General features: G+C 72.1%; 52 protein-coding genes and 1 riboswitch (1 of these 53 only partly in view). Of the genes, 26 read left to right on the top strand and 26 right to left on the bottom strand.

Annotated elements, in window-relative coordinates:
• Positions 1-1,245 carry the 3' portion of a PLL family lectin gene (locus AB0L06_RS00260; protein ID WP_500228692.1) on the top strand. Its footprint begins 828 nt before the window's first position, so 1,245 of the gene's 2,073 nt are visible here — the last part of the coding sequence; its start codon lies beyond the left edge, outside the window; it ends in the stop codon at positions 1,243-1,245.
• 129 nt (positions 1,246-1,374) lie between these two features.
• Here AB0L06_RS00260 and typA read toward each other — a convergent pair whose 3' ends face one another.
• Positions 1,375-3,228: a translational GTPase TypA gene (gene typA / locus AB0L06_RS00255; RefSeq protein WP_500228691.1), complete on the bottom strand. Its 1,854-nt coding sequence runs from the start codon at positions 3,226-3,228 to the stop codon at positions 1,375-1,377.
• Between the two features lie 304 nt (positions 3,229-3,532).
• Positions 3,533-3,703, top strand: a riboswitch (cyclic di-AMP (ydaO/yuaA leader).
• Between the two features lie 8 nt (positions 3,704-3,711).
• Here typA and AB0L06_RS00250 point away from each other — a divergent pair.
• Positions 3,712-4,740, top strand: coding sequence for a C40 family peptidase (locus tag AB0L06_RS00250; protein ID WP_500228690.1), 1,029 nt, complete (start codon positions 3,712-3,714; stop codon positions 4,738-4,740).
• A 191-nt stretch (positions 4,741-4,931) separates the two neighbouring features.
• Here AB0L06_RS00250 and AB0L06_RS00245 read toward each other — a convergent pair whose 3' ends face one another.
• From AB0L06_RS00245 to AB0L06_RS00235, 3 genes are all read right to left on the bottom strand, one after another.
• Positions 4,932-5,324, bottom strand: a complete 393-nt coding sequence (locus tag AB0L06_RS00245) for a (deoxy)nucleoside triphosphate pyrophosphohydrolase (protein ID WP_500228689.1) — start codon at positions 5,322-5,324, stop codon at positions 4,932-4,934.
• A 71-nt stretch (positions 5,325-5,395) separates the two neighbouring features.
• A complete protein-coding gene (locus tag AB0L06_RS00240; RefSeq protein WP_500228688.1) occupies positions 5,396-6,142 on the bottom strand; it encodes a Mut7-C RNAse domain-containing protein in 747 nt (248 codons plus the stop codon).
• Between the two features lie 74 nt (positions 6,143-6,216).
• Positions 6,217-7,506 carry an amidohydrolase family protein gene (locus tag AB0L06_RS00235; RefSeq protein WP_500228687.1) on the bottom strand — a complete coding sequence of 430 codons (1,290 nt, stop codon included), beginning with the start codon at positions 7,504-7,506 and terminating at the stop codon, positions 6,217-6,219.
• A gap of 62 nt (positions 7,507-7,568) precedes the next feature.
• Between AB0L06_RS00235 and AB0L06_RS00230 the strand changes: the two genes are divergently transcribed.
• Positions 7,569-8,099: a MarR family winged helix-turn-helix transcriptional regulator gene (locus tag AB0L06_RS00230; protein WP_500228686.1), complete on the top strand. Its 531-nt coding sequence runs from the start codon at positions 7,569-7,571 to the stop codon at positions 8,097-8,099.
• Positions 8,100-8,211: 112 nt separating this feature from the next.
• Here AB0L06_RS00230 and AB0L06_RS00225 read toward each other — a convergent pair whose 3' ends face one another.
• The 9 genes from AB0L06_RS00225 to AB0L06_RS00185 form a co-directional block, all read right to left on the bottom strand.
• Positions 8,212-9,282 carry a C40 family peptidase gene (locus tag AB0L06_RS00225; RefSeq protein ID WP_500228685.1) on the bottom strand — a complete coding sequence of 357 codons (1,071 nt, stop codon included), beginning with the start codon at positions 9,280-9,282 and terminating at the stop codon, positions 8,212-8,214.
• Positions 9,279-9,935, bottom strand: coding sequence for a hypothetical protein (locus AB0L06_RS00220; protein WP_500228684.1), 657 nt, complete (start codon positions 9,933-9,935; stop codon positions 9,279-9,281). The genes AB0L06_RS00225 and AB0L06_RS00220 overlap by 4 nt, the downstream gene beginning before the upstream one ends.
• Positions 9,935-12,580 (bottom strand): type IV secretion system protein, encoded by a 2,646-nt coding sequence (locus AB0L06_RS00215; RefSeq protein ID WP_500228683.1) that lies wholly within the window; start codon positions 12,578-12,580, stop codon positions 9,935-9,937. Before AB0L06_RS00215 ends, AB0L06_RS00220 begins: the two co-directional genes overlap by 1 nt.
• 254 nt (positions 12,581-12,834) lie before the next feature.
• Positions 12,835-15,339, bottom strand: coding sequence for an ATP-binding protein (locus tag AB0L06_RS00210; protein WP_500228682.1), 2,505 nt, complete (start codon positions 15,337-15,339; stop codon positions 12,835-12,837).
• Between the two features lie 52 nt (positions 15,340-15,391).
• Positions 15,392-19,396: a TcpE family conjugal transfer membrane protein gene (locus tag AB0L06_RS00205; RefSeq protein ID WP_500228681.1), complete on the bottom strand. Its 4,005-nt coding sequence runs from the start codon at positions 19,394-19,396 to the stop codon at positions 15,392-15,394.
• An 82-nt stretch (positions 19,397-19,478) separates the two neighbouring features.
• Positions 19,479-19,772 carry a hypothetical protein gene (locus AB0L06_RS00200; protein ID WP_122200138.1) on the bottom strand — a complete coding sequence of 98 codons (294 nt, stop codon included), beginning with the start codon at positions 19,770-19,772 and terminating at the stop codon, positions 19,479-19,481.
• A gap of 63 nt (positions 19,773-19,835) precedes the next feature.
• A complete protein-coding gene (locus AB0L06_RS00195; RefSeq protein WP_500228680.1) occupies positions 19,836-20,849 on the bottom strand; it encodes a conjugal transfer protein in 1,014 nt (337 codons plus the stop codon).
• Positions 20,850-21,546: 697 nt separating this feature from the next.
• Entirely contained in the window at positions 21,547-22,638 is a 1,092-nt protein-coding gene (ychF, locus tag AB0L06_RS00190; RefSeq protein WP_500228679.1) for a redox-regulated ATPase YchF, read from the bottom strand.
• Positions 22,639-22,673: 35 nt separating this feature from the next.
• Complete coding sequence (locus AB0L06_RS00185; protein ID WP_500228678.1) at positions 22,674-23,714, bottom strand: alpha/beta hydrolase; 1,041 nt, start codon at positions 23,712-23,714, stop codon at positions 22,674-22,676.
• A gap of 131 nt (positions 23,715-23,845) precedes the next feature.
• On the opposite strand from AB0L06_RS00185, the gene AB0L06_RS00180 reads away from it, so the two are divergent.
• A complete protein-coding gene (locus tag AB0L06_RS00180) occupies positions 23,846-25,252 on the top strand; it encodes a DNA recombination protein RmuC (RefSeq protein WP_500228677.1) in 1,407 nt (468 codons plus the stop codon).
• Entirely contained in the window at positions 25,249-25,833 is a 585-nt protein-coding gene (locus AB0L06_RS00175; protein ID WP_500228676.1) for a DUF6542 domain-containing protein, read from the top strand. The genes AB0L06_RS00180 and AB0L06_RS00175 overlap by 4 nt, the downstream gene beginning before the upstream one ends.
• On the opposite strand, the gene AB0L06_RS00170 is transcribed toward AB0L06_RS00175, so the two are convergent.
• The gene (locus tag AB0L06_RS00170) at positions 25,834-26,808 is read right to left on the bottom strand and encodes a 4-hydroxy-3-methylbut-2-enyl diphosphate reductase (RefSeq protein WP_500228675.1); all 975 of its coding nucleotides are present in this window, start codon (positions 26,806-26,808) and stop codon (positions 25,834-25,836) included.
• Between the two features lie 318 nt (positions 26,809-27,126).
• Between AB0L06_RS00170 and AB0L06_RS00165 the strand changes: the two genes are divergently transcribed.
• Together AB0L06_RS00165 and AB0L06_RS00160 are read left to right on the top strand one after the other, a co-directional pair.
• Positions 27,127-27,960, top strand: coding sequence for a DUF8129 domain-containing protein (locus tag AB0L06_RS00165; RefSeq protein ID WP_500228674.1), 834 nt, complete (start codon positions 27,127-27,129; stop codon positions 27,958-27,960).
• A 172-nt stretch (positions 27,961-28,132) separates the two neighbouring features.
• Entirely contained in the window at positions 28,133-28,687 is a 555-nt protein-coding gene (locus AB0L06_RS00160) for a DUF3995 domain-containing protein (protein ID WP_500228673.1), read from the top strand.
• Here the strand turns inward: AB0L06_RS00160 and AB0L06_RS00155 are convergent.
• Positions 28,672-29,658: an ArsR/SmtB family transcription factor gene (locus AB0L06_RS00155; protein WP_500228672.1), complete on the bottom strand. Its 987-nt coding sequence runs from the start codon at positions 29,656-29,658 to the stop codon at positions 28,672-28,674. The genes AB0L06_RS00160 and AB0L06_RS00155 overlap by 16 nt on opposite strands.
• A gap of 56 nt (positions 29,659-29,714) precedes the next feature.
• Here AB0L06_RS00155 and AB0L06_RS00150 point away from each other — a divergent pair, with 56 nt between their 5' ends.
• Positions 29,715-30,977 (top strand): MFS transporter, encoded by a 1,263-nt coding sequence (locus tag AB0L06_RS00150; RefSeq protein WP_500228671.1) that lies wholly within the window; start codon positions 29,715-29,717, stop codon positions 30,975-30,977.
• A 5-nt stretch (positions 30,978-30,982) separates the two neighbouring features.
• Here the strand turns inward: AB0L06_RS00150 and AB0L06_RS00145 are convergent, their stop codons facing one another.
• Positions 30,983-31,948 carry an ArsR/SmtB family transcription factor gene (locus AB0L06_RS00145; RefSeq protein WP_500228670.1) on the bottom strand — a complete coding sequence of 322 codons (966 nt, stop codon included), beginning with the start codon at positions 31,946-31,948 and terminating at the stop codon, positions 30,983-30,985.
• A 131-nt stretch (positions 31,949-32,079) separates the two neighbouring features.
• Between AB0L06_RS00145 and AB0L06_RS00140 the strand changes: the two genes are divergently transcribed.
• Positions 32,080-33,297, top strand: a complete 1,218-nt coding sequence (locus AB0L06_RS00140) for an MFS transporter (RefSeq protein ID WP_500228669.1) — start codon at positions 32,080-32,082, stop codon at positions 33,295-33,297.
• A 66-nt stretch (positions 33,298-33,363) separates the two neighbouring features.
• Here the strand turns inward: AB0L06_RS00140 and AB0L06_RS00135 are convergent, their stop codons facing one another.
• Positions 33,364-34,539, bottom strand: a complete 1,176-nt coding sequence (locus AB0L06_RS00135; RefSeq protein WP_500228668.1) for an MFS transporter — start codon at positions 34,537-34,539, stop codon at positions 33,364-33,366.
• Between the two features lie 167 nt (positions 34,540-34,706).
• Entirely contained in the window at positions 34,707-35,150 is a 444-nt protein-coding gene (locus AB0L06_RS00130; RefSeq protein WP_500228667.1) for a MarR family winged helix-turn-helix transcriptional regulator, read from the bottom strand.
• Between the two features lie 104 nt (positions 35,151-35,254).
• Here AB0L06_RS00130 and xseA point away from each other — a divergent pair, with 104 nt between their 5' ends.
• The 3 genes from xseA (at position 35,255) to AB0L06_RS00115 (ending at position 37,359) form a co-directional block, all read left to right on the top strand.
• Entirely contained in the window at positions 35,255-36,469 is a 1,215-nt protein-coding gene (gene xseA / locus AB0L06_RS00125) for an exodeoxyribonuclease VII large subunit (protein WP_500228666.1), read from the top strand.
• A 170-nt stretch (positions 36,470-36,639) separates the two neighbouring features.
• Positions 36,640-37,008 (top strand): hypothetical protein, encoded by a 369-nt coding sequence (locus AB0L06_RS00120; RefSeq protein WP_500228665.1) that lies wholly within the window; start codon positions 36,640-36,642, stop codon positions 37,006-37,008.
• 102 nt (positions 37,009-37,110) lie between these two features.
• Positions 37,111-37,359: an exodeoxyribonuclease VII small subunit gene (locus AB0L06_RS00115; RefSeq protein WP_500229286.1), complete on the top strand. Its 249-nt coding sequence runs from the start codon at positions 37,111-37,113 to the stop codon at positions 37,357-37,359.
• A 19-nt stretch (positions 37,360-37,378) separates the two neighbouring features.
• Here the strand turns inward: AB0L06_RS00115 and AB0L06_RS00110 are convergent, their stop codons facing one another.
• Positions 37,379-38,131, bottom strand: a complete 753-nt coding sequence (locus AB0L06_RS00110) for a DUF4245 domain-containing protein (protein ID WP_500228664.1) — start codon at positions 38,129-38,131, stop codon at positions 37,379-37,381.
• Between the two features lie 14 nt (positions 38,132-38,145).
• Complete coding sequence (locus tag AB0L06_RS00105) at positions 38,146-38,772, bottom strand: TetR/AcrR family transcriptional regulator (protein ID WP_500228663.1); 627 nt, start codon at positions 38,770-38,772, stop codon at positions 38,146-38,148.
• A gap of 157 nt (positions 38,773-38,929) precedes the next feature.
• On the opposite strand from AB0L06_RS00105, the gene glpX reads away from it, so the two are divergent.
• Positions 38,930-39,964: a class II fructose-bisphosphatase gene (gene glpX / locus AB0L06_RS00100; protein ID WP_500228662.1), complete on the top strand. Its 1,035-nt coding sequence runs from the start codon at positions 38,930-38,932 to the stop codon at positions 39,962-39,964.
• Positions 39,965-40,021: 57 nt separating this feature from the next.
• Here the strand turns inward: glpX and AB0L06_RS00095 are convergent, their stop codons facing one another.
• Positions 40,022-40,933 carry a DUF6348 family protein gene (locus tag AB0L06_RS00095; RefSeq protein ID WP_500228661.1) on the bottom strand — a complete coding sequence of 304 codons (912 nt, stop codon included), beginning with the start codon at positions 40,931-40,933 and terminating at the stop codon, positions 40,022-40,024.
• A gap of 156 nt (positions 40,934-41,089) precedes the next feature.
• Positions 41,090-41,362 (bottom strand): hypothetical protein, encoded by a 273-nt coding sequence (locus AB0L06_RS00090; protein ID WP_500228660.1) that lies wholly within the window; start codon positions 41,360-41,362, stop codon positions 41,090-41,092.
• 181 nt (positions 41,363-41,543) lie between these two features.
• Between AB0L06_RS00090 and AB0L06_RS00085 the strand changes: the two genes are divergently transcribed.
• The 6 genes from AB0L06_RS00085 to AB0L06_RS00060 all read left to right on the top strand — a co-directional run bounded on the left by AB0L06_RS00085 (position 41,544) and on the right by AB0L06_RS00060 (position 48,428).
• Positions 41,544-42,869, top strand: a complete 1,326-nt coding sequence (locus AB0L06_RS00085; RefSeq protein ID WP_500228659.1) for an aspartyl protease family protein — start codon at positions 41,544-41,546, stop codon at positions 42,867-42,869.
• A 283-nt stretch (positions 42,870-43,152) separates the two neighbouring features.
• On the top strand, positions 43,153-43,572 hold the full coding sequence (locus tag AB0L06_RS00080) for a (R)-mandelonitrile lyase (protein WP_500228658.1): 420 nt from the start codon (positions 43,153-43,155) through the stop codon (positions 43,570-43,572).
• A 32-nt stretch (positions 43,573-43,604) separates the two neighbouring features.
• A complete protein-coding gene (locus AB0L06_RS00075) occupies positions 43,605-44,630 on the top strand; it encodes a zinc-dependent alcohol dehydrogenase family protein (RefSeq protein WP_500228657.1) in 1,026 nt (341 codons plus the stop codon).
• A 110-nt stretch (positions 44,631-44,740) separates the two neighbouring features.
• Positions 44,741-46,453 (top strand): carboxylesterase/lipase family protein, encoded by a 1,713-nt coding sequence (locus AB0L06_RS00070; RefSeq protein WP_500228656.1) that lies wholly within the window; start codon positions 44,741-44,743, stop codon positions 46,451-46,453.
• 144 nt (positions 46,454-46,597) lie between these two features.
• Positions 46,598-47,140, top strand: a complete 543-nt coding sequence (locus AB0L06_RS00065; protein WP_500228655.1) for a TetR/AcrR family transcriptional regulator — start codon at positions 46,598-46,600, stop codon at positions 47,138-47,140.
• The gene (locus AB0L06_RS00060) at positions 47,133-48,428 is read left to right on the top strand and encodes an FAD-dependent oxidoreductase (protein ID WP_500228654.1); all 1,296 of its coding nucleotides are present in this window, start codon (positions 47,133-47,135) and stop codon (positions 48,426-48,428) included. The genes AB0L06_RS00065 and AB0L06_RS00060 overlap by 8 nt, the downstream gene beginning before the upstream one ends.
• A gap of 50 nt (positions 48,429-48,478) precedes the next feature.
• Here the strand turns inward: AB0L06_RS00060 and AB0L06_RS00055 are convergent, their stop codons facing one another.
• The 3 genes from AB0L06_RS00055 to AB0L06_RS00045 all read right to left on the bottom strand — a co-directional run bounded on the left by AB0L06_RS00055 (position 48,479) and on the right by AB0L06_RS00045 (position 50,465).
• Complete coding sequence (locus tag AB0L06_RS00055; protein ID WP_500229285.1) at positions 48,479-48,973, bottom strand: GNAT family N-acetyltransferase; 495 nt, start codon at positions 48,971-48,973, stop codon at positions 48,479-48,481.
• A 325-nt stretch (positions 48,974-49,298) separates the two neighbouring features.
• Complete coding sequence (locus AB0L06_RS00050) at positions 49,299-49,484, bottom strand: DUF397 domain-containing protein (RefSeq protein WP_500228653.1); 186 nt, start codon at positions 49,482-49,484, stop codon at positions 49,299-49,301.
• 39 nt (positions 49,485-49,523) lie between these two features.
• The gene (locus AB0L06_RS00045; protein ID WP_500229284.1) at positions 49,524-50,465 is read right to left on the bottom strand and encodes a helix-turn-helix domain-containing protein; all 942 of its coding nucleotides are present in this window, start codon (positions 50,463-50,465) and stop codon (positions 49,524-49,526) included.
• Positions 50,466-50,574: 109 nt separating this feature from the next.
• On the opposite strand from AB0L06_RS00045, the gene AB0L06_RS00040 reads away from it, so the two are divergent.
• The 5 genes from AB0L06_RS00040 (at position 50,575) to AB0L06_RS00020 (ending at position 53,032) form a co-directional block, all read left to right on the top strand.
• Positions 50,575-50,931, top strand: a complete 357-nt coding sequence (locus AB0L06_RS00040) for a hypothetical protein (RefSeq protein WP_500228652.1) — start codon at positions 50,575-50,577, stop codon at positions 50,929-50,931.
• Entirely contained in the window at positions 50,931-51,353 is a 423-nt protein-coding gene (locus AB0L06_RS00035) for a hypothetical protein (RefSeq protein WP_500228651.1), read from the top strand. Before AB0L06_RS00040 ends, AB0L06_RS00035 begins: the two co-directional genes overlap by 1 nt.
• Positions 51,354-51,409: 56 nt before the next feature.
• Positions 51,410-51,832, top strand: a complete 423-nt coding sequence (locus AB0L06_RS00030) for a DUF4260 family protein (RefSeq protein ID WP_500228650.1) — start codon at positions 51,410-51,412, stop codon at positions 51,830-51,832.
• On the top strand, positions 51,825-52,340 hold the full coding sequence (locus AB0L06_RS00025; protein ID WP_500228649.1) for a TetR/AcrR family transcriptional regulator: 516 nt from the start codon (positions 51,825-51,827) through the stop codon (positions 52,338-52,340). Before AB0L06_RS00030 ends, AB0L06_RS00025 begins: the two co-directional genes overlap by 8 nt.
• 164 nt (positions 52,341-52,504) lie before the next feature.
• Entirely contained in the window at positions 52,505-53,032 is a 528-nt protein-coding gene (locus AB0L06_RS00020) for a hypothetical protein (RefSeq protein ID WP_500228648.1), read from the top strand.
• A 16-nt stretch (positions 53,033-53,048) separates the two neighbouring features.
• Here the strand turns inward: AB0L06_RS00020 and AB0L06_RS00015 are convergent, their stop codons facing one another.
• On the bottom strand, positions 53,049-53,489 hold the full coding sequence (locus tag AB0L06_RS00015; protein WP_500228647.1) for a winged helix DNA-binding protein: 441 nt from the start codon (positions 53,487-53,489) through the stop codon (positions 53,049-53,051).
• Positions 53,490-53,583: 94 nt separating this feature from the next.
• Here AB0L06_RS00015 and AB0L06_RS00010 point away from each other — a divergent pair, with 94 nt between their 5' ends.
• Together AB0L06_RS00010 and AB0L06_RS00005 are read left to right on the top strand one after the other, a co-directional pair.
• On the top strand, positions 53,584-54,237 hold the full coding sequence (locus AB0L06_RS00010) for a TetR family transcriptional regulator (RefSeq protein ID WP_500228646.1): 654 nt from the start codon (positions 53,584-53,586) through the stop codon (positions 54,235-54,237).
• Between the two features lie 50 nt (positions 54,238-54,287).
• A complete protein-coding gene (locus tag AB0L06_RS00005; RefSeq protein ID WP_500228645.1) occupies positions 54,288-55,634 on the top strand; it encodes an SMI1/KNR4 family protein in 1,347 nt (448 codons plus the stop codon).
• Positions 55,635-55,725 lie beyond the last annotated feature (91 nt).

Below are 55,725 nucleotides of genomic sequence, written 5' to 3'. Positions count from 1 at the left end.
CAGGGCGCGGGCCGCCTGGTCGCCGACGCCGCCGCGCGGTACGCCGGGCCGCAGCGCGACGGGAGCGTCCTCGTCCGGTACTACCGCGACTACAACATCCGGAGCTCGCCGCCGAACCTGGGCGCGCTGGCGCCGGCGAAGAGGCAGCTCTTCCTCACCTACCTCGGCCCGCACGGCGCCAACGACCCCGGGCCGAACCCGAACAACCCGACCTTCTACACCTTGTTCTACTCGCGCCAGTACACCCGCTGGACGAACGGGACGACCTGGGCCGTCCTGGACAGCGCGAAACGGCTGAACGCCTTCGCCGTCCTGGACGGCAGGGTCGCGCAGTGGCAGCAGGCGCAGCCCGGCGGCCCGTGGACCGGTCCCAAGTTCGGGCCCGGCGGCGGCCTGGCGCCGTACGTGACGGCCGTCCGGGACGAGCACGGCATGCTGCACCTCTTCGCTCTGCGGATGTCCGACGACGCGATCGTGACGGCATCGCAGAAGGCGTCCGGCGCCTGGACGGGCTGGTGGTCGCTCGGCAACCCCGACCCCGACGCGGGGCTGACCGTCGGGACGCCCGCCGTCGCGGTCACGCCGCGCGGCGACATGACCGTCGCGGTGCGGAACCTGGACGGCGGCGTGAGCGTGAAGACGCGGCGCGGCGGCACATGGGCGGGCCACTGGACCGGCCTGTCCGCCAAGGGCGTGCGGGATGGCGTCGCCGCCGTCGCCGACGCGTCCGGACGGGTGGAGGTCTTCGCGCCGACCGACAAGGGCGTGGCGCGGTGGCGGCAGCAGAAGCCGGGCGAGCCGTTCGTCCCGGTGCTCGGCGGCTCCGGCGGCCCGCCCGCCGGCCCCGTGACCGCGGCCGTGGACGCGACCGGCGCGGCGCGGATCTACTACCCCGCGTCCGGGACGGCGTCGACGGTGACGCAGTCCGACAACGGGATGCGCCCCGACCCGCTGTACGGGCCGATGACGTTCGAGGGCACGGCGGTCGCGACCAGCGGGCAGCGGACCGTCCTCGCGGCCCGGACGGCCGACGGCGCGCTCGCCCTGGGCGTCCAGAACGCGCCGTACGGGCCGTACGCGTGGTCCACGCGCCGGGCGGACGTCATGGGGTCGCCCGCCCTCGCCTACGACGCGCAGGGCCGTCTGGTCGCGCTGGTGTTCGGCAGCGACGCGCACCTGTACACGATGCGCGCGACGAGCCCGGGCTCCGCGACGTCCTTCACCGACTGGACCCGCACCGGCTGACGGCCGGGCCCGGGCCCGCCGGGACGCGCACCGGCCGAGAGAACGAGAAGGTCGAGAGAAGCGAGAAGGCCCCCGCCGCAAGGGCGGGGGCCTTCTCGTTCGACCGGATCAGCCGGTTCGAGGGCTCGATCAGGAGTTGCGCTTGGCGCGGGCGCGGGTCCGCTCGCGCTCCTTGGCGTCCAGGACGATCTTGCGGATCCGGACGAAGGTCGGGGTGACCTCGACGCACTCGTCGTCCCGGATGAACTCCAGGCTCTCCTCGAGGGTGAGGATCCGCGGCGGGGTCAGCGTCTCGGTCGTCTCGGCCGTGGAGGAGCGGACGTTGGTCTTCTGCTTCTCCTTGGTGATGTTGACGTCCATGTCGTCGGCGCGCGAGTTCTCGCCGACGATCATGCCCTCGTACACCTCGGTGGTCGGGCCGACGAAGAAGGTGCCGCGCTCCTGCAGGTTCAGGATGGCGTAGCCCGTCGCGGCGCCCGTCCGGTCGGAGACCAGCGAGCCGCTCGGACGGGTGCGCAGGTCGCCGAACCAGGGCTCGTAGCTCTCGAACACGTGGTGCGCCATGCCGGTGCCGCGGGTCTCGGTCATGAACTCGGTGCGGAACCCGATCAGGCCGCGCGCCGGGACCAGGAACTCCATCCGGATCCAGCCGGTGCCGTGGTTGGTCATGTGCTCCATGCGGCCCTTGCGGACGGCCATGAGCTGGGTGACGGCGCCGAGGTGCTCCTCGGGGATGTCGACCGTGAGGCGCTCGACCGGCTCGTGCTTCTTGCCGTCGATCTCGCGGGCGACCACCTGCGGCTTGCCGACGGTCAGCTCGTAGCCCTCGCGGCGCATGTTCTCGACCAGGATGGCCAGCGCCAGCTCGCCACGGCCCTGGACCTCCCAGGCGTCCGGACGCTCGGTCGGCAGCACCTTCAGCGACACGTTGCCGACCAGCTCGCGGTCGAGGCGGTCCTTGACCAGGCGGGCGGTGACCTTGGTGCCCTTCTCCCGGCCGGCCAGCGGCGAGGTGTTGGTGCCGAGGGTCATGGAGATCGCGGGCTCGTCCACCGTGATCAGCGGCAGCGGGCGCGGGTCGTCCGGGTCGGCGATGGTGTCGCCGATCATGATCTCCGGGATGCCGGCGATCGCGATGATGTCGCCCGGGCCGGCCTCGTCGGCGGGCTTGCGGGTGAGCGCCTCGGTCATCAGCAGCTCGGTGATCTTGACCCGCTCGACGCTGCCGTCGTGCCGGCACCACGCGACCTGCTGGCCCTTCTTGATCACGCCGTTGTGCACGCGGCACAGCGCGATCCGGCCGAGGTAGCTGGAGGCGTCCAGGTTGGTGACGTGCGCCTGGAGCGGGGCGTCCGGGTCGAAGGACGGCGCCGGGATGGTGTCCTTGATGACCTGGAACAGGGGCTCGAGGTCCTCGCTGTCGGGGAGCTCGCCGTCGCCCGGCTTGTTCATCGAGGCGCGGCCGGCGCGGCCGGAGGCGTAGACGATCGGGAAGTCGATCTGCTCCTCTTCGGCCTCGAGGTCCATGAACAGCTCGTAGGCCTCGTCGACGACCTCGTCGATGCGGGCGTCCGGCCGGTCGGTCTTGTTCACGACCAGGATGACCGGGAGCCGCGCCTCGAGGGCCTTGCGCAGGACGAACCGGGTCTGCGGGAGCGGGCCCTCGCTGGCGTCCACCAGCAGGACGACGCCGTCCACCATGGACAGGCCGCGCTCGACCTCGCCGCCGAAGTCGGCGTGGCCGGGGGTGTCGATGATGTTGATCGTCATCCCGGCGTGCCGGACGGCGGTGTTCTTGGCCAGGATCGTGATGCCCTTCTCACGCTCCAGGTCGTTGGAGTCCATGACGCGGTCGTTCACGTCCTGGTTCTCACGGAACGCGCCGGACTGCCAGAGCATGGCGTCGACCAGTGTGGTCTTGCCGTGGTCGACGTGGGCCACGATGGCAACGTTGCGGAGGTCATCGCGCGTGGAGAAGGGCATGCGGTTTCGCCTTGGGTGAGAGTTCGGGGATCGGCCGCAGACGTGCGACACTCACAGTTTACTCGGCCGCCCAAGGAGCCCGGTCGTCCGCGGGACGGCGGGCAGGTGAAGAACGGCCTCCACACGGGGTGATCATGCGGGTGACCAGCACCTCTTCCGTCACACGGATCCCACGCATCTCCTCCGCGACACCGGCACCACATGCGCACACATGCATACTTTGTGTGACTGTTTGGCCATTTTTGAACTTCCTTTGTAGTCTGCCCCGCAGATCCGGCCGTACCAAAGCCCCGTCCGTGGGGCAGCGACCGGACCGCCGAATCCCGCGAGGGAACCGGGGACCCACACTCCCGGGGTGAATCGGCGCACGTCACGGGGCGTCCTCTGACCGGGACGGCGTCGTGCCGTGCGGCGTAGGGCGACTCCTGGCCCGAACCCGTCAGCTAACCCGGTAGGCGGCACACGAAGAGGAGAACACCGGCCTTGGCCAAGGACCCCCAGCGCCGCCGCGTGACACTCGCGGCCGCCACCGTCCTCGCGCTCGGACTGGGCGTCGCCGCACCCGGCGCGGCCCACGCCGCGCCGACGGCCCCCCAGGCACCCCGAGCACTCCAGGCACCCCTCACTCCCCCGTCCCCGTCCGGGAAGCCCTCCGAGTCCGACCTGAAGAAGCAGCTCAAGCAGCTCCAGGACGAGGCGGAGAAGCTCACCGAGCAGTACAACAAGTCCCGCGTCGACCTCGGCAAGGCGCAGAAGGCCGAGCGGGACGCCACGCGCCGCGCGGACGCCCTCGAGGCTCAGGCCGCCCCGGCCCGGGCCGCGCTCGGCCAGGTCGCCGCGAACCAGTACATGAGCGGCGGCGGCCCGGACATGATCTTCGCGGGAGGCGCCGACGGCAGCGGGCTGTCCGACACCGCCTACCTCGCCCAGAACCGCGCGGGCGCGGTCCAGCGGCTGCAGACGCTGATCGACCAGGCCAACAAGGCCAAGTCGGACGCGCAGGCGCAGACCGCGAAGGTGAAGCAGGCCGCCGACCAGGCGGACACCGCCCGCAAGACCACCAAGGGCAAGATCGACGACGTCCAGAAGCTCCTGGACAAGCTGGGCATCACCCGGACCAAGGACCCGACGTCCGGGTACACGGTGACCGTCCGGGGCAGCGGCCTGCCGCAGAAGATGCTGCGCAAGGCCCTGACCAAGCTCGGCTCGCCGTACGTGTGGGCGGCCGCCGGGCCGACCACCTTCGACTGCTCCGGCCTGGTCATCTGGGCGTACGCGCAGGTCGGAAAGCCGGGCCTGCCGCACTACACCGGCGACCTGTTCCAGCTGGGCACCAAGATCGACCGGGGCTCGCTGCGCCAGGGCGACCTGGTCTACTTCGGCGGCGACCTGCACCACATGGGCATCTACGCCGGTGGCGGCCTGTTCCTCCAGGCCCCGCAGACCGGCGATGTGGTGAAGGTCTCCAAGATGGACCGCTCGGACTACGCGGGCGCGAACCGCATCGAGTGACCTGAAACACCACGCACGACCTGAAGCACCACGCACGCCCCGAAGCACCACGCAGCGACCGGCGTCCGCCTCCCGCGGACGCCGGTCGCTGCGTTTTCGGGGCTCTGGAACCTCGGGCCCGTCCGCCTCCGCGCCATGGCCTCATCCGGCCAGGCGGTGTGCGTCCGGCCGTGCGCGCCCAGACGGGCCGGTCAGCGGGCGAGGTGAGGGGTGATCGCCTCGACGACCGGGAGGTCGCCTGGAAGCCACTCGACGTCGTAGAGCTCGTCCGCGGTGAGCCAGCGCAGCGCGAGGTGCTCCAGGGCCTCCGGCTCGCCGTCCACGACGGTCGCCGTCCACACCCGCAGGACGGACCCGCCGAGCCCCAGCGGCCAGTCGCCGCCGACCCGCTCGCCCAGGACGACCCGGACGCCGAGCTCCTCCTCGCACTCGCGGACGAGCGCCTGCTCGTCGGTCTCCCCCGGGTCCACCTTGCCGCCCGGGAACTCCCATCCCCCGGCGAGCTCCGGCGGCTCGGCCCGCTGCGCGGCCAGCAGCCGCCCGCCGGAGATGATCGCCGCTCCCACCACCACGCTCACGCTCATGGACCGCCATCATGCCGTTTCCATGACCGTCCCGTGGGGCGGGGCCGAACGCGGCGGCGGGGCCCGGTGGATCAGCGCGACGAGGCGGCGTCCGACCGGGCCTGGTCGACGGTCCGCCGGGCGGTCTCCACGATCTCCTGGAGGTGGTCGCCGTGGGCGCCGCGCCAGTAGACGCGGCCGCAGTCGGCGCAGCGGCCGTACGCGTCGTAGCTGCGGCGCGTCCCCTCCGCGAGCTCCCGCTCGATCTCCGCCTTGTCCACCGGGACGAGCGTGCCGTTGCAGGCCGTGCAGCGCGTCCAGGGGGCCAGCTCGGGCGCGAACCGCTCCAGCAGGTCGTGGAGCTGGTCGTCCGGCCGGGGGCTCCGGACGTACGCGCCGAACCACAGCGCGCGCCGCATCAGCAGTCCCCGGTCCTGCGTGAGCAGGACGCGCCGCTCCTCGTTCGCCTGGACGACCAGCTCCGGGTCGTCCATGTCGTTGTGGTAGGCGGTGTCGAGGCCGATCAGGCGCATCCGGCGGGCGAGGGTGCCGAGGTGCACGTCCAGCAGGAAGCGCGGCGCGGCCTGCCCCGGATCCAGGGGGACCTCCTGCGGGCGCGCGACCGGCCCGACCCGCACGACCGCGCCGGAGGCCGGGCGGTGCGACGGCTCGACGGCCGCGCCGTCCGCGGTCAGGGTCCCGACCTCGGGCAGCGGGACGCCGAGGGACTCGATGACGTGTCCCAGGCTCGACGTCCCGTCCCAGGCGATCCGCTGGCGCTCACGACGGCGCGCGGCAGGCAGGAAGAAGAGCAGTTCGGGCGCGATTTCCAGTGTCATGTCCGGCTCGTCCACGCGGCCAGCATGTCACGCCACCCCCACGCGCCACCCCTCTATTTCGCCGTGCCGCCCGGCTACCGGCCTGCGGACGGCGCGTCCGCGGGGACCTTCTCGGCCAGGTAGGCGGCCGAGGCCCCGAGCCGGTCCAGTGCCGTCGCGACGTCCGCGACCAGGCGTCCGTCACGCTTGACGATCCGTCCGGCGACCATGACGGTGTCGACCGCACGCGTGTCGGCGTACAGGACGACGGCCGCGACCGGGTCGTGGACGGGCGCGATCCCCGGCAGGTCGGTGCGCAACAGCATGATGTCCGCCTGCAACCCGGGCGCGATCTCGCCGGTGACGCCGCCCAGGCCCGCGACCTGCGCGCCCTCCACCGTCGCCATGCGCAACGCGTCCGCCGTCGTGAAGCCGAGCCCCACGCCGTCCGGACGGCCCCGCTCGACGTAGTAGGCGGCGCGCATGAGGCTGAACATGTCGGAACTCGCGCTCGTCACCGCGTCGGCGCTGAGACCGCTCGGAATGCCCGCAGCTCGTGCGCGCCCGGTCACCGGGAGGCTGAATCCCATCGCGGTCTCGACTGCCGGCGAGACCGCGACCGTCCCGCCGTGGTCGGCGATCCGCTTGAACTGCTCGTCGGTGTAGTCGTTGGCGTGGACGTACATCGTGCCGGGCGTCCACAGGTCCTGGTCGTCGAGGAACGCGAGCCCGCCGGCCGCGGCCTCCGCCCCGTGACCGCCCATGTGCGTGGTGATCATGACGTCCAGGTCGCGCGCGGACAGCCACTCCTCCCGCGCCTGCTCCACCGAACCGAGGTCCGGACCGAGCGCCGCCACGGCCATCCGGACCAGGCCGTCGCCGCACGCCTCCCGGACGCGCCGGGTCTCGGCGGCCCGCGTCTCCTCGCCGCCCGCGTGGAAGTAGCCGTACACCGCGCGGATCCCGGCGTCCCTGAGCGCGTCGAGGTTCGCCTCGACGTACTCGGGACCGGCCGGGGCGTGCGCCCAGTCCACGACCGTCGTCACGCCCGAGTCGAGCGCCTCCAGCGCCGAGCCGAGCACGCCCGCGTACAGGTCCTCGGGCCTGAGCGCGGGGCCGAGGCGGCTGAGCACACGCTCGAAGTAGGCGGGCAACGACGTGTCCGGCTGGACGCCGCGGATCGTGCCCTGCCACATGTGCCGGTGGGGGTCCACGAACCCGGGCAGGACGATCCGCCCGGACGCGTCGACCACCTCCGCGTCGTCCGGTACGGGCAGGTCAGGACCGACGGCGGCGATCACTCCGTCGCGGACGAGCACGTCCACGACACCGAGATTCCGCGGGCTCAGCACGAGCCCGCCCTGGATGAGAAGAGGGGATGTCATGGCCGAAAGCTTAGAGAAAAGCTTTTCTGAAAGCAATACGAGCGGCGAGTATCCTCGGCTGCGTGCAGCACGATCGGGACCGGGACCACGCCCGGCGTCGCGACGAGGTCGACCCCCTGGTGGAAGGCTGGCGCGCCGACGGGCTCGACGACACGCTGATCGCCATGCTCGAGCTGGGCAAGCGCGCCGGACGCATCCAGAACCTCATCCTCCAGGCCATCCGCACGGAGCTCACCGACCTCGGCCTCACCTACGCCGAGTTCGAGGTGCTGACCGTCCTGCGGCGCGCGGGCAGCCCCTACCGGCTGCGCCCGACCGACCTCACCCGCTCCGCGTTCCTGACGTCCGGCGGCACCAGCAACGTCCTGCAGCGCCTGGAGAAGGCCGGATACGTCGAACGCGGCACCGACGAGGGCGACGCCCGGGGCCGCTGGGTCCGGCTCACCGACGACGGCCTGCGCGTCACCATGGACGCCCTGGCCGCCAGCGGCACGGCGCACGACGACGTCCTCGGATCCGTCCCGACCGAGAAACTGCGCGCGGCGGCCGACGCCCTCCGCGACGTCCTCGCGCCCATCACCCCGCGCCGCTGACGCTCAGCGGCACGGGGCGGTCGGCCGCCGAGCCTGCCCGTCCCGGCGGCGCGGGGGCAGGCCCGCCTCGGCGGCACGGGGGCGGACCCGCCTCGGCGGTGCGGGCGCCGGGTCAGCCGCCGGGCCGGCCGGCGGACGTCAGGTGCGCGAGCTGCGACTTCAGCGCCTTGGTCGCGAGCGGACGCGTGGCCCCGATCCAGTCCGGACGGTTGTACGGGGTGACGCCGATGTTCGGGACGCACGCGGAGCAGCGCGCGACGATCATCCGGTTCTTCCCGATGACCATGCCGACGTGCCCCGGGTTGTCCGAGGACGTGCCCGGCCCGGAGTTGAAGAACACGAAGTCGCCCGGCTGCTCCTGCCCCTTGGCGATCTTCTGGCCGAACGGCCACTGCTCGAACGTCGTGCGCGGGATGCTCAGGCCGACCGACTTGTAGGCGGCCTGCAGCAGGCTGGAGCAGTCCCAGGCGTCCGGCCCGGCCGCGCCGAAGATGTACCGCTTGCCGCGCTGCGCCAGCGCGAACGAGATGATCTGCTGGATCAGCCCGGACGACCCCGCGGGCAGCTCGTCGTCCTTGCAGTCCACACCGTTCGACTGGACGACCTTGTAGTTGCCGTTCGCGTACTTCCCGGCCCAGTCGAGGACGAGGTTCACGTAGTCCCAGGAGTGGTTGTACATGAAGATGGCGGTCTTCATCCGGTCCGGGGCGCCGTTGTGCTTGAGGTACGCGCCGGCGGTGTAGATCGCGTCAGCGGGGTCGTACAGGTTCTTCTTGCCGTCGTGGTCGCCGTCCACGGCGAACGAGTCGAACGTGGACTTCAGGAACTGCATCGGACCGCCCGCGCCCGCGTAGTTCGTGCCGCTCTTCACGCCCTGCTCCCCGGACGTCCCGTGCACGGTCTCGACGCGTCCGATCCCCGCGAGGATGTTCCACGGGATGCCGTACTGCTTGCCCGCAGCCTCGTAGAGCGACAGGTAGTTCGCCGGGATCCCGCGGGCGTCGTCGGACGTGCCCGGCTGCGTGGACGCGCCGGTGGTGTCGACGCAGCCGGCGCTTCCCGCGCCGCCCCCGCCGAACATGAACTGGCTCGCCCCGAACAGCACGGGGATCACCAGCAGCGAAGCGAACAGGGCCGCGACGGCGGCCAGCGCCGTGACGGCCAGCACCCGTGCGCGGGTCATCCCCGTCCGCCTCCCCCGGTGTCGCCCGCCTGCCCGACGTCGGCGGGTTCGAACGCGGCGACCTTCAGCGCGTTGCCGTCACGGGCGATCGTCACCGCCCACTGCTTGCTGTCGTCGCTCCCGCCCCCCGCCTTGTCGATCCGCTGCTTCCCGGTGACCAGGAAGATGATCGAGTTGTTGCCGATGTCGCGCACCTGGTCGAGCGACGCCGTGCAGGTCGCGACCGTCTTGTCCTGCTGCCGCTGCTGCTGGATTCCGGGCGCCGCGAACCCCTGCGCGATCTGCTGCGCGACCTGGTCGTTCACCAGCGGCTGCAACCGCGCCGCGTACGCCTGCGGCTGCTCGTCGAACCGGTACGTCCCGTACGCGGCGACGAACTTCTGCGCCGTGTCGGCCGCGGTCGCGAACTCCTGCCGGCCGAACGGCAGCAGCTGGTAAATGTCGAAGTTCCCGGGGTTGATCTGGGACGTGATGCCAGGGGGCGGGGAGGCCGGGGCCGCCGGTCCTCCCCCGGTCACGGGCGCCGGACGGGCCGTCCGGGGGGAGGACTTGTGCTGGGCCGGCGAGGCCGCCGTCAGGTACACCCCGACGGCGGCGAGCGCCACCACCAGCACACCGAAGAGGATCTTCCGCTGCCGGTCGGACAGGTTCATCACTCGTCCCGATCGACCGGACGCAGCCAGAACGGGATCGGCGGCTCGCCGCCCCCACCGCCCCGCCGTCCGCCCCACAGCGGCGGCGCCTGCTCGGATCCCCCGGCGCCACCATCGCCACCGCGCGGCTGCGGCACACCGGACTCACCACCACCGGACCCACCAGACGACGAACCGCTCCCGGAACCACCGGAACCACCGGAACCGCGCCGTCCACCGCCGCCGTTCCCGTTCCCGTTTCCGTTTCCGTTTCCGTCGGAGTTGCGGCGTCCACCACCGAACCAACTACGTCCGCCACCGGACGACGAGCCGCCACCCGACTCACCACCGCCGGAAGCACCGCCCCCGCCACCGGAAGCACCGCCACCGCCGGACGCACCGCCTCCGCCGCCGCCGGACGTACCGCCGCCGTTGGAGTCACCACCGCTGAACCAGCCACGCCCACCGGATCCACCATCGCCACCGGACGACCTACCGGAACCGCCTGCACCGGCCGCTCCGCTACCGCCTCCAGCAGCGCGGCGCGAACCGCCACCGGCCGCACCAGCCCCGCGAGCCCGTCCAGCTCCAGCTCCGGCCCCGCCGGACGCACCCGCGCCACCGCCAGACCCACCAGAACCACCCGAGCCACCACCGGAACCACCGGCTCCGGACCCACCGGACCCGCGCACACCACCGGACGACCCGTTACCGCCACCCGACGAAGCACCCGCACCGGATCCCGGACGAGCCGTCCACGACGTGGGCCCAGACCCGCCACCGCGCGCCCGCGAACCGGCCCCAGCCCCGGCGGCGCTTCCAGCACCGGCACCTGAACCGGACCCGCCGCGCCCGGCAGCCGCCGCAGCACCGTTACCGCCGTTCGAACCGGACGAACGTCCACCCGCGACAGCGCCACCACCAGCGGCAGCACCGCCACCGGCCGACGGACGAGCCGACCAGGACGTCGGACGCGACGCACCGGTCCCCGTCCCGGACGCCGCACCCGACACACCGTCGGACGCGCCGCCGTCACCGTCCGGCCGGCCGGCCCCGCTCAGCGAACCGGCGCGCGTCGAGAGGTTGAGCGGCGGAGCGTCCCGCCGCGACCGCCCGGCGCCGGCGGCCCCCGCGGAGGTCGTGCCGCCACGCGGCCTGGCCGCCAGGACCGGGGCCGAATCCGGCGAGGGCGCGTCCGCGACACCGACAGCGCCGGCGCGCCGGTCGGCGACCACGGCTCCCGCCGCGACACCGCCCTCGGCGGCGGCGTCGGCCGCGGCGTCCCGCTTGGTCCACCGGCCGAGCCGGTACCCGGCCGCGCCGGGCACCACGGCGCCCGCGACGCCCACGGTGTTCTTGCGCGCCTCGGCGATCGACTTGTCGAGGTGCGCCTGGCTCTTCTCCCGGGCCCCGACCGCCGAGTACCCGACCGCGGAGAACAGGTGCTGGAACGGCTTGCGGTACACGAACGCCGCGCACGTCACCAGCGCGATCAGCAGGATCTGCAGACCCCACGGAAGCGTCTCGCCGAGGATCAGCCCGTACGCCCACAGCAGCAGCGACAGCACACCGATCAGCGCCGCCTGTTTCAGCAGCATCGACAGCAGCAGCTCGAGCCACCGGATCGCGATCACACGTCCGATCCCCGGATGGATGCCGATCCCCAGGAAGATCGGCCCTGCTACAAGCAGGAGCAGGAACGCGATCTTCACGACGATCAACGCGATCGCGATGACCAGGATCAGCAGTCCCGCGACCAGGGCCGCGAACAGCCCGCCGAACGCCACCGCCAGCCGGCTCGTCCAGTTCTTGCCCTGGAACAGCGCGTACGTGCCGGAGTAGTTGTCCTTGACGTTCTTCGAGACCTCCTTGTACGCGTCGGCCTTCTTCGCCAGGTCGACCTTCTGCTGACCGTACGTCTCGGGCAGGTCGACGGCCTGCGCGTACAGCAGTTTGTCCGCGTTGTCCTTGACGATCTTGGCGTTGGGGTCGGTCGTCCCGAACTCGCCCATCAGCCACGGCTTGCACACCAGCGCGACCCACAGCCCGTTCGCGTTGCGGGTCGTCGCGTCCGGCTGCGCAGGAGCCGGTTGCGCGGGCTGCCCCGCCGGTGGCGCGGGCGCCGGGACACACGTCGACCCCTTGGTGTCGCTCTGTGGCAACGCCGCGTTGAACGCCGCGCTCGTCGCCTCCGACACCTTCGTCCCGAGTGTGGTGAAGTCCGCGGGTCTCGCGATCAGCCAGATCAGCGCCACCATCGCCGCGACCATCCAGATCACGCCCTCGGTGACCTTGCTGGCCCGTTTGCGCACCAGCCCCCACCAGGCCAGCGTGATCGCCCCGAGGATGACCACCCAGGACCAGTAGCGGGCGTTGAACGTCTTGCCCATCTGGCTGATCACACCGTCCACGGTGCCCTTCAGCCAGCCGAGCAGCGACTCGCTCGCCGCCGCCTGGTACACGCTGATCGTCGTCCGGTCGATCGCCCGCACCAGCGTGAACGTCGTGTTCGCGAGGGCGTTCCCCATCATCGCCATCGCGTCCGAACAGCCCATGTCGACCGCGTACCAGGACTGTCCCGCCGTCCCGTAGCGGTCGTAGTACGTCAGCTGCGCCGGGGGTGTCGCCTTCAGCTTGTCGCTGGGGTAGTCGGGGGGTTTGATCATTCCGTCCGAGCCGGCCCCGTACTGCTCCGGCGCCGGACTGTCCGCCGGACGACAGGGATCTCCGCCGAACGGGCCCGCGCTCGCGATCGGCGTCAGGCCGAACATGAACAGGGCCAGGATGAGGGTCAGCAGCGCCGATCGGCGGGGGCCCCGCCTGCGCCTGCCGGCTATTCGGGTCAGATCGAGCCCTTCACCCGGACTCCGCTGTATGCGGGGGGCGCGGCGGCCCGGGTATGCGGGGGGTCGGCGGGCTTTCATGGGGCGGCCTCCTCGGTGTGGGCCCCCGCGGCGGACAGGTCGGACGTACCGGGGTGTTGCCGGGTCGGGTTCGTGTCGAGCCAGGCCCGCAGTTCGGGGGAGACGAGGTCGACGCCGATGCGGCCCGCCCGGCCGTCGAGGTCGCGGAAGACGCACTCACCGTTGCCCAGGTTCCGCAGGACGGCCTTGTGCTCGTCGGACGGCTCCACGCCCAGCAGGGCCATCACGTTCTCGACCTCGACGCGCTCGGTCGAGCGGAACGAGAAGACCGAGGACAGGCAGTTGGTCACCTGCTCATTCAAGAGGTCCCCGGCGTTCTGTGAGACCAGGATCAACGCAGTGTTGCGAGAACGGCCCATGCGCGACACTTCCGGCACCAGCTTGGCGCCCTCGGGTGTCGAGGTGATGGCCCACGCCTCGTCCAGGAAGATGGCCTTCGGGAGGCGGCGGTCGAGGCCGTGCATGAGGCGCCGGGCGAACTGCGACACCAGGTACATCAGCGCCACCGAGAGGCGCTGTTCGTAGGAGTAGTCCTCGCGGCCGATCGACACGTCCGGGAGGGTGAGGCCGCCGAGGGTGAACACGGTCGTCCAGCCCTTGGTGTCGATCCGCTCGCCGCCGGACGGGTCGAAGCACAGCCGCGCGAGCCGCATCTCCGACATCGACCGGAGCACCGCGCCGAGGTTCTTGGACGCCGGGTCGGGCGCGGACTCCAGGTGGTCCACGACCTTCCCGAGGGACGGCCGCTCCCCGTTCGCGACCGCGCCGACGGCCTGGATCATCGCCGACTCGCGCTCCTCCGACATGCGCGGCAGCAGCAGCCGGAGCGTCTCGGTCGCCATCGTCTTCTTCGCGGCCAGGTCGTCCCCGAACGAGAAGGGGTCGAGCAGGCCGGGCGCGGCGGACCCGAGCGGCAGCGTGCGCGCCTTGCGCCCACGCGCCTTGAGCAGCTCGACGAGCGACTCGGCGTCGCCCTTCGGGTCGATCACGGCGACCGTCACCCCGCGCAGCGCCATCTGGTAGATGAGCAGCAGCGCGAGGGTGGTCTTGCCACCGCCGGGCTCGCCCGTGATCGCGACCGCGGTCGGACGGTTCCGGGCCGCCGCGACCAGGGGGTCGAAGTGCACGATCGACCGGGCCCGGCCGAGCGTCTCCCCGATGTACGGGCCGATCCAGCCCTCGTTCGCGTCGTCCGGACGGTCGCCGAGGTCGACCGTCGCGGTCGGCATGCCGCCCGCGATCGTGCGGAGCGGCTGCCGCTGCGCGTAGGCGTTCAGCCGGATGCGGTCGCCGGGCAGCGACTCGCTGAACAGGCTGAACTGGTCGCCGGTCGAGTTCACCACGTCGATGCCGATGTCGCGGTAGTGCTCGACGACGGTGTCCACGCGCTGCGCCAGGAGCTCGGCGGTGGGCGCGGACACGATGAGCCGGTGCCAGCCGTACACGAACGGCAGGCGCTCCTTGGTGATGCCGTGCTCCAGCATCCGCGCGGCGTCGATCTGCTCGGCGAGCGCGATCGGCGCCTCGACACCGGCCTCGCGGATGTGCTGGTCCATGTCGCGCGCGTGCGCGAGCTTCCGCGAGACGTCCTTGGACGCCTTGGCGGGCGGGATCAGCTTCATGCGCGCGCTGATCTCGACCGGGAACGACAGCGCGTCCGCGTAGTGGAACCAGGGCTCGCCGTCCGGGAACGGCATCAGGTCCGGGAACCGCGCGAACGACAGGTACGCCACGAACGACTCGGCCGTCGCGCCGACGCCCGCGCCGTTGAAGTTCGGCTGCTCCATCCGCAGGTACGAGCGGCCGTTGTGGATCGCGCCCTCGACCAGCGCCTCGACCTCGCCGCGCCCCCACGTCCGGCGCGGGACGGCGGACGGCGGTGGGTCGGTGAGCGACCCGGTCACCGCGTGCTGGAACATCCACGCGACCTCGGTCGAGGTGGCGTGCCGCGCGAACAGCGCCGACCCGCCGAGCGCGCGGCCGATCCGCTCGGCCTGCTCGGTCCAGCGCGTGATCTCCTTGGCGTCGATCGCGTCGTCCTCGATGCCGAGCACCGACTCGCTGCGCTTGTAGAAGCTCAGCAGCTGCGCGAACGCGCCGCCGGACAGCTGCGCGCCCATGCCGCGCGGGCCGAGCCGCACGCCGAGGTAGATCTCCTTGGTCCAGAAGACCTTCGCCCAGACGTGCCGGTAGGTCTCCTCCAGGTAGTCCGACCAGCCGGGGCCGCCGTCGGACGTGCGGTCCAGCGCGCGCGCCCACTCCGCCGCCGGGTAGGTGCGGTGCGCGATCCGCAGGTGGATCTCCGCGTCCTGCATGCGGATGCCCGCGAGCGCGATGGTGATGTTCGTGGCGAGGGCCTCGCGCTCCTCGCCGGTGGTGAACTCGTACGACACCGTCGGCAACCGGAAGTACGCCCACGCGGCGGTGTCGGTCAGCAGCACCCGGTCGTCGAAGTAGCGGATGGGCAGCCGGCTCGACCGCGCCTTCGTCATCCGGCTCATCGCTCCTGCCTCCGGTCCGGTCGCGCTCGTCCGGCCGAACCTGGCTCGGGGCTCATCGGGCGGCCTCCTGCTGCTGCTCGGTGTAACGCTCGGGCACGTCGGCGAACCCTCCGGCGACCACGCCGGCGAGGGCGAGATAGGCACGCCGTGTGGGCGCTCGCAACGCCTTCAACTCGTTGCGCGGCGCACGGTCCATGCTGAGGTGATCGTCCCATGGGATGCGGACCAGCGCGCGGCACCGGCCGCGCGCCACCGCCTCGGCTTGTTCAACATCGTCCATGCTGCGGCGGCTCACACCGTTGATCACCGTCACGGCCCGCTGCCGCAGGTCGGCGTACCCGTGGCCGTCCAGCCACTCGTAGGTCATCGCGACCGCGCGCGGGGCGTCCGCGCTGGCCGGCGCCACGAGGACGACCTGGTCGGCGTACGGCAGGACGCGCGCGACGACGGCGGCCGCCGCGTCCAGCAGCGTCACCGAGTAGAACTTGTCGATCGTGCGGACGGCGAGGGCGTAGTCGCGGTCGTCCAGCGCCTGGAGCGGGTTCTTCCCGGCCGCGATGACGTCCAGCCCGGACCTGGCCTGCGAGGTGTACCGGCGCATCGCGGTCAGGCTGCCGATCTGGTCGGCGCGCGTGATGAGCCCGGTCAGCGTCTCGTTGGTCTCGCTGCGCGTCCGCCGCGCGAGCGCGCCCGGCCCCGGGTTCACGTCCACGGCCACGACGGGCTCGCCGTTGTGCTGCGCGAACGTGTGCCCGAGCATCAGCGCGGTCACCGTCTGCCCGGCACCGCCCGTGCACCCGAGGACGACGATGTGCCGCGACCCCTGGAACGGCTGCTGGAGCCGCTGCTCGTACTCGGCGTCCGCGTCGCCGTGCCCGCCGCCGACCGCGTGGAACAGCCGGCGCAGTCCACCGCTGGTGACCTCGTGCTCCGGGTCCGGCGGCGTGATCGCGGGCTCCGGCGTCCGCGGCGCCTCGGGGGGCGGCGGCAGCGGCCGCGGCCGCACCGGCGACGCGGGCCCGGACCGCACCGGCCGAGGCGGCGGCGCGTCCTGCACCGGCGGCGTCTCCTGCACGGGCGGCGCCGGCGGCGTCTCCCGCACCGGCCTGGCCGGCAGCGTCTCCTGCGCTGGCCTGGGGGCCGGCGGCGTCTCCCGCACTGGCGGGGCCGGCGGGGCGTCCTGCACCGGCGGGGCCGGCGGAACGGCTTGCGCGGACGCGGACGGCATCACGCTCGGCGGCGGCGCGGGCGGCGGCACGTCCTGCCGCTGCACCGGCGGCCACGGCGCGGGCCGCGACAGCTCCTCCGACCAGGGCCGGGGCTCCCGCCCCCGCACCGACTGCCACTCCCCCGCACCAGCGGGCCGCTGCTCACCCTCACCCGCCGGACGCTCCGGGTCACCGGCACCGTCCGCCGGACGCTCGGCCCCAGCGGAGCCCACCTGCCCGAACGCGCCGGGCACGACCCGCTCCGTCCGCCGGACGACGTTCCCACGGGCGACGAGCTTGTCCCCCTCCTCGGGAACGGCCCGCGGCTTCGACTTCTCGACGTCCGCCGCGGGCTGCTGCGGAATGTCGGGCCGCGTAGGAGCCGCCTCTCGAGGAATGTCCCCCCGAGTACCAGGCGTCCCCTCCGGACGCTCCCCCTCACGTCCTCGCACCGAAGACTCCTCCACCCCGCCCCGCAAAGCCTCCGCCCAAGCAGCCCCACCCTCGGACTGCTGAACCCCACGCCCGTCCCAAGGTGCACCCGGAGCTTCCCCGGCGCCCCGCGCGGGGGAAGCATCTCCGCTCACACGAGCCTCTTGCTCAGGGCCATCTGCCCCGAGCCACTCAGCGCGCGCCCGCACAGGCGCATCCGCCGAACGACGCTCAGCCTCGCGCGGCCGCGCAGGCACGTCCGCCGGACGCTCAGCCCCGCGCGCCTGTGTAGGCACGTCCGCCGGACGCTGAGACTCACGCGCCCGCACAGGCGCACCCGCCGGACGCTCCGGCTCGCGCGCCTTCTGCTGTGCGGACACGCCCTCAGGCGCACTGGCACCAGCCGCGTGGCCGGACCCATGCGACGCAGAGGCATCGGCTCCCGCCGAGCGCTCGGCGTCTCGTGCTCCCTGCGACGCGTCCGCCTCTGCGTCAACGCGCGGACCTCTCACCAGGCCACCGGTTCCCGGCTGCCCGGCACCGGCCCCCGCGGGCACGCCCGCGGCCGCAGGACGCTCACGCTCCCCCTGCGAAGGGGACGCGGTTTCCCGAACGCCCGCACCAGACGTGCGCTCAAGGTCGCCGGGCCCCACGTGCGCCGCGGACGCGTCCGCACCTGCCACGCGCTGGTTCCAGCGATCACGGAAACTCGGAGGCCCATCGGCCCGCGCTGGACGTTCGGGCCCGTCTGCACGCTGCGCTGCGGACGCATTCTGAGCAGGAACGTCCGTACCTGGCCTCGACGTCGGCGCGTTCTGAACGGGGACGTCCGCACCCGGCCGCGCCGTGGGCACGTTCTGAGCAGGGACGTCCACGCCCGGCCGCGGTGTGGGGGCGTTCTGGGCGGGGGCGTCCGTGCCTGGTCGTGGAGAGGTGGGCGCTGCGGGTTCGGCTGCGTGCTCTGGCTGGCGCGTTTCTTGCTGCCGGGACGTGTCCGCAGCGGGCGGACGGACGGGCAGCGACGGGGTTTCCGCGCTCGCCTCGCGCTGAGGGGCGGGCGCGTTCTGGTGGGGGGCGCGTTGGAGGCCGCCTGCACCTGGACTCGCTGCGCGCGGGCGCGCGGGCGTCGTCGGCGTCTCGGTGCCTGCCGCGCGTTCGCGCTGCTTCGCGCGTGCGTCCTCCGGCACGTCCGCATCGGGCTTGCGTCCCGCCTGGGCGGAGGTGTCCGCTGGAACGTTCGCGCGGGGGGCGCGGGCGAGGCCGCCTGCTGCCGGTTGTGGAGCGCGCGGCGCAGGAGTGTCGTTGGCCGCGGGACGCTCGGGCTGAGGTGCGGGGGTGGTCGCGCTCGGTTGGGGGGTGGTGACCTGGGGGGTGTCGGGGCGAGTCGGTGCGGAGGGCTGGACGGGGGTGTCGGGACGGGTGGGGGCGATTCGGCGGCGCGCTCGGCCGAACATCGACGGTGGGCCGTCGACGCCTTGAGGTGGAACGCCCAGAGCCTGGTCGGGGGCGGTCTCCGCGGACGCGGCCTCGACGGCGGGCTCCTCGGGGGTGGGGGCCTCGGCGCCGGGCTCGGCCGGGTTCTGCGGAAGGTTCTGGGTGACGGTGTTCCAGAAGTCGGCGGGGGCGCCTGGACGGCGGACGCCGGAGGCCAGGGCGCGCTTGCCTGAGCTTTGCGGGGCGGACGGCTCGAGCCGGGGGGGCGCGGGCGGGTGGTCGACGTGCGGCGTCGGCTCGGCGACGTGGACGTCGGCGTCCGCGGACCTTTGCGCGCGTGCCTCGGCCACGGGTTCCGCGAGGGGCGGGGCCTTGGCCGGGGACGGGACCTCGGGGGCGGCCGATTCGGCGAACACCGGCTCCCGTGGCGCCTCGTTCAGGGACGGGGCGTGGGACGGCAGGCGCCGGGCGGTCAGTCCGGCGGGGACGCTCACCGGGGGCGCGGCGGCGGTGGCGGGCGCGGCATCCTCGGCCTGGGGCCGGGCCTTGCGGCCCTTGCGGGCCTTGCGGGTGGCCTTGATGGCGGCGCGTTCGGCGGCGTGGTCGGCGGCGTGGTCGGCGCGGCGCCAGACGCGGCCGACGACGACGACCTCACGGGGTTCGCGGATCGGGGTCAGGCGGCACCAGGTGCGGGGCTCGGAGAGGAAGCGGGAGTGCGAGATCAGCACCTCGGTGAGCCGCTTGCCCTCGATGACCGGACGCGTCGCGAGCCAGGTCAGCACGCCCGGGGGGACGATGTACAGGACGTGCCAGGGGGTCTTGAAGGGGACGCCGAACAGCCGCATCATCAGGATCCACGGGATGAACACCCCGGCGAACACACCGATCTGGACGAGCGGCAGCGGCATGGGCAGCCGCAGGTCGTACAGCTTGTACAGCCGCTTCTCGATGCGCCAGATGTTCGTGTACGTGGGTAGATCCACGCCCCTACTCCCCTTTGACTGCGCTGGGCACGGTGTCGCCTGCCGTCCCGGCCCTCGCGGGCCCGGGACCGTCCGGGCGGGACTAGGTCAGGTTCACCCCCAGGGCCTTGGCGATCGCCTTGGCCGTGGTCTCGATGATGTTCGGGACGTAGAAGACGACGCCGATCGCGACGGCCAGCACGATGAACTGGACGAAGCGGGTGATCTCCCGGGTGAACAGAAAGAAGATGGCGACAATGGAGACGATCACCAGGAAGAGCGGCCCGAAGATCTGGCGCAGCCAGTCCGCGAGCTGGTCGGTTCTCAGTTGGTCGTTGTTGTTCGCGGGCGCCGCCAGAATCTGGTCGGGAATCGACGCCATGAGGTGGTGCAGCATCGACTGCTTACCTTCCTGGTTCGGCTGAGGTCGGTTCTTTTACGAGGGTCACGTCGGGGGCTTTCATGATGCGTTCGGTTGGGCAGTGCCACGAATATCGTGCACGTACCAGGTGCCGTTCTTCTTCACCATGTCCAGGTCGTAGGTCTGGTCGAGCTCGCCCCCGCCCGCGCCGCCCGGGGCCGGCATCTGCCAGCCGACGGTGACGGTGACGGTGCGGGCGTCGACCTCGCCCCGGGGGGCGATGATCTCTCTGACCTGCACGAAGGTGACGGAGTTGGCGAGTCCTCGGATCGGGGGGCCGTCCGAGAAGCGTTGCAGCGCCGCCTGGTCGCTCTGCGCGTAGGCGGGGAAGAAGGCCGCCATGACCGAGCCGAGCTCGGACTCGAGGGCGCTGTCGCGGTCGCGGACGCCGGTGGCCGGGAGGTCGGCCTTCGCGGGCGGGGGAAGCAGCGCCGGGCGCGCGGAGACGACCATCGCGCCGTTCTTGGAGTAGACGGGGACGGCGAGCCGGAACCACTTGCCCTGGGCGCCGGCCACAACGGTGACGATGGCATTGTCGGCGTCGCGGACGTCGACTCCCGCGACCTGGGCGGAGGTGAGCTGCAACTGGCCGACATTGTTCCAGCCGAATTGCGCGGACGCCCCCTGCGGAACGAACGCCTGCAATTGCTGGGCGCGCGCGTCGGCGTTGCGCGGGTCGTAGCTCAGGTACACGTGCGTGAACTGGAGCGCGAACGCCTCGGCCGCGGTCGTGGGGAAGCCGTGGGTGGACGACCCGGACCCGCCGCCGGACGGGGTGCTCTTGGCGGTGAACCGCTCGAACGGCGCGCGCACGCCGTTCACCACGATCACGATGATCAGGGCCCAGAGCAGGGCGCGGCCGAGCCAGACCCACCAGCGGCCCCCGGAGCCGCCCCAGCGGCCGCCGCGCGCCGCGCCGCCGCCGCGCCGGGACCGGCGGCCGGAGACCGCCTCCCAGGGGTCGTCGGCCGGCCCGAGGGCGTGCTCGGACGGTCCGGCGCCGTCGACGCCGGCGGGCTGGTGGCCCTCTCTCACGGCCGACCTGCGAGCCATCCTGCCTCCGCTCGCGCCGACCGTCGGTCGGCACGCTCTGTGTGTGCCTGATCCCTGCCGATGTGGCCCATTCCGAACCCACCTCGGGCCCAGCGTAACCACGAGCGTCAATTGTTCCAGCGCATCGCGGGGAAGCACAGTCCCGGCGCGCGGTTGTGGATAATGCAATCCACCTCAGCAGGAACGGGGAAGATTGCCAAACGGTGACGATCCCGTATCGCCGACTCCGAACGACGCGCGGCACCCCGTTTCGGACAAGCACCCCGGTACGGGAGGTGCTTGGTGACGTCGGAAGATCGACTCCCGAAATCTCCTGACGTGAAACCCGGCATCGTGTCTGCTTCGCGACAGAGCGCATCACCTGGGCGTTCCATGGGATACCCCGCGCACGCAGGAGGGACGACCCGAACACGAACGGGAGTGGACGGAACCACCCGTAGGTGTCCGCCCACTCCCGTGCGCCACCGTCCGTCGCCGGGAGCGATCCCGGCGACGGACTTCCGTTTTTGTACCAATATGTCCGAGATGGCCATCCCGCCACACCACGGGAACCCGGACGCCCCGGCAAGGTCAATCCACCCCTGAAGCCACCCCCAAGACCGCCCCAAGCCGCGCCAAGGCGCCCCCAAGACGACGTCCGCGGGCGCCCCCCCTGGGGCACCCGCGGACGATCAGGCGTGAAAGACGTGAAGGACGATCAGACGTTGAAGCGGAACTCCACGACGTCGCCGTCCTGCATGACGTACTCCTTGCCCTCCATGCGCACCTTGCCCTGGGTGCGGGCCGCTGCCATGGTGCCGGCCTCGGAGAGGTCGTCGAAGGAGACGATCTCGGCCTTGATGAAGCCGCGCTGGAAGTCGGTGTGGATGACCCCGGCGGCCTCCGGAGCGGTCGCGCCCTTCCGGATCGTCCAGGCGCGGGTCTCCTTGGGACCGGCGGTCAGGTAGGTCTGCAGGCCGAGGGTGTCGAAGCCGATCCGGACCAGCTGCGACAGGCCGGACTCCTCCTGGCCCATGCCCTGCAGCAGCTCCAGCGCCTCGTCGTCCGGCAGCTCGATCAGCTCGGCCTCGATCTTGGCGTCCAGGAAGATCGCCTCGGCGGGCGCGACCAGCTCGCGCAGCCGGGACCGCAGCGCCTCGTCCGCGAGCTCCTCCTCGTCCAGGTTGAAGACGTAGAGGAACGGCTTGGCGGTGAGCAGGTGCAGCTCGCGCAGCAGGGCCAGGTCGATGCCGGCCTTGTCCGCGCCCGCGAACAGGGTGACGCCCTCGTTCAGGATCTTCTGCGCGTCCTGGACGGCGGAGACGACGGCGAGCTGGTCCTTGTCCTTCTTGGTCCGCGCCTCCTTCTCCAGGCGCGGCAGGGCCTTCTCGATCGTCTGGAGGTCGGCGAGGATCAGCTCGGTGTTGATCGTCTCGATGTCCCGGGACGGGGCGACGTCGCCGTCGACGTGCGTGACGTCCGAGTCCTCGAAGGCGCGGATGACCTGGCAGATCGCGCTGGTCTCGCGGATGTTGGCGAGGAACTTGTTGCCCAGCCCCTGCCCCTCGGACGCGCCCTTGACGATGCCCGCGATGTCCACGAACTCCATCGTGGCCGGGAGGATCTTGGCGGATCCGTAGATCTCCGCCAGCCTCTCCAGCCGCGGGTCCGGCACCCCGACCACGCCGACGTTGGGCTCGATGGTCGCGAACGGGTAGTTCGCGGCCAGCGCGTCGTTCTTGGTCAGCGCGTTGAACAGGGTGGACTTGCCGACGTTGGGCAGTCCGACGATTCCGATGGAGAGGCTCACGGACGCCAAGTTTATGGGCCCGGACGGACGCTCGGTTACGCGCCCGCGTTGAGGAGGAACTCGGCGATGTGGCGGAAGGCGGCCCGGCCCTCGGGGACGTACTCGGAGAAGACCGGGAAGACGTGCGCCAGGCCGTTCCACTCCTGGTAGACGCTGTCCACCCCGGCGGCGAGCGCGCGCTCGTGCGCGTCGCGCGTGTCGTCACGCAGGATCTCGATGCTGGACGCCACGAACATCATGGGCGGCAGGCCCGCCAGATCCGCGCGCGCAGGAGCGTGGATCGGGTCGTCGTCGGGCTTGCCCTGGCTATAGGCGCCTCCGAGCCAGGCGATCCGATCTGCCGGGAGGAGGCAGTCGGTGCGGGCGTTCGTGCGGTGCGACTCGGCCTGGCACAGAAGGTCCAGCCATGGGGACAGGATCAGCGCCGCCTTGGGAAGCGGCTGTCCCGTCCGCTTCAGCGCCAGGAGCAGCGCCATGGTGAGGTGGCCACCGGCCGAGTCTCCGCCGACCACGATGTTCTCGGGGCTGTAGCCGCGTCCCAGCAGGAACGTGTAGGCGGTGACCGCGTCCTCCAGGGCGTCCGCGGGGGTGTGCTGGGGCACGAGCCGGTAGTCCAGGCCCAGGACGGGCCGTCCGGTGGCGGCCGACAGGCGCCAGTTGAACGGCCGGTACAGGCGCGGCCCGCCGAAGAAGTAGCCGCCACCGTGCAGGTAGAGGAAGACCTTGTCCTCGTCCGGGGCGCCCGCGCGCACCCATTCGGCCGTGCAGGCCCCCAGGTCCTGGGGTGCGAACGTCACGCCGCGCGGGTTGCCCTGGGCGTAGGCCAGGAGGTTCGCGGCCCGCTGGACCCGCAGCAGCCCGGCGTCGTCCCGCGGGGACGCCTCCCAGAACGCCCGGAGGGTCGCGCGGATGACCTTGTTCGCGACGCGCGCCTGGAGGGTCGGCGGCCCGCCGGGCTCCAGGGAGAGGGCGCGGGCGACGGCGCGCTGGGCCCGGGTCGCGGCGACGGGCCGGACGGTCCGCGTGGCCGGCGGAGTGGAGCCGAAGGCGGGGGCGGGCTCGGGGGCGGACGGCATGGCCACTCCTCAGGGGACGTCATGATTCTTAATACACAATGAGTCTAATAGTCCGGACATCACGGACCCGGCTCGCCCGCGGCCCGGCGCGTCGCGCTCGCGCGCTCCCGCCACGCTGTCACGATTGACCGATGGACCCCGCCCTGCTCACCGGCCTGCTCCTCGGGGCCGTCCTCGGCGTGGTGGTCGGATACGCCCTGGCCACCGGCCGGCAGGGGAACCTGATCGCCCGCGCCAAGGCCGCCGAGGAGAAGCTCGCCTACGCCGAGGAGCGCATGGCCGAGCACTTCGAGAACCTCTCCGCCAAGGCTTTGGACGCGTCCAACCAGCGGTTCCTGGAGCTGGCGGACGCCCGGCTCAAGGTCGCCGGGGCCGAGGCCGCGGGCGAGCTCGACCGTCGCAAGCAGGCCGTCGAGCACCTGGTCGCGCCGCTGCGCGAGACCCTCGCCAAGGTCGAGGAGCAGCTCCGCGAGGTCGAGACCGGACGCCGCGAGTCGCACGCGATGCTCGCCAAGCAGGTCGAGTTCGTCCGGCAGAGCGGCGACCAGCTCCGCACCGAGACGCGCGCCCTCGTGCGCGCGCTCCAACGGCCCGAGGCGCGCGGACGCTGGGGCGAGCTGCAGCTCCGCCGCGTGGTCGAGCTGGCCGGGATGACCCACCACTGCGATTTCGACGAGCAGGCGTCCGCGGCCACCGAGGACGGCGCCGTCCGGCCGGATCTGGTCGTCCGGCTGGCGGGCGGCAAGAACATCATCGTGGACAGCAAGGTCTCCCTCGCCGCCTACCTGGAGGCCTCGTCCACCGGCGACGCGTCCGCCGAGCGCGACCGGCTCGACGCGCACGCGCGCCACATCCGCGACCACGTGGACCGGCTCGCCGCCAAGAGCTACTGGCAGGCGTTCAGCCCGGCGCCCGAGTTCGTCGTGCTGTTCGTCCCGGGCGAGGCGTTCCTCGCGCCCGCGCTCGACCGCGACCCCGGGCTGCTGGAGCACGCGATGCGGCGGCGCGTCCACATCGCCACCCCGACCACGCTGATCACCATGCTGCGGACGGCGTCCTACGCCTGGCAGCAGGAGGCCCTCTCACGCAACGCGCGCGCGGTCTTCGACCTCGGCAAGGAGCTGTACGAGCGGCTCGGCACGATGGGCCGCCACGTGGACGAGCTGGGCCGCTCCCTGACCGGGGCCGTCCGCGCCTACAACCGGACGGTCGGCTCGCTGGAGACCCGCGTCCTGGTGTCGGCGCGGCGGCTGAACGAGCTGGGCGTCGTGGAGGACCGGCTGGAGGCCCCCGCGCCGGTCGAGGAGGCTCCGCGCCCCCTGTCGGCCGCCGAGTTCACCGAGCCTGGGAACGTTCCCGAGGACGAGCCCGTGAACGGGCCTGTGAACGAGGCCGTGAACGGCCACGGGAGCGGCCACGGGAACGGTTCCGGAGAGGACGCCGAAACGCGCGCGCACCCCGCCCCGGCCGCGGACGCGGTAGGTTTCGGCGGACGGGCCATCCCTGATCAACACGATCGGCGAGAGAGGTGGCGATGAGTACTTCGACGGTTCGTGAGGCGCCGGACGGCGCCTCACCCGGGCCTGGGGGTCCAGTGCGGCAGAACGCCTCCTCGCGGCGGTCGCGGCCGTCCGGCCCGTCCAACCCGATCACCCTCACCGGACGCGGCGGAGTGGCGCTCATCCTCGCGGCCGCCCTGCTCGGCGCGCTGCTGGCGCGCTGGGTCGACGTCTCGCTGCTGGCCGGGGGCCTGTTCGTCGCCGGCTGCGTGCTCGCCGCGCTGCTGACCCGCCCCGCCGACCTGCCGACGCTGGTCGTGAGCCCGCCGCTGGCGTGCTTCGCCGCGACCGTGATCGCCGAACTCGCCGCCGACGGCGGCCCGCTCACCCGGACGTTGTCCCTGGGCCTGCTGAGCGCGCTGGCCGGGATCGCGCCGTGGCTGTTCCTGGGCACCCTGCTGGCGCTCGGCATCGCGTTCCCGCGCGGCCTGCCCGGGGCCATGCGCGACCTTCGCGCGCGCCTGGCCCGGGGCCGCACCCTCGCCGAGGACGACGACGTCGACCCCGTCCGCTGGGAGGAGCCGGCGAGCCGTCCCCTCCCCCACGGCGACGTCGACTAGCTAGATCACTTCCAGGGGGATGCTGCGGAGGTCCTTGCGGAGCTCGTGCGGCAGGGCGAAGCGCATGCTCTCCGGGACGGACTCGATCTCCTCGACCCCGCCGTAGCCGCGCTCGGCCAGCCAGGCCAGGACGCCCTGCACCAGCTCGTCGGGCACCGAGGCGCCGGAGGTGACGCCGACCGTGGTCACGCCCTCCAGCCAGGCCTCGTCGATCTGCTCGGGGTAGTCGACCAGGTGGGCGTCGTCGGCGCCGTGCTCCTTGGCGACCTCGACCAGCCGGACCGAGTTGGACGAGTTGGTCGAGCCGACGACGATCACCAGCTCGGCGTCGGCGGCCATCTGCTTCACCGCGACCTGGCGGTTCTGGGTGGCGTAGCAGATGTCGTCGGACGGCGGGTCCATCAGCTTGGGGAAGCGCTCGCGCAGCTTCTCGACCGTCGCGATCGTCTCGTCCACCGAGAGGGTGGTCTGGGACAGCCAGGCGACCTTCTCCGGGTCGCGGACGGTCACGTTGGCGACGTCGTCCGGGCCGTCCACGAGGTGGATGTGGTCGGGGGCCTCGCCGGTGGTGCCGATGACCTCCTCGTGGCCCTCGTGGCCGATCAGGAGGATGTCGTAGTCGTCCTTGGCGAACCGGACGGCCTCCTTGTGGACCTTGGTCACCAGCGGGCAGGTCGCGTCGATGGTGCGCAGGCCGCGGCCGCGCGCCTCGTCGTGGACCACGGGGGCGACGCCGTGCGCGGAGAACACCACGATCGCGCCCTCCGGGACCTCCTCGGTCTCGTCCACGAAGATCGCGCCGCGCTCCTCGAGCGTCCGGACGACGTGGACGTTGTGCACGATCTGCTTGCGCACGTAGATCGGCGCCCCGTACTGCTCCAGGGCGAGCTCGACTGCCTGGACGGCCCGGTCGACGCCCGCGCAGTAACCGCGCGGTTTGGCGAGCAGGACACGGCGCTGGCTGGTGGAGGTCATGTCCCTATCGTACGAGCCGTCCCACGCGCCCCGGACCGGCTCCGCGGGACCCGCGCGAACCCGGCACCGAACCCTCACCGCGGGACCCGGCGGTCCTGCCCCGCAGGCGATTCCGGTGCCGGAGGGGCGCACGTGAAGCCCGCACTGTGACTGACCCCACGGGCTTTCTTGGACGGAAATCCAGTAGCCGGGGTGACCGTGATCGCGGTAATGGGGCAGAGTTGGGAGGGACAGACGGCCCACCCGGCCGACGCCCCGGACGTGCGCCCCGGACGGCCCCCGGCCAGGCCGGCGGAGGCAGCAGGAGGAGTGACAACGATGACGAGATCACCGCGCCGCCTCAGGGAGCAGGTCCGGGAGTCCGTCGGCGAGCAGGTCCGCGACCTTCCGCTGCACGCCGTCCGGCTGGCCATGTTCGGCGTCGGCCGGGCCCTGCTGCTGAGCGACCGGATGACCCGGGACTACAAGGAGATCACCGAGGGCGGCGGCATGAAGCCGGTCCTCGGGCGGCTCCGCCACGACGTCCAGCACACAGCGGTGTCCGTGGTCGGCACGGTCGTCGAGCGCGTCCGCGGCGCCGAGGAGGAGGCCGAGCCCGCCCCGCGCGCGGCCCGCACCCGGACGACCCCGCGTCCGCCGGCTCCGCGTCCGCCGGCCCCGCGTCCCGCCGCGCGCCCCGCGCAGCGGCCGGCCGAGCGTCCGGCGCCGGGCGACAAGGAGATCTCGGTGGGCAAGCCCGCCGCCGCTCCCCGTCCCGCGACGCCCAAGCCCGAGGCCAAGCCCGCCGCTCCGGCCGCCGACCGCGTCGAGGCGAAGCCCGAGCCAAAGACGGAGCCCAAGCCGGAGCCGAAGCCCGAGCCCAAGGCCGCCGCGCCGAAGCCTGAGCCGAAGGCCGCTCCCAAGGCCGAGGCCAAGCCTGAGCCCAAGGCCGAGCCCGCCTCGAAGCCCGCGAAGGCCGAGGGTGCGAAGGCCGAGGAGCTGCCGGTGCCGGACTACGACTCGGCGACGCTCCCGCAGCTGCGCGCCCGCCTGCGCGGCCTGACGGCCGACCAGGTCAGGCTGCTGCGCGAGTACGAGCGTGCCCACGAGGCGCGTCCGGAGATCGTTCGCATGTACGAGAACCGGATCGCCAAGCTCAACGGCTCCAACTGACCGCAGAACACCGTCGAGGCCCGTCCGGAGCGTTCCGGACGGGCCTCGACGCGTTTCCGGCGCGTCCGCGCTCGCCACCTCCCCGAGGACGGGGGCGGATCCCGCTCGCGGGGGATGTCGATCACTCGCCGGAGGGAGGCGGGCGGCCCGCCGGCGAGTGATCTTGGAAAGCATGAGTGTCCTTCACACCGAATCGTCCGGTCCCACCGCCGTCCAGGTCAACCGCGTGACCGCCTACATGGCGTTCGCCTGGGTGATGGTGTTCATCGCCTGGCATGTCGTCTGGGCCTTCACCGGGCTCCCCTCGCCCGATCCATCCGATCACCACGGGACCGCGCGGATCGTCGCGACGGTCTTCGAGATCGTTGTGCTGATCATGACCGCCGTGGGGGTCGCGGTGCCGCTGGCGCTCGTCCAGGAGTGGGGACGCCGGATACCGCGCTGGATGCTGGTCACCGCCCTGTGGATCGGGTTCGCGCTGCTCATCGTCCGCGGGGTCAGCGGTGTCGCCGACTCGATCGGCCGCGCGACCGGCGTCCTGCCCCACGGGCTAACCGGGATGACGACGGAGGAGGTCAACAACACCGCGCACCCGTCGCTCTGGACGCGGATCGCCGGCCATGTGACCGATGGACTGTTCACCGTCGGGGGGCTGGTGTTCGGGGCCGCCGTCCTGGCCTTCCGGCGCGCCCGTCCGGCGGTCCGGCGGGGTCAGCGGACGAGTTGATCGCCCAGCGGGCTGCGCATGTAGAGGACGGACCGTCCGGCGCGGGTGCGGTTCAGCAGGCCGCAGGCGTGCAGGGCCGTGAGGTGGCGGCTGACCCCGCCCGGCGTGACGCCGAGCCGCCGCGCGAGTTCGGTGGTGGACGCCGGGGACGCCAGCATGATCAGGAGCCGCGCGCGGGGCGCGCCGAGCAGTTCGGCGAGGGCCGCGGCGCCTTCGGGGGCGGCCTGGTCCCAGACGGCGCCGCGCCCGCGCGCCGGGTAGGCGATCACCGGCGGATCATGCTCGCTGGTCATGTTGATCGCCCCTTGCAGGAACAGGCACGGGACGAGGACGAGCCCGCGTCCGGCGACGTCCACCACGACGTTGCGCACGGTGTCGGACGGGATCGCGACCCGGACGCGTCCGGGCGCCCAGGTGACGCGGTCGTCCAGCTCGGCGAACAGGGCCGCCGCGCCGCCGAGCGCGAGCCGCCGGGCGCGGTAGGCGAGATCGGCCTCCAGGACGGCCCGCATCCGCGCCCAGTAGGGCTCGATGCACGCCTCCCAGTAGGACTCGATCGCGGCGCAGATCCGCGCGAGGACGGCCGAGGGGTCGCCGCTCAGGACGGACGGGATCGGGACCTGCCGGTACGCGGCGTCCACGCCGTGCCGGTAGGTGGTGGCGATGTCGCGGCGGACGATGTCCGGCGGCGTCGCCCGCAGGACGGCGAGGCCGGACTCCAGATCGGTGACGATGCCGTCCGGGCGCGGGGTGAGGAAGTCCGGCAGCCAGCCGTACGGGGCGTACAGGGCGTTCAGCACCGCCGTGTCCAGCCGGGCGTAGGCGGCGGCCGTCTCCCGGGCCCAGGGCTGGTGCTCGGGGTGCCTGGCCGGGAAGATCCGCGGTCGCAGGCTGAACACCGACTCGAACAGCGGCGACATCCCGAACGACGTCTCGGCGAGGTCCTGGACGCCCAACCTGAACTCATACATTGCCTCAGAGGGTAAATCCATTCTCCTGGGGCGTGCGCTGAGCTGGGATGGACCGCATGACGATCCCCCTGCCCCGGAGCCTTGCGGACGCCGCCGGGCATCCCGTGATCCGCGCGCTCTCGGCCATGACGCTGGTCAACACGCTCGGCAACGGCCTGCTCATGACGACCGGGGCGCTCCTGTTCACCCGGGTGGTCGGCATGACGGTCTCCCAGGTCGGCCTCGCGCTCGCGCTGGGCGGGGTGTTCGGCATCGCGGCGAACATCCCGCTGGGCCGGATCGCCGACCGGTTCGGGGCGCGTCCGACCCTGATGGCGCTCCTGGTCGTCCAGGCGGTGCTCGTCCTCGGCTACACGCAGGTCCACTCGTTCTGGACGGCGCTGCCGCTGATCTGCGCCGTCATGTTCGTGGAGCGGGGCGAGAACGCGGTGCGGGGCGCGCTGATCGCCACGGCCCTGCCGCCGGACCAGCGGGTGCCGGGGCGGGCGTTCCTGCGGTCGGTGACCAACGTCGGCATCTCGCTGGGCGCCGTGCTCGCGTCCCTCGCCCTCGTCGCGGACACGCCCTTCGCCTACCGGACGATCGTGGTGGCCGACGCGGCGACCTTCGTGGTCGCGGCGCTCCTGCTGCTCAGGGTGCCCGCGCTGGAGCCCGGGGGCGGCGAGCGGACCCGCGGACGGGGCTTCGGCGCGCTCACCGACGTCCCCTACCTGGTGATCACCGCGCTGGCGGGCGCGCTGGTCATGCTGCAGGGCGTCCTGGAGATCGGCGTCCCGCTGTGGGTGACGCACCAGACGCACGCTCCCCGGGCGCTGATCGCGGTCGCCATGCTGCTGAACACGGTCATGGTCGTCCTGTTGCAGGTCAGGCTGAGCAAGGGGGCCGACGATCCGAGCCGGGCGGCTCGCCTGGCCCTGCGCGCCGGGGCGCTGATCGCGGTCGGCTGCGTGCTGCTGGGCCTGTCCAAGGGCCTGGACGCGTGGACCGCGACGGCCCTGGTGCTGGTCGCGGTCGCGGTCATGACCGTCGGCGAGATGCTGGGGGCGGCCGGGAGCTGGGCGCTCGGTTTCGACCTGGCGGACGAGCGGGCGCAGGGCGTCTACCAGGGCGTCTTCAACACCGGCTTCGCGGCCGGGCTGGTGCTGGGCCCGCTCGCCGTGACCCAGACGGGCCTGCGGTTCGGCATGGCCGGCTGGCTGGTCCTCGGCGGGATCTTCCTGGCGACGGCCGTCGCGTTCGTCCCGGCGACCCGCTGGGCCGTCGCGACGCGTCCGTCGAACGAGGTGGAGCCGGCGGCGGAGGCGGCGGCGACGGTCTGACGGGGTCAGCGGACGAGCTGGTCCCCGAGCGGGCTGCGCATGTAGAGGACGGACCGTCCCGCCCGGGTGCGGTTCAGCAGGCCGCTGGCGTGCAGGGCGCTCAGGTGGTGGCTGACCGCGCCCGGCGTGACGCCGAGCCGCCGGGCCAGGTCGGTGGTGGACGCGGGGGCGGCCAGCATGACCAGCAGTTTCGCGCGGCGCTCGCCGACGAGCCCGATGAGCGCGGCGGGTCCCTTCGGGGACGTCTGGTCCCAGATCGCGCCGCGTCCGCGCGCCGGATACACGATCAGCGGCGAGCCGTGTTCGTCGATCAGGGTGAGCGCGCCGCGGAGGAACAGGCACGGGACGAGGGCGAGGCCGCGTCCGGCGACGTCCACGACGCGTGGCGGCGCGAGCCCGGACGGGATGACGAGCCGGACGAGCCCCGGGTGGTGCCAGCTGACCCGCCCGTCCAGTTCTCCGAACAGTTCGGCGGCCCCGTCGAGGGCCAGCCGCCGCGCGCGGTGCACGAGGTCGGCCTCCAGGACGGCGCGCATCCGCGTCCAGTAGGGCTCGATGACGGCGTCCCAGTACGCCTCGAACGAGGCGCAGATCCGGGCGAGGACGGCGGCCGGGTCCCCGCTCAGCACCGGCGGGACCGGGACGTGCCGGTACGCCGCGACGATGTCGTTCCGGACGGTCTCCGGCGGGGTCTCCCGCAGCCGCGCGAGGTCGTCGGCGATGTCGGTGACGATGCCGGGCGGACGCGGCGAGAGGAAGTCCGGGAGCCAGCCGTGCGGGGCGTGCAGGACGTCCAGCAGCCCGGTGTCGAGCCGGGCGTACGCGGCGGCCGTCTCCCGCACCCACGGCAGGTGCTCGGGGTGCCACGACGGGAACACGCGCGGACGCAGGCTGAACACCAGCTCGAACAGCGGTGACATCCCGAACGACGTCTCGGCGAGGTCCTGGACGCCGAGCCTGAACTCAAACATTGAGAAATAGCCTAAATCGATTCCCCGTGGGGGTGAGGCGCCGCTGGGATGGACGCATGTCGTCCTCCCCACGGTCCACTGATTCCGCCGCGTCAACGAGTCCGGGGCCGCCGGATCCGAAGTCCACGAGCATGGCGGGCCTCGCGCGCAACCCGGTGCTCAGGGTGCTGTTCGCGGCGTTGTGGGTGAACACGCTCGGCAACGGCCTGTTCATGACCGTCAGCGCCCTGCTGTTCACCCGCGTGGTCGGGATGTCGCCGTCCCAGGTCGGGTTCGCGCTGGCGCTGGGCGGGGTGTTCGGCATCGTGTCCGGGGTGCCGATGGGACGCGTCGCCGACCGGTTCGGGGCGCGTCCGACGGTGATGGCGCTGCTGGGCGCGGAGGGGGTGCTGATCCTCGGGTACACGCAGGTCCACTCGTTCTGGGCGGCGGTGCCGCTGATCTGCGGCGTCACGTTCCTGGACCGGGGCGCGAGCACCGTCCGCAACGCGCTGGTCGGGCAGGCGCTGCCCGCCGAGCTGCGGCTGCCCGGCCGGGCGTTCCTGCGGATGGCGACCAACGGCGGCGTCGGCGTCGGGGCGGCGCTGGCGTCCGTCGCGCTGGTCGTCGACACACCGTTCGCCTACCGGACGATCGTGGTGCTGAACGCGGTGACGTTCGCGGGGGCGGCGCTGCTGCTGAGGCGGGTCCCGGTCGAGCGGCCGGCGGGGGGCGCGGCGTCCGGCGGGGGCGGCTTCGGTGCGCTGACCGACGTCCCGTACCTGGTCATCACGTTGCTGAGCGGGGTGCTGGTGCTGCAGCAGGGCATCCTCGAGGTCGGTGTCCCGCTGTGGGTGACGCGCGAGACGCACGCGCCGCGCCTGCTCGTCTCGGCCTGCCTGGTGCTGAACACGTCCATGATCATCGCGCTGCAGGTGCGGATGAGCCGCGGCGCCGAGGACCCGCGTGTCGCGGCCCGCGCGTGCCTGCGCGCCGGGACGCTCATGGCGGTCGGCTGCCTGCTGTTCGGGCTGTCCAAGGGCCCGGACCCGTGGACGGCGTCGCTCCTGATCCTGGGCGCGCTGGCGCTCCAGACCCTCGGCGAGGTGCTGTGCGCGGCGGGGACCTGGGCGCTCAGCTATGAACTGGCGGACGAGCGCGCGCACGGCGTCTACCAGGGCGTCTTCAACAGCGGGTTCGCGGCGGGGGCGCTGCTCGGCCCGCTCGTCGTCACCCAGACCGCGCTGCGGCACGGCATGGCCGGATGGCTGGTCTTCGGGGTGCTCTTCCTGGTGACGGCCTTCGCGTTCATTCCAGCGACCCGCTGGGCGGCGGCGAACCGTCCGGCATGGAAAGAGGCCCCGGCCTAACAAGGACGGCCCCGGAAGGGTTCCGGGGCCGTTCTCTCTCTGTGAGGACCGAAGGGGGGCCGGTCCTCACGCCTCTGCGGGGAGCGGATCGTCCTGGAAGGCGTGGTCGATGTCGACGCGCTCCAGCGACACCAGGTGCCGCCGCCGGACGACCAGGATCCCGATCGCGATCGCGCAGCACAGCGCGCCGACGTAGTACGGGGTCGAGGCGCTGTACTTCTCGGCGAGCTTGCTGCCGAAGTACGGCGCGAGGCCGCCGCCGAGCCACCGGACGAAGTTGTAGCCCGCGGACGCGACCGGACGCGGGTTGTCGGAGACCTCCATCGCCGCCTCGGTGAAGGCGGTGTTGTTCAGCCCGATCGGGATGCCGGACAGGATCGTGCTGACGATGATCCCGTTGTGCCCGAGGGTGGCCAGGCCGAGCTGGAACACGATGAGCAGGGCCAGCGCCAGGTGCATGACCCGGACGGTCCCGATCCGGCGCTGCAGGGCGGGGGCGGCGAACACCGACGACAGCGCGACCATCACGCCCCAGCCGAAGAACACCAGGCCGATGCCGTGCGCGTCCATGTGCAGGACGAACGGCGTCCACGCCAGGACGGTGAAGAACGCGTAGTTGTAGAACAGCGCGGTGAACGCCGTGGTCGACAGGCCGCCGTGGCCGAGCGCGCGGATCGGCGCGGACAGGGGGGTGCGGACGGCGGCCTTCGGCGTCTCCTTCAGCAGGGTCGTGATCAGCAGGAACCCGACCGCCATCAGCAGGGCCGTCCCGAAGAACGGGAAGCGCCAGTTCATGTCGCCGAGCAGCGCCCCGACGAGCGGGCCGAGCGAGATGCCGATGCCGAGCGCGGCCTCGTAGAGGATGATCGCCGACTCGGCCCCGCCGGACGCGGCGCCGACGATGACGGCGAGGGCCGTCGCGACGAACAGCGCGTTGCCGAGCCCCCAGCCCGCGCGGAACCCGACGAGCTGGCCGACGGTGTCGGACGTCCCGGCGAGCGCGGCGAACACCACGACCAGGACGAGCCCGATCATCAGCGTCCGCTTCCCGCCGATCCGGCTGGAGACCCAGCCGGTGACGAGCATCGCGACGGCGGTGATCAGGAAGTAGCTGGTGAACAGCAGCGACACCTGGCTGGGCGTCGCGCGCAGGTTCTCGGCGATGGCGGGGAGGATCGGGTCGACGAGGCCGATGCCCATGAAGGCGACCACGGCGGCGAAGGCCGTGGCCCAGACCGACATGGGCTGCCGGAGGAGACCGGGCCTGGCGGCCCGATCGTTCTCCCGCGGGCGACCGGGCTCGGGCCGCGGTCGCCCGGTCTCGGGTCGCGGGCGCGCGGGCTCTGCGTTCATGGAACCTACCTTTCGGGGGACGGCCCCTCCCCGCCTCGCGCGCCGCGCGCCGGGGATCAGGCGGCGGGCGCCGGACGGTCGGGGTCGGCGAACAGCCGGCCGAGCAGGGGAAGCGCGGCGGTCAGGGTGTCCCGCTCCTGTTCGGACAGTTCGGCGAACCGCTGGACGAGGATCCCGATGCGGCGCTCCCGGACGCGGTGCAGCTGGACGCTCCCGTCCCGGGTGATCCGGGCGGTGACGACCCGCGCGTCGGAGGCGTCCCGGCCGCGGGCGACCAGGCCGTCCCGTTCGAGGCGGTTGATCAGCGCGGTCATGGTCGGCAGTTTCACGCCGTGCTCGGCGGCCAGCTCGGTCATCCGGCGCGGCCCGCCCTCCAGCGATCCGAGCACCGACGCCTGCTGGCTGGTGACGGCCTGGTCGGCGTTGACGCGGCGCATCATCAGCACCATCTCGCGGAGCCGGGTGTTCAGCTCCTCGGCGAGCTCGCGGTCGGACTGCATCGGTCTCTCCTCAATTACTTAGCCATACTAAGTTAATATGGCTAACTTTTCAACCGGTGGTGACCTGCATCGTGCCGGGTCCGGCACCGCCTAGGCTTTCCGACATGGCGATGGAGACCTCGGCGGAGTCCCCCGTACCGGTCCGGACGGTGTTGCAAGCGGTCGGCGGCTGGATCGGACGGCTCGGAAGGATCTGGGTCGAGGGGCAGATCACCGAACTCAACGCGCGAGGCGGCACGGTTTACGTCACCCTTCGCGATCCGGTGGCGAACATGTCGGTCCCCGTCGTCGGACGCCGCGAGACGTTCGCCGCCGCCGGGCCCGCCGTCACCGACGGAGCCCGCGTGGTGATCCACTGCAAGCCGGACTTCTGGGTCAACCGCGGCCGGTTCTCGCTGAGCGCGATCGAGGTCCGCCCGGTCGGCGTCGGCGAGCTGCTGGCCCGCCTGGAGCGGCTCAAGCAGCTGCTGGCGTCCGAGGGCCTGTTCCGGCCCGAGCGCAAGCGCCCGCTGCCCTTCCTGCCCGGACGCGTCGGACTGATCTGCGGCCGCGACTCCGACGCCGAGCACGACGTCCTCCAGAACGCCCGGCGGCGCTGGCCCGCCGTCGAGTTCACCGTCCGGAACACCGCCGTGCAGGGGAACAACGCCGTCCCGCAGATCATGGACGCGCTGCGCGAGCTCGACGCCGACCCGCACATCGACGTGATCGTCATCACGCGCGGCGGCGGCTCCATGGAGGACCTGCTGCCCTTCTCGGACGAGGCGCTCGTCCGGGCCGTCGCCGCCGCCCGGACCCCGGTCGTCAGCGCGATCGGCCACGAGCAGGACAGCCCGATCCTCGACATGGTCGCCGACCTGCGCGCCTCCACCCCGACCGACGCCGCCAAGCGGGTCGTCCCGGACGTCCGGGAGCAGCTCCAGCTCGTCCGGCAGCTACGGGACCGGGGACGGCGCGTCCTGGTCGGCGGGGTCGAGCGCGAACTGCACTGGCTGGCCGCGATGCGCTCCCGGCCCGCACTGTCCGACCCGGTCCGCGAGATCGAACGGCAGGCCGAGCGCGTGGAGGCGCTGCGCGACCGCGCCCGCCGCTGCCTGGCGTCCGCGCTGGACCGGTCGTCCGACCAGCTCTCCCACACGCGCGCGCGGTTGCTGGCCCTCTCCCCGGCCGCGACGCTGGCCCGCGGCTACGCGATCGTCCAGCGCGAGGACGACGGGGTCGTCCGGAAGGCCGCGTCCGTCAAGGACGGCGAGGCCCTGGTCGTCCGCCTCGCCGAAGGCCAGCTGGGCGTCACGGTCACCGAGCGCCACCTCCCCTGAGGCACGCCCTCGCCGTCCACTTCCGGCCTGGCCGCGACCGCTCATCCATTTTCAGCCCAATTGTGGCCACCCGTCCGCTTCCGGCCCGCCTAATCGCTAGGCACGTTTGCGCAACCGGGTGAATGTTGATCCCGGATGGCAGACCACTCCCCGCACGGAGGAGGACGAACATGTCCGTACTGAACTGGGCGCGCCGCGCGTCCCTGGCGGCCGGAGCCTGCGCCGTGGCCTCCCTGGCCCTGGTGGCGCCCGCCCACGCGAGCGTCTCCCCCTATCTGGTGGGGCCGACCGGACGCTGCGCCGCATGGGAGTTCACCGAGCTGCACGGCGGGCACGACTACATGCGCGCCAACCCCGTGGTCGACTGGAACGGCGTGTGCCGGTTCGGCATCCACGACTTCTCGACCGGCGCGGACTACCCCACGAACGGGGGCGCGGAGACCCCCGAACCCGGCATCTACGACGGCCCCGGCCACATCGAGGCCGTCTACGTCCACGACCTCCTGTCCGACGACTGGGGCTGGGGGCCGCGCAACTGAACCAGCAGGGGCGTCCCCGCGTGCCCCTTGGGCGTGTCTCAAAGTCGGCGCTCGTGGCGAGCGGCGCGCAGCAGCGCAGATGACTTTGGGACACGCCCTAGGCTGGACGGCGTGGCGGAGAAGACGGAACAGAGCTATGAGCAGGCGCGGGACGAGCTGACCGAGGTCGTCCGCAAGCTGGAGGCGGGCGGCCTCACGCTGGAGGAGTCGCTGGCCCTGTGGGAACGCGGGGAGAAGCTGGCCGCCGTGTGCGAGGAGTGGCTGGAGGGGGCGCGCGCCCGCCTCACCGCCGCCATGAACGCCGAGACCGCCGGATCGGACGACGCGTCCGGCCCGGCGGCCCCGTTCTGATGCTCTTGGGAGCGGCGGCTCAGGAGCGCTGCGTGGGCCCGGTCGTCACCACGTTGGTGCCGGCCTTGTCCAGCGGCTTGAGCGCGGCGGCCAGGATGGCCAGCTCGTCGTAGTCCGCGGTGCCCGTCACCACGACGCTCACGCCGTCCGGCAGGGTGCGGGCGAGCGAGTTGGCCTTCTTGTCGCGGCGGAAGTAGGTGTTCCAGGTGACCCCGGACACGTCCCTGGTGCCGATCGCGGCCTTGCTGTTGGTCATCCGGGGGACGTAGTCGCCGGCCTTCTCGTTGCTCTCCTCGAGCGCCGCGTACTGCCCGGACGGCGTGATGAAGCCCAGGTGCCACTGGACCGGCTTGCCCTTCTCGCCGAGCCCGGTCAGCCGCGCGCTGGTGGCGCGCCACCCCACCGGGAGCTCCTGCGGGCCCCAGGCCCGGTAGGGGCCGTTGTGGGCGAGCGCCCAGGACTGGGAGCCGTAGTCGACCGTCGGGAGCAGGTCCTTGTTGGACCGCGGCGTGATCAGGTAGATCACCCCGACCATCAGCAGGCATGCCACGATCGCCGAGGCGAACCCGCCGATCCCGGTGGTCAGCCGCTTGTAGACCCCGGGCGAGACCTGCACCGACGCCGGCTGCGCCGCGCCGCCGGAGGCCGCCGCGGAGTCGCCCGCGGGGGCGCCGTCCGGACGCGCGGAACCCGCCGTGCCGCCTTCGGGGTGGGCCCCGGACGGGCGCGGCTGCTCGGACGTCGTCGTCGGGGCGGGGCTCTCGTCGCTCACCCCTCCAGGATCCCCTACGGTCGGCGCTGCTCGGTACGGGGGTTCCTGATAGTGCCCACAATGGCCATGATGTCGTCGGCGAGCCGCCGGGATCCCTCGGCGTCGTCACTCAGTGAGACCTCCGACACAGCGCCCGCCATGGCCCCGGTCAGGACGACGACCAGCGCCTCGTCCACGCCGCCGCCCTCGGTGTGGAACAGCGCGGCGTTGCGGCGGGCCCACTTGTTGAGCCGCTGCCGCATCACCCGGTCGAACCCGGGCGGGCCGTCGCCGGAGATGAACAGCCGGGAGACGTCCCGCTCCTCGATGCAGCCGTCCAGGTAGGCGCCCGCGCCCGCGATGAACTGCCGCATCGGGTCGGCCTCGCCCGCCTCCCGCACGGCGTTGATCGCCTTGCGGGTGCGCTCCTGCTGCCGCGCCTGGAACTCCTCGAACAGCGTGAGGTACAGGTCGGCCTTGCCGTTGAAGTGGTGGTAGAGGCTGCCCACGCTGGCCCCCGCCTTGGCGACGATGTCGGTGACCGCGGCCTGGGCGAACCCCGCTTCGCAGAACACGTCCCGCGCCGCCGCCAGCAGGGCTCCGCGCGTCGCCGCGCCCCGGTCCGAGGTGCGCGCCGGGGTCGTGTCGATGTCGCTGCTCATGAGCATAGAGATTACGCCGGACGATCGCGGGAGACGATCCCAACCAGGGGCCTTCCCGGCCAAGGGCGTCCCGCGCTCTGGTCTGGTCCAATTTGTCCGCTGGTGCCGGACCCACGGAGAATCCGGGTGAGCCATTCGAACGAAAGGGCGTCTCGCCATGTCCGACGACACCACCGTCTCGTCCCCCCTCGTCACCGAGCCCGCCGCTCCGGACCGGAACCTGGCGCTGGAGCTGGTGCGGGTGACCGAGGCGGCCGCGATGGCCGCCGCGCGCTGGGTCGGCCGGGGTGACAAGAACGGCGCCGACGGCGCGGCCGTGAACGCCATGCGCCAGCTGATCAACACCGTGTCCATGAGCGGCGTCGTCGTGATCGGCGAGGGCGAGAAGGACAACGCCCCGATGCTCTACAACGGCGAGGCGGTCGGGGACGGCTCGGGCGCCGAGTGCGACGTGGCCGTGGACCCGGTGGACGGCACCCGGCTGACCGCGCTCGGCATGAGCAACGCCGTCGCCGTCCTCGCCGTCGCGCCGCGCGGCTCGATGTACGACCCGTCCGCGGTGTTCTACATGGAGAAGCTGGTCACCGGCCCCGAGGCGGCGGACGCGGTGGACATCGAGCGCCCGATCGCCGACAACATCCGCGCCGTGGCCCGCGCCAAGGGCTCCGCCGTGGACGACGTGACGGTCTGCATCCTGGACCGCCCGCGGCACGAGGGCATCGTCAAGGAGATCCGGGAGACCGGCGCGCGGATCAAGTTCATCCTGGACGGCGACGTCGCCGGCGCGATCATGGCCGCCCGCGACGGCACCGGCGTGGACCTGCTGCTCGGCATCGGCGGCACCCCCGAGGGCATCATCGCCGCCTGCGCGATCAAGGCCCTGGGCGGCGTGATCCAGGGCCGGTTGTGGCCGAAGGACGAGGCGGAGCGGCAGAAGGCCGTCGACGCCGGGCACGACCTCACCCGCGTCCTGACGACCGACGACCTCGTCTCGTCCGACGACGTCTTCTTCGCCGCCACCGGCATCACCGACGGCGAGCTCGTCGACGGCGTCCGGTACGGCAAGGGCCGCGCGCGCACCCACTCGCTCGTGATGCGGTCCCGCAGCGGCACGATCCGGACGATCCACAGCGAGCACCAGCTGAGCAAGCTGCGCGCCTACAGCGCGATCAACTTCGACTCGGCGGTCTGACCCCGAGATCACCGGAAGGGCCCGGCGCGACGCGCCGGGCCTCTTTCTTTTCGCAGGTCAGAACCCTAGGTTGCCGGTGTCCTTGGCGACCTTGATGATGTCCGTGTCGGTGCGGATGCGGCTCGCCCGCTCCTCGGCGGAGAGTTCGGTGAGCAGGTGGGGCTCGGGCAGTTCGAAGCCGGGGTGCTCCGGGTCCAGGTGGCCGCCGCAGTCGCAGCCGCAGGAGTGTCCGTGGTGCCCGCCCGCGTCGTCCTCGGCCGGGAGCAGCAGGGCGAAGTAGCGGACGACCGTGAAGACCGACGGCTCAGGCAGGTCCAGCGCGGCCATGGCCGCCGAGGCGGCCTCGTCGCGCTCGCCGTTCACCCGGACCTCGCACTGCATGGATCCGGGAGTGCCGCCGTAGAAGACCCTCACCCCGTTGAAGAACGGTGACTCCAGGGCGGGGGCGAGGGCGTCCGCGATGCCGTGGAGGACGTTCGCCTCCCCCAGCGCGGCCTGCAGGCGCTCGTTCTCGGCGGCGTCCATGCCGTAGCCGAGGACGCCGGAGATGATCGACCGCCAGCCCGGGACGTCCTGCTCGCCGGGGGCGGACCGGTAGGCGTGGCTCCCGTCCCCGGCGACGAGTTCGAGCAGGCACGCGCCGGCCGTCTGGACCCAGGCGTCCGCCGCCTGGCGCGGGTCTCCGGCCACGGCCACGGCGCAGTCGGTGAAGCACGGGACGTCCGGCTGGACGCTCACGTCCGGGAAGGCGATGAGGTCGTAGTGGTGGCCGCCGCCGTGGTTCTGCGGCGCGACGCCGATCGCCCAGCCCTGCGGGCTGAGCAGCGAGTTCCCCTTGAGCTCGGCCCCGCGCGTCACGCCGGGCTCATACTCCTCCAGGCTCGCCTTCACGAGGGCGAGGAACTCCAGGTCCGGCAGGCGCTCCCCCGGCGGGTCCGCAGCGCCCTGACGACGTCGTATCCAAGACATGCGGCGGATCTTAACGACGACATTCGGGACATTTCGACGGGTTATGCGCTGATGAGCGCGCTGCGCGGAGCGGGCACTCATCGGGTCTGGACGCCCGTGGAGGACGGGCGCCGTCGGCGCCCGTCCTCCACGTCCCCCCTTATCGGGTCAGAGAACTCACTTCCCCTTCTTGCACGAAGTCTCGAAGTCCTTCCGGACGGTCACCGGGAGGCTGCTCAGCTTCTTGTTCTTGAAGGAGGCGTAGCTCGGGTGGTTCTGGAACCTCTTCTGGACGACCGGGTTGAGCTTCGAGACCGCCTGCTCGATGGTGAGGCCGCGCTGACTGAAGTCGCACGCGGCGGGACGGGCGGGGGCCGCGTGAGCGGGGACCGCGGCGGCGCCCAGCGCAAGCGCGCAGGCGGTCGCGGTGACCACGGCACGGAGGTTCATCTACGAACTCCTTCACTCGGGAGACTCGACAACGCCCTACACGCTACCCAGAGTCCCCTCATGAACACCGAGAGCCACCGACAAGGATCGGCTCACAGTTTTGTGGTTACGCGGAGGTGACACGGCACCCGGTTGCATGGCGTCCCGGAACCCTGATCGCGACGCCCCCGAGGAGCGCCACATGTCCCTTTCGGACGACCATTCCCGCCGCCGGTTCCTCCAGCGGGCGGGCCTGGCCGCAACCGCCGCGACCGCCGCGGCGGCCCTTCCCCTGGCCGGCCGCGGGACGGCCCACGCCGGCGCGGGCGCCGCGCGGAACGTCGCCGCGACGTCCGGCGGCAGCCCTGACCAGCTGTTCCGGGACGGCCGGTTCGCCGAGGCCGAGGATGGTTACCGGCGGCTGCTGCGGGCCGACCCGAAGGACGCCCACGCCGGCGCGCAGCTCGGCTACATCGCCCTGCTGTCGAACCGGTTCGGCGCGGCCGAGCGGTACCTGTCCGATGCCGTCGAGCTGAACCCGGGCGACGACGACTCCAAGCGGCGGCTCGCGGAGTGCTTCGTCCGGCAGGACCGGCACGCCCGCGCGATCCCGCTCCTCAACGAGGTCGGGACGCCGGTCTCCAAGGCGTCCGCCACTCAGTACGGCCACCTGGACGGAGCGCCGTACCGGATCTCCGGGCCGTCCGGAACGCGCGTGCCGTTCCTCTTCATCGATCCGCTGCCCGTGGTGGAGGCGTCGGTGAACGGCTCGGCGCCGAAGCGATTCCTGGTCGACACGTTCTCGACGTGCGACCTGTCGCCGGAGACCGCGAAGGAGCTGGGGCTGACCGCGGTCGCGACCATCGAGGGCACGGTCGGCAACATGCCCGCCACGATCAGCCTCGGGGTGCTCGACTCGTTCCGGATCGGCGACATCGAGATCCGGAACCTGCCCGTCCAGTGGTCGGAGGGCCCGCCGCCGCCCACGCTCCCGGACGGGTCGAAGCCCGAGGGCGTGTTCGGCACGACGATCATGTACCACTTCCTGACCACGATGGACTACGCGCGGCGCGCCCTCGTCCTGCGGCGGCGCGGGCACGGGCGTTCTCGCAGGCCGGACGATCTGCCGCTGTGGCTGGCCGGGGACCATTTCCCCTGCTCGGTGGGCAGCCTGCGCGACTACGGCCCCCGGATGATCACGCTCGACACCGGCGGGATCGGGCACGGGCTGGACACGACGGTGGAGATCGCCGAACGCGCGGGCATCGCCGTCGACTACGACCATCCGATCCCGTCCCCCAACGGGGCCAAGGTCTATCCGTGCCGTCCGGACCGGATGAGCATGGGCCGCGCGGTCAGGCACGACGTCCCCGGATCCGCCGTCGAGAAGGTGTTCCCGGGACTGCCCGGGCCCGGCCTGTCGGCCCTGCTCGGTTTCGACCTGATGGCCAACTTCACGCACGAGTTCTTCAAGCCGTACGCGGTGACGTACGACTACACGTCCATGCGGCTGCGCCTCACCCGCTGACGCCGACGCCCACCCGGCGGCGCCGCGAACACCGACGCGGACGCGGACGCGGACCGGATGATCTCGTTAAGCGGGCGGGAGTTTCCCGGGAGGAGCGAGCGGGGAGCCCGCAAGTGGCCACGAAGCGTCGTCACACGCGTGCCCACCGTGGGAAGCGCGGGAGGAGTCCATGAAACCGACGCGCGTGCCCTGCCCTCGGGGGCGGGCACGGCACGCGCGACCACGCCCCCGGCGCCCGCCCGGGGGCGTTCTTCCATCACCGAGGACAGGGGGGAAGCTTCCGATGGAGGTCTTCAAGCGGCCGCCGACCGACAAGGCGCCGTCCGACCGGTTCACCGGCGACGTCTGGTGGGACGTGATCTACGCCGGGCGCGAGCCGTCCCAGGCCCGGCTGAACCTGGTGCGGTTCGCGCCGTCCGCCCGCAGCGACTGGCACACCCACGCCCTCGGGCAGACCCTGCACATCGTGTCGGGCGTCGCGCTGATCCAGGCGCGGGGCGGGGAGATCATCGAGGCGTATCCGGGGGACACCGTCCACACCCCGCCCGGCAAGGAGCACTGGCACGGCGCGACGCCCGACGCGTTCATGGAGCACCTGGCGCTGTGGGAGGGCACCGGCGACCCCCGCGTCCCGGAGACCGACTGGGGCGCGAAGGTCACCGACGAGGAGTACCGCGGGCCGCGTCGCAGCACCCGCGGCTGACGTCCGCGTCGACGGAGAGGGGGCAAGGCATCGTGCGTGGAGTCCTGCTGTACGCGCCCGGGGACGTGCGCGTCGAGGCGCGTCCCGACCCCCGGATCGTCGAGCCGACGGACGCGGTCATCCGCGTGACGGCGACCTGCGTGTGCGGCTCGGACCTGTGGCCGTACCGCGGGGTGGCGGCGTTCGAGGGCCCGAGGCCGATGGGACACGAGTACGTCGGGGTCGTCGAGGAGGTGGGCGACGACGTCTGGACGGTCCGGCCGGGAGAGCACGTGGTCGGGTCGTTCGTCGCGTCCGACGAGACGTGCGAGCTGTGCGAGGCCGGGTACCAGAGCTTCTGCGTGAGCCGGGTGGCCATGGGCTCGATCGGGACGCAGGCCGAGTTCGCGCGCGTGCCCCTGGCCGACGGCACGCTGGTCGCGGTCCCGGGCGGCCCGCCGGACGCGGATCTACTCCCCGACCTGCTGGCCGCATCCGACGTGCTGGGGACCGGCTGGTTCGCCGCGGTTGCGGCGCGTGCCGGACCGGGCGAGACGGTCGCGGTCGTCGGGGACGGCGCGGTCGGGCTCCTCGGCGTGCTGGCGGCGCGGCGCCTCGGCGCGGAGCGGATCATCGCGATGAGCAGGCACGCCTCCCGGCAGAGACTGGCCATCGAGTTCGGCGCCACCGATGTCATCGCCGAGCGCGGGGACGAGGGCGTGGCGCGGATCAAGGAGCTCACCGGCGGCCTGGGCGCGCACAGCGTCATCGAGGCGGTCGGGACGCAGGAGGCGATGACGCAGGCGATCCGGTCGACGCGTCCGGGAGGACATGTCGGATTCGTCGGGGTCTCCCATGGCGTCCGGATTCCCGGGGACCAGCTGTTCGCCTCCGGCGTGCACCTGCACGGCGGGCCCGCCCCGGTGCGCCGTTTCCTGCCCGAGCTGCTCCGGCTGATCGTCGACCGCGAGATCGACCCCGGGCGGGTCTTCGACCTCGAGCTGCCTCTGGAGCAGGCCGCCGAGGCGTACCGCGCGATGGACGAGCGCAGCGCGGTCAAGGTCCTGCTGCGTCCCTAACACCCTGGCCTGCGCTGACGCAGGCTGTCAGCGGACGGTGCGCAGGCGGTGCGCCGAGGCCGCGAATCTTCGTTCATCGAGCACGGACGAACGAAGATTCGGAGCCACCGATGAAGAAGCACCTGAAGGTCACGCTCGCCCCCGCCGTCCTCGGACTGGCTCTGGTCACCGGCTGCGGAACCGCCGCCGCAGCGCCCGCCGCGCCCGTCGCGCAGCAGAACGTCGTCGCCAAGACCGATGCCGGAGAGGTGCGCGGGGTCGCCCACGGGCAGGCCCACCAGTTCCTCGGTGTTCCGTACGCCGCGCCGCCGGTGGGCGCGCTTCGATGGAAGTCGCCGCAGCCCACGCGTCCTTGGAAGGGGGTCCGGAACGCGACGACGTCCGGCCCGGCGTGTGTCGGCCCGTCCTACAACCTGCCCGCCGGGACGAGCGTCAGCGAGGACTGCCTGACCGTGAACATCACGACCCCGGCGGCGTCGCCGAAGCGTCCTCGGCCGGTGATGGTGTTCGTGCACGGCGGCGACTTCACGTCCGGGACGGGCAGCGCGTTCGATCCGAGCGAGATGGCGACGCGCGGGGACGTCGTGGTGGTCACCCTCAACTACCGGCTCGGCATCTTCGGATTCTTCGGATACCCCGGACTTCCGGGTTCGGGCGACTTCGGGTTGCAGGACCAGCAGGCCGCGCTGCGCTGGGTGCAGCACAACGCCCACGCGTTCGGAGGCGACAAGGCGAACGTGACGCTGTTCGGGCAGTCCGCCGGATCCGCCGGTGTCTGCGCGCAGCTCACCTCACCGGCCGCGCGCGGCACGTTCAGCAAGGTGATCCTGCAGAGCGCGAGCTGCGGCACCCTCCAGCCCCGCCTCTACCCGGGGGCACCGGCGCCGACCCCGCAGAACGTCTCGCCGTTCACGCCGCTGAAGACCGTGACCACGCGCGGCACCACCCTCGCGTCCAAGCTCGGCTGCGCTGGCGCCGACCCGGTGGCCTGCCTGCGCAAGGCCTCGGTGGACGCCCTCGCCGGGCCGGGCACGATGACCGACCCCACGTTCCCGCCGTTCGGATCGCCCGCCTACGGCACCCCGACCCTGCCCGTCCACCCTCAGCAGGCCATCAAGCGGGGACGATTCGCCCGCGTCCCGGTGATGGCCGGTCACACCCGCGACGAGGGCCGGTTCGTCACGGCGTCCATCGTGAACCCGGCCATCGGCAAGGTCACCTTCACCCCGGACGTCTACACCAAGCTCACCGACGCCGCCTACGGCCCCGACGCCGCCGCCGTCCGCCGCGCCTACCAGCCGTCGTCCTACGCCGACGACCTGCTCCCCGGCACTCCCGCGGCCGACCGTCCGAACGTCGAAGGCGCCCTGGCCTGGGCCGCGATCGAAACCGACCGCGCGTCGGTCTGCCCGATCCTCGGCGACGCGGACGCCCTGTCCCGGCGCGTCCCGACCTACGTCTACGAGTTCGCCGACCGCACCGCCCCGACCTGGCTCCCCGTCCCGGCCGACTTCCCCGGCGGCGCGGCCCACCTGACCGACCTGCCCTACCTGTTCGCCACCACCCGTCCCGCGATGCCCGGCGCCGACAACGGCCCCGCCAAGCTCACCCCGACCCAGCAGCACCTGTCCGCGCAGATGATCGGCTACTGGACGAGCTTCGCCCACACCGGTGCCCCGAAGTCCGCCAACGCCCCCGCCTGGGCCCGCTACGCCGCGCCCACCCCGCGCGTCCAGAACCTCGCCACCGGCGGCGTCGCGTCCACCCCCATCACCGACAACGCCACCGCCCACAAGTGCTCGGTCTGGAGCACCGCCCACTGACCCCCTGACCACGAACGCGAGCCCCGGCCCACCCGCCGGGGCTCGCGTGTTGACGCCGTCCGGCGCTCCGCACTACTTTCTCCACCAACCAGTTGGTGGAGAAAAGGAGCGGCGATGACGGCGGCACGGCGAGGGAGACCTCCGGTGGGTCCGGAGCGGCGGGACGCCCTGGTGCTGGCGGCGTACCGGTGCCTGGCCGCGAGCGGGTTCGAGGGGCTGCGGCTGCGCGAGGTGGCCGCACAGGCGGGCATCGACCACTCCACGATCCATCACCACTTCGCCACCAAGCAGGACCTGGTGGTCGCGGTGGTCGACCACGCCACCGGGCGGTTCCGGTCCACCACTCCCCCGGACGGGACGTCCGCCGAGCGCCTGCGCGCGCACCTCGACACGCTCCGGCGCAGGATCGTCGACGAGCCGGAGCTGCACGTGGTGCTGCGCGAACTCGACCTGCGGGCCCGGCGCGACCCCGCCCTGCGCGAGATCATCTCCACTCGCGAGGAGGGCTGGCGCCGTTCACTGAGCGCGCTGCTGGACGGCGCCGCCGCCGAGGGCGCGCTCGCCCCGGGCGTCGACCCGGCCGCCGGAGCCGAGCTGATCATCGCCACGGTCAAGGGCGCCAGCCTGACCCCCGACCGCGCCGGCGACGTCCTCGGACTCCTGGACGCACTGCTGATCCATGCCTGAGAAGGGGAACCTCGTGCGGGTCATCGTCATCGGCGGCGGCATCGGCGGCCTGTGCCTGGCCCAGGGCCTGCGCACCGCCGGGATCGACGTCGCGGTCTACGAACGGGACACCGCGCCCGACGCCCGGTTGCAGGGGTACCGGCTCAACATCGAACCCGTGGGAAGTCGTGCGCTCCATGCCTGCCTGCCCCCTCACCTGTGGGAACTCCTGGTGGCCACCGCCGGGGACCCGGGGCCGGGCATGGGCGTGTTCACCGAGCGGATGCGGCTGCTGATGCGCGAGGACGCTCCGCCCGCGGGGCTCGACCCGTCCGAACGGACGCACGCGGTCAGCCGCGTCACCCTGCGCCGCCTGCTGCTCGCCGGCTTGGGCGACATCGTCCGCTTCGGGAAGGAGTTCATCTCCTACACGTCCAACCCGGACGGCACGGTGACCGCCTTCTTCGCGGACGGGACCTCCGCCGAAGCGGACCTGCTCATCGGCGCGGACGGCGTCCATTCACACGTCCGGCGGCAACTCCTGCCGCACGCCGAGCAGCACACTGCGCCCGGTGTCGGCATCGGCGGCAAGCTCCCCCTCGACAGCGGGACGGACTGGCTGCCCGACGCTATGACCAGCGCGAAGAACATGATCCTGCCCAGAAACGACTTCCTGTTCACCGCTGTCTTCCGTCGCCGCGACACCGCCGACGACGCCCTCCACGAGCGGCTGCGGACGACCGGGCTGGATCCGGACCTCCTCGTCCAGGACGCCAAGGACGACGACTACGTGATGTGGGCGTACGTCGCGAACCCCCGAGCCCTGCCCGCCGACACCACCGACCTTCGCGGACGCCACCTGCGCGACCTGGTCGCTTCCCGCCTGGGCGAGTGGCATCCCGACCTGCACCGACTCGTCACGGAGACGCCGGAGGACACCATCGAGCAGTTCAGCTTCACCGCCGCGGCCCGCCTCAAGCCCTGGCCGACGACGAACGTGACCCTGCTCGGCGACGCCGTCCACGCCATGCCGCCCGTCGGCGGCCTCGGCGGCAACGCGGCCCTCCACGACGCCGACGCACTGCGACGCGCCCTGGTCGCCGTCCACCAAGGAGAGCAGGACCTGCCGTCCGCCCTCGCCGCCTACGAACGCACGATGCTGAAGCACGGCTTCGCCGCCGTCCGCACCGCAACCCTCTACCTACACCTCGCCACGTTGCAGAGCCGCGCCGTCCGAACAACGGCACGCACGTTCTTCCGCCTCTGCGGCTCCGTCCCCCCACTCCGCCGAGCCGTCTTCACGGACTAGACCGAAACCGACCGCGCAGCGCCCGCCCAGCGGCCCCCCGAGCTTGCTGTTCAGCCGTTGGCGGGACGTTCGAAGATGATCTCGAGGCCGTCCCGTGGGTCCTGCTGTTCGCCCACCTCTGTGAAACCGTGTCCGGCGATGGTGGCGAGCGAGGCGGCGTTGTCCGGACTGATCGTCGCCCGCACGATTCTGACGGCGGGTTCGGCGTCGGCGCGACGCAGAAGCTCGGAGAGGATCGCCCGGGCGTAGCCCTGACGGCGGTGAGCGGGGACGACGGAGTACCCGATCTCGACCATGCCCACATGATCGGGCGGTCCGTGGAACCCCGCGTGCCCCACGACGACGTTCTCGGGCTCCGCCACCACCGCGTGCACGAGCCAAGGCGCGGCCTGAGGGTCCGCGGTCAGCTGGTCGAGTCTGTACCGCCAGAGCCAGATGGCGCTCTCAGTGGCGAAGTGGCCAGTGAAGGCCAATCCGGCAGCCGAACTGGCCGCTGCCAGGTTCCCCTCGGACAGAGCGGTCAACACGTCGCCGGACAAGCACACGAGCCGCACGGACTTCGGACGATCCCGATCATCTTCGATTGTCACGGCGGAATGATCACACGGGCCGTCCAGGACCCGCCAACGCTTTCCCCGCGCCCCGGATGCAGGCCGCACGGCAGGAATCGTCCACGCCACTCAAGCGGACGCCACGCCGCGCTTCACCCGATCAACCAGCTCAACGAACCCCTGAGCAGAGACCGCCAGGTACCCAAGTTCGGGAGCTTGCTGTCACGCACCGCCACAGCGAACCCGGGCGCGGCCAACTCCACTCACTCCCCCGAAGTCCCCCCGGACGAGTGCCTGCTCTTCCGCCATGCCAGAACCATCAGCGAACCGCCTTCACACGAGCCACGAGGTCAACGAACGCGTCGACCGTGAAGGAGAGGTGACCGGCGTCGGGGGCCTTGCTGTCGCGGACGCCGACCCGGTGTTCCAGGTGGGCTACTTCCACACAGTCGCCCTGCTGGGTGCTGCTGTGGCTGGACTTGCGCCAAACGGGGATGGTGCTCATCTGGACGCCTCCCTCGGACGAGTTCTGCCTTCGAGGGTTTCATGGCGCCCGCGTTTCTGGAATTCCGCCGTCGAGAGTCAGCTGGACCCAGTTCGAGGCCCATTCGGCGTCGCGCTGCTCGGGTGGAAGCGCGGCCAGGCCCGCTTCGATCTCGCGAATGGCACCGGAGGTTTCGCCCAAAACTCCCAGAACGCGGGCTCGTTGGAGGGCCCAGACACCCGAGCCGTACCAGTACGCGAAGTCGGGGGGTTCGAGGTCCTCACCGGCCTCGGCCTCTCGATCCGCGGATTTCAGCAGCTCGACGGCCTGGCGTTTCTCTCCGGCGGTGGCGCGGATCCGGGCCGTCTGGAAAAGGTCGTAGTTGTGGACCATGGGGTGGGTTCCCCGCACCTGGAGCGCGGCCTCGGCGAGGTCCGCGGCGCCCGCGCAGTCGTGGGCCTCGAGCCGGGTGTAGGCGTGGAAGCTCAGCCCCAGCGCCTCTCGGTCGGGGTCGCCCGCGACCTTGGCGAGCCGGACGGCCTTGGTGAATCGCCGGGTCGCGTTGCGCCGTCCGGTGGACTCCAGTTCCACCCAGCCTTGGTATTGCGACACCTCGCTGGCCAGAGCGAGGGCCCGCTTCCTGAGCGGGCTTCCGGCCTCCTCGGCCAGAGTGTCCGCCACTCCGGCCAGGCCCCGCACCATGGGCAGCACCGCCGTCGGGCCCGCCGCGTCCTCCAGGCGGCGCGTCGCCGACAGCGCGTCTGCGAGGTCCACCAGGCTCGCCGCGTCCACCTTGCGAGGCTTGCCCAGGACGTGGGCCAGACGCCCCACGTCGAGCCCGAGCGCCTCCTCGTATTTCTGGACGACCTGGGCGTGAACAGGACGCTTTCCGTTCTCGAACATGCTGAGGGCCGACTTGCTATACGTCGTCCTCTTCGCCATGACGTCGAGCGATATGCCTGCCGCCTCCCGCGCCATCCGAAGCGCCGCACCTTGCCCCATGGACACCAGCCCTGTGAACCGTCTGTGAACGCGGAATCAATTCACTCCAGCCTACGATCTGGCCAAGCTTTGCGTCACACCTCGACTGCCGAACCAGGCGTGGACAGGAGTGGCCACAGTGGATTTCGAAAGATCACGAAAGTCGGCGGACGTCAATGATCAGGCCCTGCCGTCGAATCAGCGGGTGGTGTTTCTGGACGTGCTGCATCAGGTGATCAAGGAGAGGTGGCCGGATCTTCGGTCGACCGTTGTTCTTCGGTCGGGGTGTCCGGTTCTGTTCGTGTTCAACTCGTTTCACGTCGCGCACTGTGCCGACGTCGCGTGCGACTTCGACCGGACGGCCGGGTGGCGCTTCACGTGGGTCGCCAGTGACATCGCGTTCTGCCGGGCCGAGGACGCCGTGGGCGCGGCCGAGATCATCGCGCGGACGTTGCACGTCCAGGGCGGAAGGGCGGTGGCCTTCTGATGGACGCACCTCTTGAGCGCATCGTTCTGCATCAAGCCACGGAGATCGTCCGGGCGGCTTACGAGGAGGCCATGCGGCGACACGGCTTTCTTTCGTCCACGATCAGGGTCATCAACTCGTACGCGGAGCAGAGCCTCGCGGAGTTGGACGCAGCGTCCGACGACGAGCGGGACCTTGACGCGCTTGGCCGGGCCCTGGGCGACGTCGAGCCCGGACTGGACGTCCTCATCAAGCGCGCACCCGACGGGGACGTCCGGCTTCACGTCAACAATCCGCAGGTCGGCGGGCGGTTCTGCGAGGACGTGTCGGTCGGGTACCACGATGGCGCCCGCTCGTACTCGTGGTCGTGGGGCGAGGCGATCAGCCCGGTCGGGACGCCCGTGGAGGCCGCTCGCCGCATCGCGCGGGTTCTCACTTCTTGACGGCTAACGCCGTTAGCCTTACTGTCTAGCTAACGCCGTTAGCCAAGGAGGACGCGATGGTTCAGCACAGTGCGGTGATGGGTGGGCCCGCTTCGCAGGGACGCTCGGTTCTCTGGTGGACGGCCCGGGCGGGCTGGGCCGCGCTCTGGCTTTTCTACGCCGCGTTCGCCGGACTGGAAGCCTGGAACCACGGCATCCTCGCCCTGGTCACGGCCTTCGCCTTCTTCATGGCGCCGGACCTCACGATGCTCATCGACGCGAAGAACGGCGGGCAGGGCAAGCTCGGCCCGCGCGCCGTCCCCTTCTACAACGCCGCGCACCGGTCGGCGATCCCGCTCGCGCTGGCCGTCGCCTTCCCCTTCTCGCCGCTGGCGCCCCCCGCCCTCTTCGCCGGACTCCTCGGCTGGCTCGCTCACATCGCCATGGACCGGACGTTCGGCTACGGGCTCCGCGCCGCGGACGGATCGCGCCGTGGCTGACCGTCCCCGCTCGCGGCAGATCGTCGACGCCGCCCGTGAACTGCTGGAATCCGAGGGCGCGGACGCCCTGACCATGCGCCGCATCGCCGACAAGCTGGGGATCCGCGCGCCGTCGCTCTACAAGCACTTCGCCGACAAGCGGGCCGTCGAGGTCGAACTGATCGCGCAGGGCATCGTGGAGTTGGCCGAGGCGCAGGAGGCCGGGCTCGCCGCCGAGCCGGAACGGACGCTCGTCGCGCTCGGCGCGGCCTTCCGCGAGTACGCGCTGGCTCATCCGCACCTGTACCGGCTGATGACCGATAGCCCGCTCCCCCGCGACCTCCTCCCGGAGGGCCTGGAGCAGCGCGCCGCGCTTCCGCTGCTCAAGACCGTCCCGGACGAGCATCGCGCCCGCGCGGTCTGGGCGTTCGCGCACGGCATGGTCATTCTGGAACTGGACGGACGCTTCCCGCCGGGCGCGGACCTCGACCAGGCCTGGCGGGTCGGCCTGGACGCCCTCTCCGACTGATCAGGCGTCGTCCGGCGTGCGGGCTCGCGGACGAGGACGGCGGCGTCCGCTGAGCGACGCCGGGGAGCGCCGGGGGGCGGCGGCAAGCGTGAGGCTCGCCTCACCGGCCCGGCGTCCCGTCGTGTCTCAGCAGGTCAGCGGCGGGAACGTGCCACGATCGCCGGATGGACGAGCCGCAGCCCGACAGGCCCGACGCCGATGCGGCGCTGCGCGTCGAGATCGCGACCGAGCGCCTCAAGGAGCGCATCTACGCGACGATCACCATGATCGCGGTCACCGCCGGCCTCGCCCTCGGCGGCCACGTCGGTCCCGCCGGGGCGGCGCTCTCGGTGGTCGGCACCGCCGTGGGACTCTGGCTGGCCACGCTCGTCTCGGACGGCCAGGCGCACATGACCGTCCACGGATCCCGTCCCGACCGGCACGGGATGCTGCGCTCGCTGTACATCACCAGCCCCCTGCTCCTGTCGGCGGTGAGCCCGCTGCTCCTGATCGGCGTCGCCGCCCTGGGCCTGATGCAGTTGCGGACGGCCCTGCTGACCGCCGTGGTCCTGGACGTCCTGTCCCTGTTCATCTGGGGTTACGTCGGAGGCCGCCGCCTGGGCGGCCGTCCGATCGTCGCACTGGTCGCGGGCGTCCTCGACCTGCTGATCGGCGCCGTCGTCGTCGGCGTCAAACTCCTCGCCGGACATTGACGACCCCTTCGTCCGGTCAGGCGAGTTCGGCGTTGGCCCGCTCGGTGAGGGTGATCAGGATGCGGGCGGCCACGGCCAGTTCGTCCGCCGGGAGGTCGGCGTAGAGGAGGTCGAGGATCTTCACCGTCTCAGCCGCGATCTCCGCGTGGAAGGACCGTCCGGCGTCGGTGAGCGCGAGGGTCGACGACTCCACGAGGCCCGTCGCGGGCAGCGAGTCGACGACGGCCTCGGCGTCCGCCCGGGCGATCTTCAGGGACGAGGTGAGCTGGACGATCACCTGGTCCCGGTTCTTGTCCCCGGCGGCCAGGGCGCCGACTGCGAGGGACTGGGGGAACGTCAGCCCGAGCCGCTCCAGCCGGCGCTCCAGGACGGCGCGGGTGGCGTAGTGGGCGCGGCCGATGATCTGACCGTTCAGAGCGGGCGTGGCAGGCGCGGTGGGTGCGGTGGGTGCGGACATCTCGGTTCTCCTCGCCGTCGAAGTCGATACCAAGACACTAATGAAGCTGAGTGCCATTTAGCAACCGTGCACGGATCGGTATACGGTGAGCCGCATGACCTCTCCGAAGGCGGGCGAAGACGCGATGCGGGCGCTGCCGCTGCGCGAGCGGAAGAAGCTCCGGACGCGGCGCGCGCTCGCCGAGACGGCGCTGCGGATGTTCACCGAGCGCGGCTTCGACGCGGTCACGCTCGAAGAGCTCGTGGACGCCGTCGAGGTCTCCAAGAGCACGTTCTTCCGGACCTTCCCCGCCAAGGAGGCGGCGGCGATCGAGGCCGAGGAAGAACTGTGGACGGCCTACCTGGACACCCTCCAGGCCCCGGGCGGCCTCCCCGAGGGACGCGCGATCGACGCCCTCCAGACCGTCCTGACGCAGGTCGTGACCGACCTCGGGCCCGAGTGGGGCGAGCGGTACGCCGCGACGCGGCGGCTCGTGGTGACCGCGCCGTCCCTGCTCGCGTACGCGGGGAGCCACCGGCACGGCGTCGGGCAGAAGCTCGCCGCACTGCTCTGCGAACGACTCGGGCTGCCGGACGACGACCTCCGTCCGCAGATCCTCGCGCAGCTCACCACGACCGCGTGGAGCGTGGCCGCGCGCGGCTGGGTCTTCTCCGACGCCCCCTTCGACGACCTGCTCGACCGCGTCGGACGGGCGTTCGCGGCGATCTCCGGCAGCCTGGACCTCCAACTGCCCGAAATGTCGGGCTGACCAGGCACAATCGACTCTCCACGTCGATCGTCGAATCCGGAGGCCGTCCCATGCCCGCCCTCGAAGACTTCGCGACCTGGGAACCCCTCCTCCGGCTCGTCCGGGACGGCCTCCCCGGGAAGAGCGGCCGGGCGTCCGGATTCATCAGCCAGGGCAGCTGGAGCGTCCCGGTGCCGCGTCCGGCACCCGTCCCCGGCCAGACCTTCATGGTCAGCGACATGCAGGACGAATGGGACGCCGTGGAACTGGTGCGGAACTCGCTCGGCGACCTCGACGGCATCGAGTTCGTCGTGGACACCGAGCCGGACGGACGGACCACGCTCCGCCTCCTCCACACCGGCCCCGCCGCGCAGCGAGCCGTCGGAAACGCCGCGCCGGGCGAACTCGTCTTCGTCGAGGGCGCCGTCCCGGAGCCGTGGCGCCGCCTCCCCGAACCGTCCCCGGACGCGACGCCCGCCCCGACCGCCGACGCCGAACTGCTGGAGCGAACGCTCCGCGAACGCCTCCCCAACGCGATCAGCGCGGCTGGCGAGGAGATCGCCGCCGCCGAAGCCCGGCTCGGCGTCACCCTGCCCGACGAACTCAAGGCGCTCTACCGCGTCACCCGCGCCGACCACGCCGACCTGAACGGCGACTACGAGGCGGTGTCCGCGCTCGTCAACGCCGTCCGCTGCGAACTCTTCACGTTGGACGGCCTCTACATCGCGGACGCGGAGTCCCGTCCGGTGCCGTGGGAGTTCGCAGCCGGCGAGGCCGTCGTCACGCGTCCGGACGACGCGGTGCAGGGCGTGGTCGGCTCCCCGGGCTGGATCGCGTTCGGCGACAACGGTGGCGGCGACCGCTTCGCGATCGACCTGACGCCCGGCCCGAAGGGACACCTGGGCCAGGTCATCCTGCTCAGCCACGAGGAGAACATCGGCGGCGAGCTGATCGCCGACTCGCTCACCGACATGGTCGTCCACGACCGGAGCAGCGAGTGGAGGCCGTCCGGCGGACCGTCCCGGGCGGTGGCGCACGTGAACATCGCGAGGCTGCCGAGCATCGAGGCCGCCGCGCATCCGGACCTGGAGGTCCTGCACCTCGGCGTCTGGGAGGACGAGCCGTTCAGCCTCGCGCCGGTCTTCGACTGCCCGCGCCTGCGCACGCTGACCGCCTACGCCGGCACGCTCGCCGACCCGCTGGAGATCACCCGGCTGGAGAACCTCGAGTACCTCTCGCTGACTCCGGAGGACTGGCGCGTCCTGCTCGACGCCGACGCCGTCCCAGGCACCCTGCTCGCGGCCGGGTTCGAGGGCTACCAGCACGACCCACTGGCCCTCACGTCCCTCGCGAACGAACTGCTCGCGCTCTGCGAACGCCCCCTGATCACCGAAACCGTCCTCGAAGGCGTCCTCTAGTGCGCTGACCACATACGTTCGCCGGGTCTGGTGACACGCCGGATGGCGTCCGCTGTGTCGGGGCGTGTGGGGTTCACTGTCGATGGTGAGT

The sequence above is a fragment of the Spirillospora sp. NPDC052269 genome (assembly GCF_040679435.1).
GTDB lineage: Bacteria > Actinomycetota > Actinomycetes > Streptosporangiales > Streptosporangiaceae > Spirillospora.
Note: the sequence above shows the minus strand (reverse complement) of the source record. Positions and strands in the feature narration are given on the sequence as shown.

Excerpts from the sequence above, each read along its gene's own strand:
- typA (WP_500228691.1), bottom strand. The coding sequence starts at position 3,228 with ATGCCCTTCTCCACGCGCGATGACCTCCGCAACGTTGCCATCGTGGCC.
- AB0L06_RS00245 (WP_500228689.1), bottom strand. The coding sequence starts at position 5,324 with ATGAGCGTGAGCGTGGTGGTGGGAGCGGCGATCATCTCCGGCGGGCGG.
- AB0L06_RS00240 (WP_500228688.1), bottom strand. The coding sequence starts at position 6,142 with ATGACACTGGAAATCGCGCCCGAACTGCTCTTCTTCCTGCCTGCCGCG.
- AB0L06_RS00235 (WP_500228687.1), bottom strand. The coding sequence starts at position 7,506 with ATGACATCCCCTCTTCTCATCCAGGGCGGGCTCGTGCTGAGCCCGCGG.
- AB0L06_RS00225 (WP_500228685.1), bottom strand. The coding sequence starts at position 9,282 with ATGACCCGCGCACGGGTGCTGGCCGTCACGGCGCTGGCCGCCGTCGCG.
- AB0L06_RS00220 (WP_500228684.1), bottom strand. The coding sequence starts at position 9,935 with ATGAACCTGTCCGACCGGCAGCGGAAGATCCTCTTCGGTGTGCTGGTG.
- AB0L06_RS00215 (WP_500228683.1), bottom strand. The coding sequence starts at position 12,580 with ATGATCAAACCCCCCGACTACCCCAGCGACAAGCTGAAGGCGACACCC.
- AB0L06_RS00210 (WP_500228682.1), bottom strand. The coding sequence starts at position 15,339 with ATGAGCCGGATGACGAAGGCGCGGTCGAGCCGGCTGCCCATCCGCTAC.
- AB0L06_RS00200 (WP_122200138.1), bottom strand. The coding sequence starts at position 19,772 with ATGCTGCACCACCTCATGGCGTCGATTCCCGACCAGATTCTGGCGGCG.
- AB0L06_RS00195 (WP_500228680.1), bottom strand. The coding sequence starts at position 20,849 with ATGGCTCGCAGGTCGGCCGTGAGAGAGGGCCACCAGCCCGCCGGCGTC.
- AB0L06_RS00185 (WP_500228678.1), bottom strand. The coding sequence starts at position 23,714 with ATGCCGTCCGCCCCCGAGCCCGCCCCCGCCTTCGGCTCCACTCCGCCG.
- AB0L06_RS00180 (WP_500228677.1), top strand. The coding sequence starts at position 23,846 with ATGGACCCCGCCCTGCTCACCGGCCTGCTCCTCGGGGCCGTCCTCGGC.
- AB0L06_RS00175 (WP_500228676.1), top strand. The coding sequence starts at position 25,249 with ATGAGTACTTCGACGGTTCGTGAGGCGCCGGACGGCGCCTCACCCGGG.
- AB0L06_RS00170 (WP_500228675.1), bottom strand. The coding sequence starts at position 26,808 with ATGACCTCCACCAGCCAGCGCCGTGTCCTGCTCGCCAAACCGCGCGGT.
- AB0L06_RS00165 (WP_500228674.1), top strand. The coding sequence starts at position 27,127 with ATGACGAGATCACCGCGCCGCCTCAGGGAGCAGGTCCGGGAGTCCGTC.
- AB0L06_RS00160 (WP_500228673.1), top strand. The coding sequence starts at position 28,133 with ATGAGTGTCCTTCACACCGAATCGTCCGGTCCCACCGCCGTCCAGGTC.
- AB0L06_RS00155 (WP_500228672.1), bottom strand. The coding sequence starts at position 29,658 with ATGTATGAGTTCAGGTTGGGCGTCCAGGACCTCGCCGAGACGTCGTTC.
- AB0L06_RS00150 (WP_500228671.1), top strand. The coding sequence starts at position 29,715 with ATGACGATCCCCCTGCCCCGGAGCCTTGCGGACGCCGCCGGGCATCCC.
- AB0L06_RS00145 (WP_500228670.1), bottom strand. The coding sequence starts at position 31,948 with ATGTTTGAGTTCAGGCTCGGCGTCCAGGACCTCGCCGAGACGTCGTTC.
- AB0L06_RS00140 (WP_500228669.1), top strand. The coding sequence starts at position 32,080 with ATGGCGGGCCTCGCGCGCAACCCGGTGCTCAGGGTGCTGTTCGCGGCG.
- AB0L06_RS00135 (WP_500228668.1), bottom strand. The coding sequence starts at position 34,539 with ATGTCGGTCTGGGCCACGGCCTTCGCCGCCGTGGTCGCCTTCATGGGC.
- AB0L06_RS00130 (WP_500228667.1), bottom strand. The coding sequence starts at position 35,150 with ATGCAGTCCGACCGCGAGCTCGCCGAGGAGCTGAACACCCGGCTCCGC.
- xseA (WP_500228666.1), top strand. The coding sequence starts at position 35,255 with ATGGCGATGGAGACCTCGGCGGAGTCCCCCGTACCGGTCCGGACGGTG.
- AB0L06_RS00120 (WP_500228665.1), top strand. The coding sequence starts at position 36,640 with ATGTCCGTACTGAACTGGGCGCGCCGCGCGTCCCTGGCGGCCGGAGCC.
- AB0L06_RS00105 (WP_500228663.1), bottom strand. The coding sequence starts at position 38,772 with ATGAGCAGCGACATCGACACGACCCCGGCGCGCACCTCGGACCGGGGC.
- glpX (WP_500228662.1), top strand. The coding sequence starts at position 38,930 with ATGTCCGACGACACCACCGTCTCGTCCCCCCTCGTCACCGAGCCCGCC.
- AB0L06_RS00095 (WP_500228661.1), bottom strand. The coding sequence starts at position 40,933 with ATGTCTTGGATACGACGTCGTCAGGGCGCTGCGGACCCGCCGGGGGAG.
- AB0L06_RS00090 (WP_500228660.1), bottom strand. The coding sequence starts at position 41,362 with ATGAACCTCCGTGCCGTGGTCACCGCGACCGCCTGCGCGCTTGCGCTG.
- AB0L06_RS00085 (WP_500228659.1), top strand. The coding sequence starts at position 41,544 with ATGTCCCTTTCGGACGACCATTCCCGCCGCCGGTTCCTCCAGCGGGCG.
- AB0L06_RS00080 (WP_500228658.1), top strand. The coding sequence starts at position 43,153 with ATGGAGGTCTTCAAGCGGCCGCCGACCGACAAGGCGCCGTCCGACCGG.
- AB0L06_RS00070 (WP_500228656.1), top strand. The coding sequence starts at position 44,741 with ATGAAGAAGCACCTGAAGGTCACGCTCGCCCCCGCCGTCCTCGGACTG.
- AB0L06_RS00060 (WP_500228654.1), top strand. The coding sequence starts at position 47,133 with ATGCCTGAGAAGGGGAACCTCGTGCGGGTCATCGTCATCGGCGGCGGC.
- AB0L06_RS00050 (WP_500228653.1), bottom strand. The coding sequence starts at position 49,484 with ATGAGCACCATCCCCGTTTGGCGCAAGTCCAGCCACAGCAGCACCCAG.
- AB0L06_RS00045 (WP_500229284.1), bottom strand. The coding sequence starts at position 50,465 with ATGGGGCAAGGTGCGGCGCTTCGGATGGCGCGGGAGGCGGCAGGCATA.
- AB0L06_RS00035 (WP_500228651.1), top strand. The coding sequence starts at position 50,931 with ATGGACGCACCTCTTGAGCGCATCGTTCTGCATCAAGCCACGGAGATC.
- AB0L06_RS00030 (WP_500228650.1), top strand. The coding sequence starts at position 51,410 with ATGGTTCAGCACAGTGCGGTGATGGGTGGGCCCGCTTCGCAGGGACGC.
- AB0L06_RS00020 (WP_500228648.1), top strand. The coding sequence starts at position 52,505 with ATGGACGAGCCGCAGCCCGACAGGCCCGACGCCGATGCGGCGCTGCGC.
- AB0L06_RS00015 (WP_500228647.1), bottom strand. The coding sequence starts at position 53,489 with ATGTCCGCACCCACCGCACCCACCGCGCCTGCCACGCCCGCTCTGAAC.
- AB0L06_RS00010 (WP_500228646.1), top strand. The coding sequence starts at position 53,584 with ATGACCTCTCCGAAGGCGGGCGAAGACGCGATGCGGGCGCTGCCGCTG.
- AB0L06_RS00005 (WP_500228645.1), top strand. The coding sequence starts at position 54,288 with ATGCCCGCCCTCGAAGACTTCGCGACCTGGGAACCCCTCCTCCGGCTC.